The sequence below is a fragment of the uncultured Pseudoxanthomonas sp. genome, from assembly GCF_947498795.1.
Taxonomy (GTDB): Bacteria; Pseudomonadota; Gammaproteobacteria; order Xanthomonadales; family Xanthomonadaceae; genus Pseudoxanthomonas_A.
Map to the genome: position 1 here is coordinate 1179479 of NZ_CANMLQ010000001.1, position 56544 is coordinate 1236022.

The window sequence follows — 56544 nt, forward strand, 5'->3', positions numbered from 1 at the left end:
GCAGGTATTCGAACAGTTCCCGCCCGCGCTCCCGGCCCCCGATCACCCGCAACGACAGTTGCGCGCCGCGCTGGTTCGTGTCGCTGGGCGTGATGATCTGCAGGACATCCGGGAGTCGCGCCTGGATCAGTGCCTCCAGCAGGCCGGTGATCTTCAGCGACTTGCTGCGGATCGCCTCCATGCCGCCGGCTTTCTCGAACAGCTCGAGCGACGCGCGCAGCGGCGCCAGGCCCAGGATCGGCGGATTGCTGAGCTGCCAGCCCTCGGCACCCGGCGTCGGCACGAACTCCGGCGCCATGCGGAAGCGGGTTTCCTTCTCGTGGCCCCACCAGCCCGCGAAGCGCGGACGGTCGGTGTGGGCGTGGCGCGCATGCACGAAGCAGCCCGCCACCGCACCCGGACCCGAGTTGAGGTACTTGTAGTGGCACCAGACCGCGAAATCGACCTCGCTGTCGTGCAGGCGCAACGGTATGTTGCCGACGGCGTGGGCCAGGTCGGCGCCGACCACCGCCCCCTGTGCATGCCCGAGGCGCGCGATCTCAGACAGGTCGAACGCCTGGCCGGTGCGGTACTGGATGCCGGGCCACAGCACAAGCGCCAGGCGCGGGCCATGCTCGGCGATGGCACGTTCGATCGCCGCCATCGACAGCGTGCCGTCGGGCTGGTCCGGCGCTACTTCGATCAGGTCGGTGGCGGGATCGAACCCATGGAAGCGCACCTGCGATTCCATCGCATGCCGGTCGGAGGGGAACGCACCGGCTTCCATCAGGATCGCCGGCCGTTCTGCCGTGGGCCGGTAGAAGCTGACCATCATCAGATGCAGGTTGGTGGTCAGCGTGTTCATCGCCACCACCTCGGCCGGCTCGGCGCCGACCACCCGCGCCAGCGGCTCACGCACCAGCTCGTGGTACGTCATCCATTGCGCGTTGCCGGTGAAGTGGCCTTCGACGGCCTCGTTCGCCCACTTGTCCAGCACTTCGTTGAGATAGGTGCGTGCACCCTTCGGCTGCAGGCCGAGCGAGTTGCCGCAGAAGTAGACCTGGTCGTTGTGCTTGTGGCGCGGGATCAGGAACTCGTTGCGGAGCGGACGCAGCGGGTCGGCGGCGTCGAGGGCGATGATGTGGGTGCGGGACAGCGGGTCGGTCATGGAGGTGGATTTGAGAATGATCGGTTGGTTGTAGGAGCGACGTCAGTCGCGACCGGAAGCTGGCGGCTGAGGCAAAACGTTGGTTTGGCGGAGCTTCCAACAGGAAAGGGGGCCGACTTGGCCATGCCGTGCAGTCGCGACTGACGTCGCTCCTACAGGACGCCCGCTCACAGGAACCTTGAGGCCGGCAGGCCCAGCCATTCAAGCGCAGTGCCGTGGTACAGGCGCGCCTGCTCGTCCTCATCCAGGCCCAGCGCGGCGATGCCGGCGCCCGGCTCCTGTTCGCCGAGCGGGAACGGGTAGTCGGTGCCGAGCATCACGCGCTCGTGGCCGACGGTGTCCAGCAGGTAACGCAGTGCGCGCGGATCGGCGACCCAGGAGTCGAAATAGACGCGGCCCAGATAGTCGCGCGGGTTGCGCGGGTTATCGGTGGCGACGAGGTCCGGCCGCATGTTGAAGCCGTGTTCGATGCGGCCGATCGTGTAGGGGAAGCTGCCGCCTCCGTGCGCGAAGCACACCTTCAGCTGCGGCAGGCGCTCCAGCACGCCGCCGAAGATCAGGCTGCACGCGGCGCGCGACTGTTCCGCCGGCATGCCGACCAGCCAGGGCAGCCAGTACTTCTGCATCGAGGCCGCGCCCATCATGTCCCACGGGTGCACGAGGATCGCAGCCCCCAGTTCGCTGGCGGCCTGGAAGAAATCGAACAGCTCCGGTGCGTCCAGGTTCCAGTCGTTGACGTGACTGCCGATCTGCACGCCCTGCAGGCCCAGCTGGTCCATGCAGCGCTCCAGTTCCTGCATCGCCAGGCGCGGCGACTGCAGCGGCACCGTCCCGATGCCGGCGTAGTGGCGCGGGTAGTCGCGGCAGGCCGCGGCGGTATGGTCGTTGAGCGCCTGGTGCAGTTCCAGTGCGTGATGCGGCTTGGCCCAGTAGCTGAACATCACCGGCACCGTGCTGATCACCTGCACCTGCACGCCGAACTGGGCATAGTCGGCAATGCGTTCTTCCGGGTTCCACGTCTTGGGCCAGATTTCGCGGAAGAACTTGCCGTCCTTGTAGATGCGGTGGCGCCCGTCGTCGCCATGGTGAATCACCGGAAAGCGCAGGTCGCCGTACTTGGCCGCGAGATCCGGCCAGTCGCGGGGCAGGAAGTGCGCGTGGGTATCGATCTTCAGCATCGCAGGATTGTAGGGGTTGCCCGAAACGGATTCGCGCTGCAGTGCCGCGATGGGGAAAACGCAACCACCGCGTGCACCGTCATCGTTCCAGCGCGTCGGAGACGCGCTCGCAGGCCGCGACCAGGTCGTTGACCAGGCGCTGGTCCACTTCGACATGCCCCTCGTACTCGGCGAGGTTGCGCAGGTCGTGCGCCTTGGCCAGCACGCGCCAGACATCGGGCCCGAGTCCTAGCGTATGCGGCAGCACCTGGAAGACGATGTAGCGGTGGCGCGCACGGAACCCCGCACGCCGCAGCGCCGCAAGGCTCAGCGCATGGGCCGCGTTGTACGCCAGGTCGAAGCGGCTCTCCAGCGACAGTGCGTCGTTGTGGGCATCGGCTAGCCGCGCCAGTCCCGAGCGAAGCAGGCCGGCAGTCTCTTTCCTGTCGGGTGGCTCAGGGCTGAGCGGTCCGCTGTGCGTGGCCAGTTTCTCAAGCGGCGAGGTCATCTTCGCCCCCGATCAGCCATTGCCTCGGCCGCTGCAGCACGCGGGTGACGAAGCTGTTGCCGGCCTGGCGGCGACGCTCCAGCTCGTCGCGGGTGTAGACGGTCGGATTGACCTGCCGGCCCAGCCGTTCGGCCACCGGATGCAGGGCCAGCATCACCTCGGCGTAGTCGAGATCGTCGGCGACCAGCATCAGGTCGATGTCGCTGCGACTGGTGTCGCTGCCCTTGGCGATGGAGCCGTACAGGAAGGCGGCATGGATGCGGTCGGCCAGCGGCGCGAGTGCCTCGCGCAGCGGCTCGGCCAAGCCGAAGGTCTTGCGGACGATCGACACCAGCTCGTCGTGTATCGGGGCGTCTGGATCGGCCCGGTAGCGCTTCTGGTTGCCGACGTGCTCCACGGTCAGCAGGCCGCTGCCCGCCAGGCGCGCCAGTTCGCGCTGGACGGCGCCGCTGCCGGCACCGGTCGCCTGGATCAGCTCGTTGACCGCGTAGCTGCGTCCCGACCCGCCAAACAGGCATGCCAGCACACGTTGCTGCGTGGTGGTGAACAAGGCCCCCGACAGGCTGGCGGTGGCATAGCGCGCCGCCGCTTCGCTGACCCTGCCGGATCGGGGGGTGTCGTTCATGCCCATATCGGGCACGATAATGCCCAGATTGGGCAAGTGCAAGCTCAGGTGAGGTCGGCCCGCGAGTCCGCCTGCATCTCGTAGCGGCTCGGGCGCGGGTTCAGGTGGCCGCAGGCCTTGCAGGTACGCAGGTCATCGTTGCGGTAGAAGGCTTCGAACACGCGGAAGAAGTCCTGCTCGATGTCGTTGAGGTGGAAGTACTCCTCGTAGACCTTTTCGTTGCACCGCTCGCAGAACCAGAGCAGGCCATCGTCCTCGTGCGGCAGGCGCCTGCGTTCGATCACCAGCCCGACCGAGCCCGGCATGCGCTGCGGGGAGTGCGGCACGCGGGGCGGCAGCAGGAAGATCTCGCCGGCGCGGATCGGGATGTCGCGCACGGCGCCCTCTTCCTGGATCCGCAGCACCATCTCGCCTTCCAGCTGGTAGAACCATTCCGGGCCTTCGTCCCAGTGGTAGTCGGTGCGCGCATTCGGTCCGCCCACCACCATGACGATGAAGTCGCCGTCGTAGATCACCTTGTTGCCGACCGGGGGCTTGAGCAGGTGGCGGTGCTCGTCGATCCAGGCCTGGAAGTTCAGCGGGTTCGGCAGCATGTCAGCGGCGCTCCGGCACGTGCGCGACGCATTTCAGTTCGATGGCGATCGGGGTGGGAAGCGAACCGATGCCCAGCGTGGTCCGGCAAGGTGCCGTGGCCGCGTCGGGGAAATACTCCGCCCACACCGAGTTGTATCCCTTGAAGTCATGGACCAGGTCTGTGAGGTACACGGTCACGTCCACCAAATCGTCCCAGCGTGCGCCGCTGGCCTGCAGTACCGCACGGACATTGGCGAAGACAGCCCGGCACTGCGCATCGATGTCGTAGCTCACCAAGCGCCCGTCCGCGTCGTGCACGTTGCCGACGATGGCGTTGGTCGCCGGATCGCGCGGACCGATGCCGGACAGGAACAGCAGGTCGCCCACGCGCCGCGCATGCGGGTAGTGCCCGACCGGCTTGGGCGCGCCGGCGGCCTGCACCACGTCACTCATCGCGCTTGCCCTTCGGTGGCACGCCGGCGAGGGCGCGCTGGTAGGCGGGTTGCAGGTCGTCCGGGGCTGACACGTCCATGCCCAGCTCACGCACGCGGCCGTCGAACAGACTGTAGACCCAGCCGTGGATCGCCAGCGGCTGCCCGCGTGCCCAGGCGTCCTGCACCACGGTGGTCTGGCAGACGTTGAAGACCTGTTCGATGACGTTCAGTTCGCACAGGCGGGCATGGCGCAGGGACTCGGTGTCGACCTGCTCCAGCAGGTCGGCGTGCTTCATCGCCACGTCCGCCACGTGCCGCAGCCAGTTGTCGGCCAGGCCGACGCGCAGCCCGGTCATCGCCGCGTGCACGCCGCCGCACCCGTAGTGGCCGACCAGCAGGATGTGCTCGACCTTCAGGATGTCGACGGCGAACTGGACCACCGACAGTGCGTTGAGATCGCCGTGCGACATGACGTTGGCGATGTTGCGGTGGACGAATACCTCGCCGGGATCCAGGCCCAGGATCTGGTTCGCCGGCACGCGCGAATCGGAGCAGCCGATCCACAGGTAGCGCGGCGACTGTTGTTGCGACAGCCGCTTGAAGAAGCCGGGATCCTCCCGCTTGATGCGGTCGGCCCAGTCGCGATTGTTCTGCAGCAGTTTTTCGAGTTCGGAAAGGTCGGACATTCGGTTCGATGATCCTCAGCGTAGTGCCACGCAGACATTCTTGGGTTCGGTGAAGAAACGCATGGCCTCCAGGCCGCCTTCGCGGCCCAGGCCGGACGCGCCGGTGCCGCCGAACGGCGTGCGCAGGTCGCGTGTCATCCAGGTGTTGATCCAGACGATGCCGGCGCGCAGCTGCGCGGCCAGGCGGTGGGCGCGGTCCAGGTCGCGCGTCCATACAGTCGCGGCCAGGCCGTAGTCGCCGGCGTTGGCGAGCGCCAGCGCGTGCGACTCGTTCTCGAAGGGCTGCAGGGTGACGACCGGACCGAAGATCTCTTCGCGGTTGGTGGTGGCCTCGGGCCCCAGCCCGTCGATCACTGTTGGTGCGATATACCAGCCCGGCCTGTCCAGTGCATGGCCGCCGGCGAGAACGCGGCCACCCTCGAGGCGGGCCCGCTGGATGCAGGCCAGGACCTTGTCGAACTGCACCTGCGAGGCCATCGCCCCCAGGCGCGTCGCCGGATCGTCCAGCGGTCCGGCGTGCAGGTCCCGCACGCGTTCGAGCAGCGCGTCGCGGAATTCGTCGTGGATCGCCTGTTGAATCAGCAAGCGCGAGCCGCACAGGCAGATCTGGCCGGCATTCTGGAACGCAGAGCGGAGCAGGGTGTCCAGGTGCGCACGCCAGTCGCTGTTGGCGAACACCAGCGTGGCGTTCTTGCCCCCCAACTCCAGCGACACTTTCTTCAGCTGCGGCCCCGCCAGCCCGGCGATGCGCCGGCCCACCGCGGTGCTGCCGGTGAACGAGACGGCCTTGATGGCCGGATGCAGCACCAGCGGCTCGCCGACCGCAGCCCCGGTGCCGTGCACGATGTTCAGCACACCGGCGGGCAGGCCGATCTCCGCGGCGAGTTCGCCGAGCATCGTTGCGGTCGCGGGAGTGATCTCGGACGGTTTGGCCACGACCGTATTGCCGGCTGCCAGGGCGGGCGCGATCTTCCACGTGAACAGATAGAGCGGCAGGTTCCACGGAGAGATCGCCGCCACTACGCCCAGCGGCTGTCGCAACGTGTAGTTCAGTCCGGCTTCGCCGTGGTGCGATTCGCTGGCGAACTGCGTGGCCGCGTGCGCAAAAAACCGCAGGTTGGCGATGGCGCGGGGAATCTCGATATCGCGGGCCAGCGACAGCGGCTTGCCGGTGTCGCGGGACTCGGCGGCGGCAAACACGTCGCGGCGTCGTTCCAGCGCGTCGGCCAGCGTCTCCAGCCACCGCGAGCGCTCGCTCGTGGTCAGGGCCGACCACGCGGGGTAGGCGGTTTCGGCGGCCTGTACCGCCAGCAGCACGTCGTTCTCGCTGCCATCGGCGACTTCGGCGTAGACCTCGCCCGTCGCGGGCTCGAACACCGCACGCCAGGCGCTGCCCGTGCGCGGTCCGCCTTCGATGAAGTGGCCGAAGCGTTCCATGCCCGTTAGCTTAACCCGGCTGGCGATCCCCCGTTCCTTCGGCTCAGATCGATTGCATCCGGCCGCCGTCGACCGCCAGGCTGACGCCCGAGATGTACGCGGCTGCCGGCGAAGCCAGGAACGCGATCGCGGCGGCGATCTCACCGGCCTCCGCGAACCTGCCGACGGGCACGGTGGCCAGCATGGTGGCGGTGACGGCGTCTTCCGATTTGCCCGTAGCCTGCACGCGATCGCGCAGGATCTGCTCCAGCCGCTGCGTACGCGTGTAGCCAGGCAACACATTGTTGACGGTGATGCCGTCGGCGCCCAGTTCCCGGGACAGGGTCTTGGCCCAGCTGGCAACGGCGCCGCGGACGGTGTTGGAGACGCCGAGGTTGGCGATGGGTTCCTTCACCGAGGTGGAGACGACGTTGACGATGCGGCCCCAGCGGGCTTCGCGCATGCCGGGAACCGTCAGCTGGGTGAGCACCTGGTTGGCCAGCAGGTGGCGCTGGAATGCAGCCAGGTAATCGTCGGGACCGGCCTCGATCGCGCGTCCACCCGGCGGACCGCCGGTGTTGTTGACGAGGATGTGCACCGGGCGCTCGGCCGCGAGTCCGCCGACCTTCGCCTGCAGGGCCGCGGCATCGGCGACATCGACGGCGATGCTGTCGTGCTGCTGCGCATGGGCCGTACAGGGCAGGGCGGCGGCGACGTCCGCCAGCACCTCGGCACGTCGGGCGAGCAGGGTGACGCTCGCACCCAGCAGCGCGAGTTCATGGGCGGCCGCGCGGCCGATGCCTTCGGAGGCGCCGCACACCAGGGCGTGCCGGCCGGCGAGGTTGAGGTCCATGCGTCGTCCCAGCAATGAGAGGGGGGCGAGTGTAGCCCTGTGGGTATCGCGTGTGGGAGCGATGGGAATCGGGATACTGCACCTCACTCGCGAAGCGAATGCCCCCCCCTTCGCGACTTACGTCGCCCCCACACCGTCACCCCGACGGGCCGAGCGCTCGCGCATCAGCCCCGACACCGCCACGTTGTCCTCGCCGCCCAGCCGCTGCAGGGCGGCGGCGGCGCCTTCGACGTTGGCGACCGGATGGTTCTGGCTGAGCTTGAATTTCAGTTCCACTCGCTCGACCGTGAAGCGGAAGCCGACGATGCCGCGCAACTGGCGGACATGGTCGTCACGGTCGTGTTCGAACCGCCAGTCATTGCCGACCCGTCGCTCGTTGATCCGGCTGAGGCGATCGACGATGGACGCCAGTTCGGCCGTTTGGTCGGCGGTTTCGAGTGCGCCATGCAGGTGGGCGACCGCATAGTTCCAGGTCGGCACGCGTGCGGCTTCCTCCTTGTCCGCATACCAGCCCGGCGACACGTAGGCATGCGGGCCATGCACGATCATCAGCGCGGGACCGGCATGGCGCGCCTGCGGATTCGGCTTCGCCCAGTGCCCCTCGATGACGATGCGATCATCCTGGCGGTCATAGAGCACCGGCAGATGGCTGACGGTCGGAGCGCCATCGGCGACAGTGACCAGCGTGACGAAGGCGTCGCGCGCGATCAGCCGGTCCAGTTCGGCGAGATCGTCTTCGACGAACGCGCGCGGCGAGTACATGCGGTCAGGCGCGCGCGCCGAGCGACTGCACCATCTTCGGCACCAGCGCGGCATCGTCGTCGCCCCGCGGGGGCTGGATGCCCGCCAGCGAGAAGCCGCGTGCCAGCGCGTCGTCCTCGTCCAGCCCGTCGAAGGCCACGAAATCGGCGTCGAACAACGCCGCGCGGGCGCTGTCCTCGCTGTCGTAGGGCAGGGTGTTGCCGTCGCTGTCCAGCACTTCGGCCGTGCCGGCCTCGAGCACGCGCAGGCGTGCCCAGATCAGGGTGCGGCCCAGCGACGCCAGGTACCAGTCTTCGCGCAGGAACGGATTCATGCGAAGGCCTCCGCCCACAGCGCCAGCAGGCCAGCCATCGCCAGCCCGAACATGATGACGCACAGCGAAATGCGCGCCGGCGTGGCCAGCCCCGAAAGCGACGTATCGGGGATGCGGCGATAGTCGCCGGACAGCAGCCAGCGCAATGCCACCGGCTTGAGAAAGGCGCCTTCGCCCCACTGCGCGCCCAGCGCCCCATGGCGGTCGCGCACGTGCACCAGCGTCAGCGGCCAGAAGATGACGAACGCACAGAAACCCGCGATGGCGACACCGACGAAGCACAGGGCGAAGAACAGGATCATCAGAACTCCGCGTTGCCGGGCGCGCGCGGGTAGGCGATGGCATCGCGGATGTTGCTCAACCCGCACACGTACACCACCAGGCGTTCGAAGCCCAGGCCGAAGCCGGCGTGCGGCACCGAACCATAGCGGCGGAAGTCGCGGTACCAGCCGTAATGCGCCGGATCCAGGCCGAACTGGGCCATGCGCGCATCCAGCACGTCCAGGCGCTCTTCGCGCTGGCTGCCACCAATGATCTCGCCGATACCGGGCGCCAGCACGTCCATTGCGGCGACGGTCTTGCCGTCGTCGTTCAGGCGCATGTAGAAGGCCTTGAAGTGCTCGGGATAGTTGGTCACCACGACCGGGCGGCCGACATGTTGTTCGGTCAGCCAGCGCTCGTGTTCGGTCTGCAGATCCAGGCCCCATTCGACCGGGAACTCGAACTTCTGCCCCGACTTCTGCAGCAGCGAGATCGCATCGGTGTAGTCGATGCGCTCGAACGGCGAGTTGACGAAGGCTTCCAGGCGGGTCAGCGCGGTCGGCTCGACGCGCTCGGCGATGAACGCCAGATCGTCGGCACGCTCGCTGAGCACGGCGCGGAACAGGTACTTCAGGAAGTTCTCCGCCAGCTGCGCATTGGCAGCCAGGTCGTTGAACGCCACTTCCGGCTCGATCATCCAGAACTCGGCCAGGTGGCGCGTGGTGTTGCTGTTCTCGGCGCGGAAGGTGGGGCCGAAGGTGTAGACCTTGCTCATCGCCAGCGCATACGCCTCGGCGTTGAGCTGGCCGGACACGGTCAGGAAGGTCTCCTTGCCGAAGAAGTCGCGCGAGAAGTCCACCGCACCTTCTTTGTCGCGCGGCAGGTTGACCAGGTCCAGCGTGGACACGCGGAACATCTGGCCGGCACCTTCGGCGTCCGACGTGGTGATGATCGGCGTGCTGATCCAGAAGTAGCCGTTCTCGTGGAAGAACCGGTGCACGGCCTGCGCCAGCGAATTGCGGATGCGGGTGACCGCGCCGAACAGGTTGGTGCGCGGGCGCAGGTGGGCGAACTCGCGCAGGTATTCAAGCGAGTGCTGCTTGGGCTGCATGGGGTAGGTGAGGGGGTCTTCCACCCAGCCCACCACCTCGATCGCCGAGGCCTGGATCTCGAAGCTCTGGCCCTGGCCCTGCGAGGCCACCAGGGTGCCGGTGGCGACGACCGCGCAGCCCGTGGTCAGGTGCTTGATCTCGGATTCATAGTTGGACAATGCCGCGGGCGCCACCACCTGGATCGGCGCGAAGCAGGATCCGTCGCTGACGTTGACGAAGGACAGGCCTGCCTTTGAGTCGCGCCGCGTGCGCACCCAGCCGCGCACCGTGACTTCGCCGCCGGCCGGGAGCTTGCCCGCCAGCGCATGTTCGACGCTTACCACCGTCATGGCTTGAATCCTTCGAAGACAGACTTATTAATGGAACGCGGAGTTTACAAGAGCTGCGCAGCCCTCGGCATGCCGAGGGCTATAATCCGTCGGCGTTGCGAAGGAGACACACATGGCCATCACCTTGACCCCGGTCGCACTCGAGCGCGTGCAGCGCTTCGTCGAGCAGACGCCGGCTGCCCTGGGTCTCCGCTTCGGCGTGACCCGCACCGGTTGTTCGGGCTGGGGACACGTGGCCGACCTGGCCCGCGACGAGCGCGAAGGCGATACCGTGTTCGAATTCGGCGGCGTGAGGATCTACGTGGACGCCACCAGCCTGCCGCTGGTCGATGGCACCGAAATCGACTTCGCCAAGCAGGGCCTGTCGGAGACCTTCATCTTCAGGAACCCCAACGCTGCGGCCGAGTGCGGCTGCGGCGAGAGCTTCACCACCACGGCCGACGCCGCCTGATTGCACGCAACGGCACGGCTTGCCCCTAAGTCGTTGACCTGCCATACTTTCCTGCTCCCGGAGGCCAGCCTGGCCGCCGGTTCCTCGCCCCACCGTGTCCATCCGGGCATCGGGGGGCTGTTCCGTCCGGCTGTTTTCGTGGCCGGACCCACATCCGAAAGGTAAAAACGATGCGTCACTATGAAGTCGTGTTCTTGGTCCATCCGGACCAGAGCGAGCAGGTGCCGGCCATGATCGAGCGCTACAAGGCGCTGATCGAGGGCGGCAACGGCACCATCCACCGTCTGGAAGACTGGGGCCGCCGCCAGCTGGCGTACCCCATCCAGAACCTGGTGAAGGCCCACTACGTCCTGCTCAACATCGAAGCCGACCAGGCCGTGCTGAACGAGCTGGTGGAGAGCTTCCGCTTCAACGATGCGGTGCTGCGCAACCTGGTCATCAAGCGCGATGGCCCGGATACCGAGCAGTCCCTGATCATGAAGAACAAGGACGAGAAGGGCGACAAGCCCGAGCGTGGCGAGCGTCGCCGCCGTGACGACGACGAGGCCGGTACCGAAGCCTCGACCGATTCCGACACCGCCGAAGCCGCCTGAGGAGCACCCCCATGTCCAAGTTCTTCCGTCGCCGCAAGTTCTGCAAGTTCACCGCCGAAGGCGTGAAAGAGATCGACTACAAGGATCTCAACACCTTGCGCCAGTACCTGACCGAGAACGGCAAGATTGTGCCGAGCCGCGTCACCGGCACCAAGTCCCGTTACCAGCGCCAGCTGTCCGCCGCGGTCAAGCGCGCCCGTTTCCTGGCGCTGATCCCGTACACGGACAACCACGACGTGTAATCCAGGACCTCCCCGCACGGGGAGGTTCTTCTTTCCCACTGTCATTCGGACAGCCAATCGCTGCAGGCCCAGCCTGCTAACGAATACGGAGCAATACGATGGAACTGATTCTTCTGCAGAAAGTGACCAACCTGGGCGTCCTGGGCGACAAGGTCAACGTGAAGCCGGGCTACGGCCGCAACTACCTGGTGCCGCAGGGCAAGGCCGTGCCGGCCACCGCCGCCAACGTCGCCGAGTTCGAAGCCAAGCGCGCCGAGTACGAAGCCAAGGCCAAGGCTGTCCATGACGACGCCGAAGCCCGCGCCGCCAAGCTGGATGGCGCCAGCGTCACGATCACCGCCAACGCTGCGACCGAAGGCAAGCTGTTCGGCTCGGTCGGCCCGCGCGATATCGCCGACGCTTTCACCGCCGCCGGCCTGCCGCTCGAGAAGAGCGAGGTCATCATGGGCGAAGGCGCGCTGCGCAACATCGGCGAGTACGACATCGTCGTCAAGCTGCACGCCGACGTGCAGACGACCGTCAAGGTCGTGGTGCAGGCCGAAGGCTGATCCATCCCGCGCATCATCCGTGATGCCGACAGACGGGCGCCGAAAGGCGCCCGTCCTGTTTTGGGATTGGGAGTCTCGGATCCTGAGATGCCCACCGGTTATCCACACACTTATCTGCAACACCCTTGGGCATGGACTGCCTACCATGTCCGGCCGTGCTGGCGTTCGCCCCGCATGCGCCGCAGGAGTTCGTCACGCCCATGTCAGCACGCACCAACTTCCGCCAGGATCCGCACGATTCGCGCATCGAACAGCTGCGCGTGCCGCCGAACTCCATCGAGGCGGAACAGGCGGTGCTCGGTGGTCTGATGCTGGCGCCGGAAGCTTACGACCGCATCAACGACAAGCTGACGCCGAACGATTTCTACCGGCGCGACCACCAGCTGATCTACCGCGCCATCGGCGAGCTGGCCGAACGCAACCGTCCCTTCGATGCGGTGACGCTGGGCGAATGGTTCGAATCTCAGGGCCACATGGAACTGGTCGCCGGCGGCGCCTACCTCGTCGAACTCGCCAGCACCACGCCGTCGGCCGCCAACATCACCGCGTATGCCGAGATCGTCCGCGACAAGGCGGTGATGCGGCAGCTGATCGAGGTCGGCACCGAGATCGTCAACGACGCCTTCCAGCCCGATGGCAAGGAAAGCGACGAGATGCTGGCCGTCGCCGAGCAGAAGGTGTTCGCCATCGCCGAACAGGGCGCGCGCGGACGCACCGACTTCGTGGCGATGAACGACGCGCTGAAGGATGCGTTCGAAGTCCTGCGCGTGCGGTCGGAGAGCGGCGGCACGGTCACCGGACTGCCGACCGGCTACACCGAATTCGACATGATGACGGCGGGCCTGCAGCCTACCGACCTGGTGATCCTGGCCGCGCGCCCGGCCATGGGCAAGACCACGTTCGCGCTGAACATCGCCGAATACGCCGCCATCAAGTCGAAGAAGGCCGTCGCGGTGTTCTCGATGGAAATGTCGGCCGGCCAGCTCGCCATGCGCCTGATTTCCTCCGTGGGGCGCATCAACGCGACGCGCCTGCGCACCGGCCAGTTGGAGGATGAGGACTGGAGCCGCGTGACCAGCGCCATCCGCATCCTCAAGGACCAGGCCAAGGTCTTCATCGACGATACGCCGGGCCTGTCGCCGGACGTGCTGCGGTCCAAGGCGCGCCGGCTGAAGCGCGAACACGACCTCGGCCTCATCGTCATCGACTATCTGCAGCTGATGTCGGTACCCGGCAACAACGAGAACCGCGCCACCGAGATTTCCGAGATCTCGCGCTCGCTGAAGGGCTTGGCGAAGGAGCTCAACGTCCCGGTGATCGCGCTGTCGCAGCTCAACCGCTCGCTGGAAACGCGCACCGACAAGCGTCCGGTGATGGCCGACCTGCGCGAATCCGGCGCCATCGAGCAGGACGCCGACATGATCGTCTTCATCTACCGCGACGATTACTACAACAAGGAAACCTCGCCGGACAAAGGCCTGGCCGAGATCATCATCGGCAAGCAGCGTTCGGGTCCGACGGGTTCGTGCAAGCTGCGGTTCTTCGGCGAATACACGCGTTTCGACAACCTGAGCCACGACAACATCGGTGCGTTCGAGTAGCCGCCGCTGCGGTCCTAAGCCCGGCGCCGCTACAATCGCGGCATGCCAGGACCTGAATTCCCCGACGTGACGGTTCCCGCGGCCGCCCTCCGCCCGGAAGCCAACGACCGACCCACGCGCATCCGCGTGGACCTGGCGGCGATCGGCCACAATTTCCGCGCGCTGCAGGCGCATGCCGGGGCGCCGGTGATGGGCATCGTCAAGGCGAACGCCTACGGGCACGGGCTGGTGCCCGTGGCACTACAGCTGCAGTCCGAGGGCATCGGACAACTTGGTGTCGCGCTGGTCGAGGAAGGCCTGGTCCTGCGGCGTGCCGGCGTGACTGTGCCGATCCTCGTGATGGGGGGAATCCATGCGCCGCAGGTCAGCCAGTTCCTGGCGTGCGATCTGGAAGTGACGGTCTCGTCGATCGCCAAGCTGCGGCAGGTCGAGGCGGCCGCGGAGGCAACCGGGCGCAGGGCGGTAGTGCACCTGAAGATCGACACCGGCATGGAGCGCATCGGCGTGCACAGCGAGAACGCCGGCGCCTTCATCGACGCGGCGGTGTCGTCGCACTGGTGCACGGTAAAGGGCATCTACTCGCACTTGGCCTGCGCGGACGACCCCGCGTCGCCGATGACGCGTGAGCAGTTGCAGCGTTTCCTGCACGCATGCGGACACTTCGACCGGATCGGTGCGCCCATGCCGATCCGGCACCTGGCCAACTCCGGCGGTGTGCTGCACTTTCCCGAGACCTGCCTGGACATGGTGCGACCCGGCATCGCGCTGTACGGCGTGATGCCCGATCCCGCATCGCGGCCGACGGTGGCGCTGCGACCGGCGCTGTCGCTGGTCTCGAAAGTCGTTTACTTCAAGGTGGTCAGGGCGGGCCGGACGGTCAGTTACGGCGCCACATGGACGGCCACGAGCGACACGCGCGTGGTCACCGTGCCGATAGGGTATGGCGACGGTTATCCGCGCTCGCTGTCGTCGCGTGGCGAGGTCCTGGTGCAGGGCGAGCGCCATCCGATCATAGGTCGCGTCTGCATGGACCAGTTCATGGCCGATCTGGGCCCGGGCGGGAGCGCCTACAACGAAGACGAAGTGGTGCTGATCGGCCGGCAGGGCGCCGAAACCATCCCGTGCGAAGCGGTGGCGCAGGCGGCGGGGACGATCCCCTACGAAATCCTCACCGGACTCAATGCCCGCATTCCGCGCGAGTACGGGAACACTGCATCCGCTGCCGGGCCCGTTGCGTAGACGCTGCTGCCCTTGCTAGCGATCCGACTGCATGCCCAACGCTATCGTCTGGTTCCGCCATGACCTGCGCCTGGACGACAACCCGGCCCTGCGGGCTGCGGTGGAGGAGGGATTCACCCCGATTCCGGTTTACGTGCATGCCCCCGCCGAGGAGGGCGAATGGCCGCCGGGTGCCGCCTCGCAGGCGTGGTTGCATCACGCCTTGATGGCGCTCGATGGCGATCTGCGTCGGCGCGGTTCCCGCCTGGTGATCCGGCAGGGATCCAGCGAGCAGGTGCTGCACGACCTCGTCGCGGCATCCGGCGCAACCGCCGTGTTCTGGAACCGGAAGTACGAACCTGCCACGCAGCCGCGCGACGCTGCGCTAAAGAAGGCATTGCGTGAGCAGGGCCTGCAGGCCGACAGCTTCAACGGCAGCCTGCTGATCGAACCCTGGGACATCGCTACCCAGCAGGGCCAGCCGTACAAGGTATTCACGCCTTTCTGGCGGACGGCACTCACCCTGTGGCGCATGCCCGCCCTGTGGAATGCGCCCTCACGGTTGCCGTCCTTCGACGATGGGCACGGCGGCGACCCGCTGGATGCCTTGCGGCTGACGCCGCGACGGGGATGGGATGCGGGCTTCTGGGACGTCTGGACGCCCGGCGAGGCCGGCGCGCGCGACGCACTGGACGTCTTCATCGACGGCGCGCTCAACGGCTACCGCAGCGACCGCGACCGGCCGGACCGTGTCGGTACCTCGCGCCTGTCGCCCCATCTGCACTTCGGCGAGATCGCGCCCTGGCGCATCGTGGCGGAGCTGGAGCGCGTGCGTACCGCCGCCAACAGCGCGGACATGGACGGTTACATCCGTGAGCTGGGCTGGCGCGAGTTCGCTTACCACCTGCTGCACCACTTCCCGCATACCACCACCCAGAACCTCAATCCCCGCTTCGAACACTTTGATTGGGCGAAGGTCGATGCGCGCGCCCTCGATGCCTGGCAGCGGGGCCGCACCGGCGTGCCGATCATCGATGCCGGCCTGCGGGAGCTATGGGCCACCGGCTACATGCACAACCGCGTGCGAATGATCGTGGCCAGCTACCTCACCAAGCACCTGCGCTACCACTGGCTGCAGGGGGCGCGCTGGTTCTGGGACACGCTGGTCGACGCGGACCTGGCCAACAACACGCTGGGCTGGCAATGGACGGCCGGGACCGGTGCCGACGCCGCCCCGTATTTCCGCGTGTTCAACCCGGTGACGCAGGCGGAGAAGTTCGATCCCAAAGGAACCTACATCGCCCGATGGGTGCCGGAACTGGCCGACATCCCCGTACCTGCGCGCTTCGCCCCGTGGCAGACCCCCGAGTTGCTGGCCAAGCGCGGCCGCGGGTACCCGCGCCATCCCATCGTGGACCTGGCCGCCGGGCGCGACGGCGCACTGGCTGCATACCGCAAGACCGGTGACTGAGCCGCGTTGACGCCTTTCGCCGCCGCATGCTTCACTCGGCGCGGGAGAGGAGGGTACGCATGGCCACGAAAAAGGCGTCGGCGAAGCCGCGTCGCGAGCCGATGTCGCGGGTGGACACCGCCTGGTTGCGGATGTGCCGGCCGACAAATCCGATGATGATCACCGGCGTGCTGATGTTCGACGAGCCGATGACGTTGGATCGGCTGAAACAGGTCATCAAGAAGCGCTTCCTCGCCTATCCGCGCTTCCTGCAGAAGGCGGTCGATACGCCGGCAGGCGCTTCGTGGGTGACCGACCCGGACTTCGATCTCGACTGGCACGTGCGCATTTCGGCCCTGCCGGGTCGGCACGATCCGAAGTCGGAGAAGAAGGCCCTCGAGCGCTTCACCAGCCAGATGGCATCGACGCCGCTCGACAAGACCAAGCCGCTCTGGCAGTTCCACCTGATCGAGCGCTACGGCACCGGCTCCGCACTGGTGGCCCGCATCCACCACAGCTACGCCGATGGCATCGCGCTGGTGCAGGTGCTGTTGTCGCTCACCGATACCAGCCGCAAGCCCGACACGGGCAAGGACCTGCGTTCGGCCTGGCTGAAGAAGGACGGCGCGGAGGTCGTGCGCCGCGTCGGCGCCATCGACCGTTACGTGCAGATCGGCGGCAAGGTGCTGGGCAAGGGCATGGAGATGATGCAGGACCCGACGCTGGCGACCATGCTGGCGAAGGAGGGCGGCGAGATCGGTCGCGAGCTGCTGCATGCGCTGTCGCTGTCCGACGATCCACCCACGCTGCTGCGCGGCAAGCTTGGCGTCAGCAAGCGGGTCGCGTGGGCGGAACCGCTGGACCTGGAAGAAGTGAAGGCGGTCGGGCGCGCCTGCGACTGCACGGTCAACGACGTATTGATGGCGGCCGCCGCCGGCGCCCTGCGCAGCTACATGCTGGAGCGCGGCGAACAGCTCGATGGCGTCACCCTGCGCGCCACCGTACCGGTGAACCTGCGTCCGCTGGAGCACGCTCGCAAGCTGGGCAACCACTTCGGTCTGGTGTTTCTGGACCTGCCTGTGGGCGAGGACAACCCGATCCGCCGTCTCGAGCGGGTCGCCGAGTGCATGCGCGACCTCAAGAATTCACGGCAAGCTATTGTTGCCTTTGGCCTTCTTGCGGCACTGGGCATGGCGCCGGCGGCCATCCAGGGCGTGGCGCTCGAGTTGTTCTCGCGCAAGGCGACGGCCGTGGCGACCAATGTGCCCGGCCCGCAGCAGCCGTTGTACATGGGGGGCGCTCGCCTGCGGGACATGATGTTCTGGGTGCCGCAGACGGGGTCCATCGGCCTGGGCATTTCCATCCTGAGCTACAACGGCCGGGTGCATTTCGGGCTGATCGCCGATGCCAAGCTGATTCCGGACCCCGATGCGGTCATCCGCCGGTTCGGTCCGGAATTCGACAAGCTGCTCTATCTGTCGTTGATGGGGGACTGGGAGCAGACGCTGGATGCCCCGGCGGCCCAGGCGTTGGTCGATTGATCCCCGCCGGCACCTGAATGAACAGGGCGCAAATCGCGTGATGTAAACATTTCGCTGGTTAGGCTTGCGCCCCGTTCCATCCGCATGCCACCCAGGAGATACCCATGAACGCGATGCTCAAGACCGGCGCCCTCGCGGCGCTCACCGTGACGATGCTGGGCGGCTGCGCCAGCTACACCGGCCAGACCAATGATCCGAACGATCCCAACCGCACCCGCAATGGCGCGCTGATCGGCGCCGGCATCGGTGCCGTCGCAGGCCTGCTCAGTGGTGGCGATGCCACCGAGCGTCGTCAGCGCGCCCTGGTCGGCGCGGGCATCGGCGGCATCGCGGGCGGCTCCATCGGCGCCTACCAGGACCGCCAGGAAGCCGAACTGCGCCGCCAGACCGCCGGTACCGGCATTGATGTCAGCCGCGATGGCGACGTCATCAAGCTCAACCTGCCGGATGGCGTGACCTTCGACTTCGGCAAGGCCGACCTGAAGTCGCAGTTCTATCCTGCGCTCAACAACGTGGCGGCCACGCTGCGCGAGTACAACCAGACGATCGTGGAAGTCAGCGGCCATACCGACAGCATCGGCTCCGAGGCCGTGAACCAGCGCCTGTCCGAACAGCGTGCGGCGGCGGTCGGCAACTATCTGATCGGCCAGGGCCTGCAGCGCGAGCGTTTCGAGATCGTCGGCATGGGCAAGCGCTATCCCATCGCCAGCAACGATACCGATGCAGGTCGTGCCGCGAACCGTCGCGTCGAGGTCCGTGTGCTGCCGGTCCGTTCGTAAGCACGTTTGCACCTCGCTCTCCGACGGGCCGCCTTTGCGCGGCCCGTCTTCGTTTCAGCGATCCGCGAACGCATCCGTTGCGCGAACCAGCGCATCGGTGATCGCCGGCTCGGTGGCGCCGTGGCCGGCCAGCACCATCTCCAGGCGGGCCTGAGGCCAGGCCTGTGCTAGGTCCCAGGCACTGCGCGGCGGGCAGATGATGTCGTAGCGGCCTTGTACGATCACACCGGGCAGGTGGCGGATGCGGTCAATGTCGCGTAGCAACTGTCCATGCGCGAGAAAGGCGTTGTGGCGGAAGTAATGCGCTTCGATCCGCGCCTTGGCCAGGACCTTGGCGGGATCTTCATCCGACGTGGCATCCGGCTCGTGCAGCAGCGTGGCCGCACCGTCTTCCCAGCTCAGCCACGCCTGTGCGGCGGCCATGGCGATGGCCGCGTCGGGATCGTCCATGCGACGCCAGTACGCTTCGATCATCGTGCCGCGCTCGCCCGCCGGGATATGCGCCTCGTAGCGCGCCCAGCGTTCCGGAAACACCCAGCGCGCCCCGCCGTCGGCCTCGTTGAACCAGCGGTTCTCCTCTTCGCGGCCGAGGTAGACGCCGCGCACGATCACGCCTGTCGCACGCGCGGGGTGCGCCTGCGCGTAGGCCAGCGCCAGCGTCGAACCCCACGAGCCCCCGAATACCAGCCAGCGCTCGATTCCCGCGAGCGCACGCACGGCTTCGATGTCCGCGACCAGGTGCGCGGTGGTGTTGTCGCGCAGCTCGCCGAACGGCGTCGACTGGCCGGTACCGCGCTGGTCGAACAGGACGATGCGGTAGCGTGCCGGATCGAAGAAGCGCCGATGCACCGGCGACAGGCCCGCGCCCGGGCCGCCGTGCAGGAAGATCACGGGGATGCCGTCCGGATTCCCGCATTCCTCCACATGGAGCGTGTGCAGGGCATCGACGGCAAGCCGGTGCGTGCGGTACGGCGCGATCTCGGGATACAGCGTGCGCATGGGCAGGGGTCCTTGCGGGGTGTCCGAGCATAGCCAGCGACGCCCCGTCCGTCAGCCCGCATCGGGCGCGCGTGTCAACCCGTTTCCCGCGCGGCCATCCGTTGCCACAATCCGGGTCCCACCCGATCCATCGGGTTCTCCAGCACCGGACGCAATGCAAGACCGTACGCCCCAGATCGCCCAGCACATCGCCGCCACCATCGCCGCCGCGATCGGCGCCCAGACCGCGCAGGCCAAGGCCGCCATCGCGCTGCTCGATGAAGGCGCCACCGTGCCCTTCATCGCCCGCTACCGCAAGGAAGTCACCGGCGGGCTCGACGACACCCAGTTGCGCAACCTCGAAGTGCGCCTGACCTACCTGCGTGAGCTGGAAGACCGTCGCGCCGCCGTGCTCGCCAGCATCGACGAGCAGGGCAAGCTGACCGACGAACTGCGCGCCGAGATCGAGGGCGCCGACAGCAAGGCGCGGCTGGAAGACCTCTACCTGCCGTACAAGCCCAAGCGCCGCACGCGTGCGCAGATCGCGCGCGAAGCCGGCCTGGAGCCGCTCGCCGACGGCCTGCTTGCCGATCCCACACAGGTGCCGGAGGTCGCGGCCGCCGCGTATGTCGATGCCGACAAGGGCGTGGCCGATGCGAAGGCCGCCCTCGACGGTGCGCGCGCCATCCTGATGGAGCGCTGGGGCGAGAACGCAGCACTGGTGGGCGAACTGCGCGCCTGGATGACCGATGTCGGCGTGATCCGCGCCAAGGTCGCGCAGGGCAAGGAGAACGAAGGCGCGAAGTACCGCGATTATTTCGACCACGCCGAGTCGCTGGCGAAGATCCCCTCACACCGCCTGCTTGCGCTGTTCCGTGCGCGTCGCGAAGAGATCCTGTTGCTCGATCTCGACCCCGGCATGGAGGCCGAGGCGGGCCACCTGCAGGCCGAGGGACGCGTGGCCGTGCATGCCGGCGTGTCGGCGCAGGGCCGCGCCGCCGACAAGTGGTTGCTGGATGCCTGCCGCCTGACGTGGCGCGCCAAGCTGCACATGCACCTGCTGCTGGACCTGTTCAACCAGGCGCGCGAGAAGGCCGAAGCCGAGGCCATCGCGGTGTTCGGCGACAACCTGAAGGATCTGCTGCTGGCCGCGCCTGCGGGGCCGAAGGCCGTGCTCGGCCTCGACCCGGGCCTGCGCACCGGCGTGAAGGTCGCGGTGGTGGACCGCACCGGCAAGCTGGTCGACCACGCCACCATCTATCCGCACGAACCCAAGCGCCAGTGGGATCAATCGATGCACGTGCTGCGTGCGCTGTGCGCCAAGCACAAGGTGGACCTGATCGCGATCGGCAACGGCACCGCCAGCCGCGAAACCGACAAGCTCGCGGGCGACCTGATCAAGCAGGCGCCGGAACTGAAGATGGACAAGATCGTCGTCAGCGAGGCGGGGGCGTCGGTGTACTCGGCATCGGAGTTCGCGTCGAAGGAATTCCCCGATCTCGATGTCAGCATCCGCGGTGCGGTGTCGATCGCGCGCCGTCTGCAGGATCCGCTCGCGGAGCTGGTGAAGATCGAGCCCAAGGCCATTGGCGTGGGCCAGTACCAGCATGACGTGGACCAGTTCCGCCTGGCGCGCGCTCTCGATGCGCGGGTGGAGGACTGCGTGAACGCCGTGGGCGTGGACGTGAACACCGCTTCGGCCGCCTTGCTGACGCGCGTGTCCGGCCTCTCGTCGACAGTGGCGGAGAACATCGTGCGCTTCCGCGACGAGCATGGTGCGTTCCGCACGCGCAAGGCGCTGCTCGGCGTGCCACGCCTGGGCGAGAAGACCTTCGAGCAGTGCGCCGGCTTCCTGCGCATCGCCGATGGCGACGAGCCGCTGGATGCCTCGTCCGTGCATCCGGAAGCCTATCCGGTGGTGGAGCGCATCCTGGCTGGTAGCGGCCGGCAGGTGAAGCAGATCGTGGGCGACATCGTCTTCCTGCGTGGAGTGAAGCCCGAGCAGTACACCGACGAGAAATTCGGCGTACCGACCATTCGCGACATCCTGAAGGAGCTGGAGAAGCCCGGTCGCGATCCGCGTCCCGAATTCAAGGCAGCGCGCTTCGCGGACGGCGTGGAGGACATCAAGGACCTGCGCGAGGGCATGATCCTGGAAGGCGTGGTCAGCAACGTGGCTGCGTTCGGTGCGTTCGTCGACATCGGCGTGCACCAGGACGGCCTGATCCATATCTCGGCGCTTGCCGACCGCTACGTGAAGGACCCGCGCGAGGTGGTGAAGGCGGGCGATATCGTCAAGGTCAAGGTGCTGGAGGTCGATGTGGCCCGCAAGCGCATCGCGCTGACCCGCCGCCTGGACGACGCGCCCGCGCCGCAGGCGCCGCGCGAGGCCCGCAACAGTGACCCGCGTCCACCACGCGGACCGGACCGCGGCAATCCGCGCGACCCGCGGCGTGGTCCGGTACCCGCGAAGACGACCGCTGCGCCGGCGGACAACGCGCTGGCCGCGGCGTTCGCCCGCGCCCGCGACAAGTCCTGATCCAGCCGCGGGACACCGGCATAGGCCGATGTCCCGCGTTCCCGCTCAGCGCTTCTTGCGCGGCTTCTGCCCCGCGGTGATCTTCGACACCGAGGCCAGCAGCTCCGCCGACGCGACCATGGACTCCATCGCGCGCTGCAGGCCGGCATGCGCACCTTCCCGCAGCACCTTCTCGATCTGATCGCCTTCCAGCTTGCGCACCGTCTTCTCGTCGGGCTCCGGGAAGGCTTCGCGCAGGGCCACCAGCGCGCTGCCGATGGCGATGTCGAACAACTGCGTGCCATCCAGCCATTCCACGCCATCGAACTTCTCCCGCAGCGGATCCGGTTCGGGCCACCACGGATCGATCTCGGGGATCAGCGGCGGCAGGCGTTCGTACAGCAGGTCGAGCGCAAGCCGGACACCCTGGCAACGGCCAGCGAAGCGACCAAGCACGTCGCGCGCATGCTGGCCGATCAGGCGGATTGCGCCCAGGTCGAGCTTGGCCAGCGGAATGTCGGTCGTGGTCAGTACCGCTTCCATCACGCGTTCGTCCCACAGCAGCGTCCAGTACAGGCGCGAGTTCATGCAGCGGATGCGCTCGGGCCGCGACAACCACACCGCGAGGTTGCGGTAGTAGGACTTGATCTCCTCGAAATGCGCCTGCCCGCTGGCCGACGACAGGAAGCCGTTGCGCCACACATTCCCGGGCGTCAGGCCGCTGTCGTTGAACAGGCCGATCAGGTTGACGTTGACGAAGTGGTGCCAGGTCGCATCGGTGACCACGCGGCCGATGCCGGCGCGGTGGCCGTCGTAGGCGCAGATGCCGCCGAAGGTCTGCGACTGGGTCGGCTGCTTTCCGCCGGAACGCGTGCCGCCGAGCACGCTGTTCCAGGAGACAAGCTCGGGCAGGGGGCGCGGGCCGCCGTCGGTGGCGGCGGGATACTCCGCGCCCAGCGCACCACCGAAGTTGAGGTTCGCGCCTGTCGACGTCGGCTCGAGGCATTCGCCTTCGTGGGGATGATCGGGCATCACGCGGATTACGCCGCGCGGGCCGCACAGCAGCGGGTGCGGGTAGGTGTAGCGGAACAGCCCGTTGCGCCGCGAGTACATGCGCGGCTGGATGGTCTGTGGCACATCGTCGGACTGGTCTTCGAAGGAAGACACGCCCGGCGGCCGGTTGGTGTCGTTGCGACGAGGCCCGGCCATGCTGACTTCGTCTTCGCCGCCGCTCGTGGATTCCCAGCGGCGCATGCCGCGGGCGCGCGGGATCGCATGGCACAGCGCCTTGCCCAACGCGCCGTGGTCGCCGGTGGCGAACACGCCCCCGCCGGCATTCATGAACTGCGTCAACGCGCGCAGCTCGTTGTCGGACAGTCGATCCGACGGATACCCGGCGCCACGGGTGCCGCCGTAGCCGGTGCTGATGCCGAACAGGAAGACCGCGTCGTACATGGCGGTGCCGAAATGCGCGGCATTGTCGAACTTGAAGGACGGGATGCGCTGGGCGATGCGTGTTTCGGCGGACATCAGCTGGCTGCCGGCCACGCTGTTGATATGCGCCAGCGTGATCTCGAAGCGTGCATGGCGTCCCGGCATGGCGAGCAGCGAGCGCACGAAGGTGGACAGGCCGAAATCGCCTTCGGAGAAGTCCAGGCCGCCATCGGCGACCAGCAGCAGCTTGACGGTGCAGGGACGGAGGAACGGCCAGTAGATCTCGGGGTTGATGCGCCAGTCGTCGCGGAAGCGTTCGCGCAGTTCCAGGTGACGCAGGTTTTCTATCGTGAGGGGTGTATCGATGATGGGCATGGTGCTGTCCTTGGCTGGTTGGCTGAGGATCCCTCCTGCACCAGGAACAACGCCGCGTCATGGGTGCGACGGACACACGCGGGGGCGTTACGCCCCGTGTTCATGAAAAATCAGGGTTTTCCTACCTCATCGGCGATGCGATGCGCACGTTCGACGTCATGGCGCTGCGTAGCCCGCAAGGTAGCGGTTCAGGCCGTCCGCGCGCAGTCGCGTCGCTGCGGCTGTCCAGTCGACCGGCGCTCCGCGCTTCAGCGCCTCGAGGGTCGCCACGACCGACAGTTCGACTTCCGGCAGGCCCGCAGCGCCCGCTACGTTGCGGCGCTGCTCGATGGCATCGAACAGCACGGCATTGGCTTCTGCATAGGTCAGGGGTGCCGTGATGCCATGCGCGGCGCGCCACGCGGGAGTCTCAAGCACTGCGTTGACGTGCGACAGGATCAGCCACGTTGCGCGGCCGATCAGCTTCAGATTGCCGGGCTGCACGCTGGTCATCGTGTTGCCGACCACGCGTCCGCGCTTGGCCATCACGCCGGTGGAGTGCGCATTGAGCAGCATCTTCAGCACGATGGTCTGGTTGAGCTCGAACGCATCGCGCTGCGGCACCGTCACTGCGATCACCGGCACGTCACGGGGCAGGGCGTCAAGATCGCGCAGCACGTCCGGTGCGAGCGGCCGCGCCGACACGGACACAAGCACCAGCTCGGCGCCTGCCGCTGCGGCGGCGTCGAGCCATCGGCTGTTCGCCTGCGCGTGCGGTTCGTCGCCCAGCAGGATCAGCGCACCGGAATCGCCCGCCGCCGGTGCATTGCGCTGCATGTTGGCCGGTGAGTACGACAGATCGTAGAGCGCCTGCTGCTCGTCTCCCGCGTTGGCCAGCCCCCGCAACGCGGCTTCCCGCAGATACGGATCGTGTATGCCGTGCTCGAACGGCGGAAGGTACAGCGCCTTGTCGAGGCCGTGGAATGGCCGGTGCAGCAACGCCTGCCACGCCTGTGCGCCATCGGTCGCGGGCGTCCATACCTGGATCCAGGAGCGGCGCTCGGTCGCGTTCACCGGATCGAGCGGGCCGAGCCGGAAGGTCGGCGCCCGTTCGGTCACGTCGACGAACACCGGCATGAGTGCGCGCGTGGCCAGGTAGGTCGCACGTCGGCCGTTCGCATAGCTCCGGGCTTCGCGGTCGGTCCAGGCGGCGAGTTTCGGCGCGGCGGCCGCGGCGGTCTGCTGCAGCGTGGCGAAGCCGCGCAGGCGATCGCCGATGCCGGCGTCGTTGAAGCCGAGCGAGGCGAGTTCGCCGGGCGAAAGTACGTCGCGCAGCAACGCACGCGTCGCATCTTCCAGCACCACGCCCAGCACATACAGGCTGGTGGTGGTGGCCTGCATGCGCGTGGACCCGGTGATCGCCTGGGGTCCGGTCGGCAACGGGATCTTGGTGATCCGCGGATCGTCCAGCACGCGGCGGCTGCGTTCGAACGGCCGCAGTACCGCATCGGGATTGTTGTAGACGAACCAGGTGCGTCGTGCGTCGGCGCCGGCCTGGTCGGCGGCCGCCAGCGCGGTGCCGATCACGGCGGAGGTTTCGCCCCCTTCGGTGACGGCGAAGACCAGGTCGCCGGGCCGGATGTCGTTGTCCTGCAACTGCAGGCGGCCGATCTCGGGGATGTCCTCGAAGCCTTCCAGCGAGGCGATCAGGGCGCGGTCGCCACCGGTGATCTCGCCGCGCACGCGCTCGCCCAGGCCCCGATAGCGGGCCTCGATCTTCGCCATGACGGGCGAGCGGGCTGTGCGTTGCCAGAACGGGCGCCAGAGGCCGCTCTCGATGGTTTCGGCCAGGCGTCCCGTCGAACCGGTGCCGTAGAAGTACAAGCGATGGCCTTCCCGCAGCGCGCGGGTGATCTCGCGCGATGCGGCTTCCAGGGTCGCCAGCCGGGCAGGGTCGTCGGCCACTCCCTGCAGCGCAAGCGCGATGTCTTCGTCCACCGCCAGCAGCGAGGCGAGGCCATCCGCGGTGTCGGCGGCGATGCGCGTGCTCAGGTCGACGCTGCGCGGATGCCGCTGTTCGGTGAGCAGGCTGTGCAGCTGGAACTGCTGCTTGTTCGCCACGAAATCCTGCGACTGCGCCGAGGGCGCCACGCCGAGCCTGTTCGGTGCGGACTGCGATGCTGCAGGGGCCAGCACGCCGGCCATGACAAGGAAAGACATGCTGCGCATGATGCGTTTCGCCGTACGGGACATCGGATCCCTCACTGACAACGGAAGACGGCGTCGGTACCGGCGACTTTCGCGCGGCGCCCGACGCAGGCTGCTATCGTCGTGACAACGATAGCAAACGGTGATGACACTATGGCTCGGTTCCGTCGTCCGCTGCACGCTGCACTGCGCGCGTCCCGCACCTTCGCCGCGCGGGCGCTGCTGTGCCTGGCCTGCGCGGCGCCCGGTGCCGTCGCGCTGGCCGGCGACGATGCGCTTCCTCGGCTCGGCATCGACGTGCTGCTGGAACAGCGGCTGGACCTGTTGCGCGGCAAGCGGGTGGCCCTGGTGACCAACGCCACGGGCGTGGACCGCCAGTTGCGCAGCGATATCGATCGTCTTGCCGCCCATCCCGACGTCGCACTGGTCGCCCTGTTCGGCCCCGAGCATGGCGTGCGTGGCGATGTACAGGCGGGCGACAAGGTCGCCTCGTCGCGCGACCCCGGTACCGGCCTGCCGGTGCACAGCCTGTATGGCGAACACCGTGAGCCGACGGCGGCGATGCTGGCCGGCATCGACGTGATCGTGTTCGACATCCAGGACGTGGGCACGCGCTTCTATACCTATCCCTACACGCTGGCGGGGGTGATGCGGGCGGCGAAGCGCGGCGGCATCCCGGTCGTCGTGGCCGACCGTCCCGACCCCCTTGGAGGCCTGCGGGTGGAGGGGCCGGTCCTGGATCCCTCGCTGGCCTCGTTCGTCGGCCTGTTCCCGATTCCGCTGCGCCACGGCATGACGCTGGGCGAACTGGCCCTGCTGTTCAACACCGAATTCGGTATCGGCGCGGACCTGCATGTCGTGGCGATGGAGGGGTGGCGGCGCGGCGAGGAGCCGCTGCGCGAGGCGCTGCCCTGGGTACCGCCGTCGCCGAACATGCCGACGCCGGACACGGCGCTCGTCTATCCCGGCCTGGGCCTGCTGGAAGGCACCAACGTGTCGGAAGGGCGGGGCACCACGCGTCCGTTCGAAATGCTGGGTGCGCCGTGGGTGGATGCACGCGCGCTCGCCGACCGCCTCAACGCCCTGCGACTGCCGGGTGCGCGTTTCCGTGCCGCCTGGTTCACGCCCTCGTTCTCGAAGCATGCGGGCCTGGCATGCGGCGGGGTACAGGTGCACATCACCGACCGCGCTGCCTTCCGCCCCGTGCGCACGGGCATTGCGGTGCTGAAGGCGTTGCACGAGCAGCATCCGAAGGATTTCGCCTTCCTGTCCGGCGACCCGCCATTCTTCGACCGGCTGTCCGGCGTGCCGTGGCTGCGCGAGGCGATCCTGCGCGGCGATGCCATCGAAGCGATCGAGGCCCGCTGGACGCCGGAGCTCCGGCAGTTCGAGAGGCTGCGGCAGCGGTATCTGCTGTATGCAGAGGCCGCGCAGTAGCCGCATTCTCAGCCTGGACATGCCGTGCGCGCGACGTCAGGGGCGATGGCACGACGCCGGTCGTTCGTCGCGCTTCACACCGGATGACACCCTCAGGCGCGGCGCTTCCGGGTTCGACTGCGGCCGGCGGGCTTGGCGCCTTCGGCAACGCCAGGCGTCAGCGCGGCGAGTGCGTGCTGCATCTGCTCCAACGACGACAGGGTGTCGGCATAAGCGATGAAGTGCTGCAGGTAGTCCGGAGAAACGTCGCGCATCAGGTGCAGGGCGCGGTGGACGAGGGTGGCCGAATTGAGCGGGCCGGCATCGGCAGGCAGGTCCTCGAGCGTGGCGCGCAGCTGGCTGTCCGTGCGCACGCGTGTCCACAGGCGGCGGGCTTCGTCGAGTACGGGCGGCGCCTGGCCCGGTGAAGGCGCGTCGGCGCAGGCGATCGGCGTGCGCTGTTGCAGGGCAGCCGCGAGCGTCCGCAGTGCACGCGCGCCATCATCCCGCATGCGTGCGGTGGCCGCGCGCGGCGACCAGGCATCGAGGTCGTCGGCGTAGGACGCGATCAGATCCGACAGCCGTGCATCGAGCAGGCGGCGGGCTTCGCCTTCGTGCGCACGGGCACGCGAGGCGAGCGCATCGATGAAGGCGAAACGCATGGGGTCCATGCGGTCGGCGCCGCGCATGCGCCACGCCTGCAACCGGGCCGGCGCGGAGAGCGCGTCACCGTCCATGCGGGGCGACGTCGCGCTTGGGGGGGCGGGGGATCGGGGCGATCTCCACGCGGCGGTTGCGCGCGCGGCCTTCGTCGCTGTCGTTGGGGCTCACCGGTTGTTCCGCACCGAAGGCGGCGGCGAATACCGATCCAGAGGGCACGCCCTCGGCGATCAGCGTGCGGGTGACCGTCAGCGACCGCTGTGCCGACAGTTCCCAGTTGTCGGCGAACTGGCGGTTGTTGCCGCTGACCTGGCGATCGTCGGTGAACCCGCTGACCATCAGGATTTCGTCGCGCGTACGCAGGTAGCCCGCGAGCGGTGCCGCAAGCCCCTTCAGCAGCTCGCGCCCCTCCGGCTGCAACTGGTCCGAGTTCAGGGCGAATAGCACGTTGCCGCGGATACCGATGCGGCCGTCTACCAGCGTGACGCGCCCTTCGGCCAGCGGTTCCGCAAGTGCCTCTTCCAGCGCCTTGCGCTGCTGGGCCTCCAGCTCGCGCCGGCGCACTTCCTCGTCCAGCCGTTGCGACAACTGCGCCTGCACGGCGATCACGCCGACCAGCACGAGTACGAAGGCGCCCAGCAACACCGACATCAGGTCGCCGAAGCTCGCCCAGACGGGCGCGCCGAGGTCGGCGTCGTCTCCGGTTTCGACGCTCACGCGGCTTCCGCCGGCTGTGCGCCGCCCAACTGCTGCAGGTCGAGGGTGATCTGCCGCTGTGCGGCCAGGCTGAGATCGATGACTTCGCGCGCCTGCGCCACGTAGTAGGCCAGTTGGTCGTCGCTGCGCGCCAGCGACCGGTCGAGCGCGCCTTCGATGCCCTGCAGGCGATCCAGCAACGCTTCGTTGGACTGGCCGAACCGCTGCACGGCGGTGCCGAGCGCGTCGCCCAGGCTGGCCACTTCGGTGGCGCCCGCGGCGATCTGGGCGGCGATGCCGCCGAGTTTGTCCGTTTCGGCTTCGACACGATCGGTGAAGCGGGTGCCGACGCGATCGAGGAGGTCGGCCGAAGTGGCGACCAGGGCATCGATGGCGCCGCGCTGCTCGGTGGAGGCGTGGTTCACCGCATCGAGCAGCGTCTGCAGCGTTTCCATCAGCTGGTTGCGTTCCTGCAGCATGGCGGTGTCGCGGACCATGCTGTCGGACAGCGTTTGGCGAAGCTCGGCGATGACGTCGGCGGCGGCGCGCGGGGCTTCCGAAGCCGCCTGCACCAGCTGTGAGATCTCGGCGATGGTCTGCGTGGCATGCGACTGGGCCTGGGCGGTGATCTCGTGCGACGTGCGTGCCAGAGCATCGCCGATGTCCTGCTGCAGGCGGACGGTCTGCGCGCCGGCCTGTTCCCATTGCGCCTGCAGCGAGGCGCCGGTGGAGGCCAGCCTTTCCGCCCAGATGGCCAGACGCGCCTCGTCCTGCGACGCCAGCGCTTGCTGTACGGCGACGTGGGAGTGGCCGATGGCGTCCAGCAACTGGCTCGCATGGCGCTGTACGTCTGCGACGTGGGTAGCCAAGGCCTGCTCGTGGCGTGCGGCGATACCGGCGCTGGCGGCGTCCTGTCGCGCCAGTGCCTGGTCCCAGCGGTCCGACAGGGTCGCGGCGTTCTGCTGGAACTGCGCCGCAACACCTTCGATCAAGGCGGACGAGCGCGCTTCGAACGTGCCCGACAGTCGCTCGGTCAGCGCCCGCATCTCGTCGGTGAGCGCCGCATTGGATCGCTGCTGCTGCGCGATGGCGGTGGTCCAGGTCGCCGCCGCGGCGGCGTTGGCGGCATCGAAGCCCGCGTTCAAGCCGTCAAGTTGGCGCTGCACCGCCTGCGTGACGGTCGCCTGCATCGCGCTGCTCTCGCGCGCCAGACCCGCCAGAGTGGCCTCGGTACTCGGTTGCAGCGCGGCCACGACGGCGCGTGCGCTCGCGTCGACGCCGTTCTTCAGCACGCCTTCCAGCGTGCTGGCCAACTGCGCCTGCGCGGCTTCGGTGCGGTGATGGAAATCGCTCTGGCTGGCCATCAGCCGCTCGCCGGCGGCGGCGTTCTGCGTTTCGATCGACGCGACCATCGCCTGCAGGCGTTCGACCAGGTCCGGCATCAGCGCAGCCTGCTGTTGCAGCAGGCGGAAGGATTCTTCGCGCTTGAACGACTGCGAGTGGACATGCAGCGACGTCGCGATCTCGGCATCCAGCAGGTGCACGGCCTGCAGCCGCTCGCGCCGGCACAGGGCGGCCAGCAGCCCGAGCACGGCAGACGTGGCCACGCCGGCGATGGACGTACCGAACGCGAAACCCAGTCCCTTGACCGGTGCGGCCAGCGAACCGCGGATCGCATCGATGTCGGTCGCGCTTTCCAGCGCCAGACCGGTACCGCGCAGCGTTGCCATCATGCCCAGCAGCGTGCCCAGCATGCCCAGCAGCACCAGCAGCCCCACCAGATAGGGTGTCAGTGCCGGAGCGGGCAACGCGGTGCGCTCGCCCTCGATGCGCTGGCGCACCGAGGGGCGCAGGCTCGCCGGCAACGAGGCCAGCCAGGTCGACAGGCCATTGCCGGCGGTGGACGTATCCGCCACCGCGCGCCGCAACGTGTCCGTCGCCTGGCGGTAGCGGTGCAGTTCCAGCGCGCCCGCGGCATAGCACAGGCCGATCACCAGGGTGACCACCACGCCGAGTGCGTGCGTGCCGATATACCCGATCCCGATCCAGGCGACGATGGCAAGACCCAGCAGGAACAGGGCGGCGGGAAACAGATGTCGGTTCATGGTGTTCCGGAAGCGTGCGAAGAACGAAGCGCGGCGAGCAGCGCGTCGATGGGATGGAAGCGGACATCCAGCTCGGCGAGGAGAATGTCCTGCAGGTCGCGGCGGAAGGTGGCGAGCCAGGTGGCGTCTGTCGAGGCGGCGGCGCCCCTCAGTCGATCAAAATGCTGGCAGAGCAGGGCCGGGGTCGCCGCCAGCAGTGCCTGCTCCCGCGGACTTAGCGTCGTCTCCATCACGGCATCGACCTCGGCCAGCCGCGCCTGTGTCGCCGTGCCCGCCGCCAGTGCATCACGCAATCTCCCGCGCAACTGGCCGGTCGTCGCCTGCATCGCGCGCTGGAGGTCCAGGCAATGGCGACGGAAAGGCGCGACATCCTCCCCCGGCCATGTGTCGAGTCGGTCAGTGCGCATGATGGCACCCCGCAAGGTCGCCCGCGCGCGCGCGCAGGCGGTCGCCTCGTCGTCGAACCGGACCGTGCGGTCTTCGGTGACCGGCGTTCCATCCAGCGCGCGGGACAGCGCGATGGCACGGTTCCAGTCGAGCCATTTGCCCAGCCTCTCCGACAGGGAGGGCGCAGGCGAGGTCGGGTCGAGATCGCCCAGCCGGGCGAGTCGTCGGACGAAGGCGGGGGCCGAAACGGCCCTCCGTTGCTGCGGTGAAGCCACGAAGACGCTCAAAAAAGACGACGATTTTACAGGATGCGCCAAGCCCGCTGGCCGGTAAGACGCCCAATCTGAGGCGAGGGCCCTGCCAGAGACAAAGAAAAAGCCGGGACCTTGCGGTTCCGGCTTCTCTTCAAATGGTGGAGGTGGGCGGAATTGAACCGCCGTCCGAAGGCACTCCATCCCCGGTACTACATGCTTATCCCGCCGTTGGATCTCGTCCTGCGACAGCACGGTGGGCGAAGCGCACCGCAGGACCAGCCTGTTCTAGGTTGACCGGGTGCTGACAGGCAGCCACTCCCGGCGATTCCGTGATAATGACCTTACGCTGCGAGCACGGACACAAGCAGTTTCAGGGCTTACGCCTTAAGCGGCGAGAGCGTAGTTGTCGTCGTTGGCAACTAGAGTTTTGCCGCTGGATTTACGAGGAAAGCTGCCCCCTCGGCATGCACCAGGCAACTTCGCAACCCCCGTCGAAGCCAGTGCACCCCCGGGAGTCAGAAACGTCCTGACGAATAGCAGTGTAGGGCCGGCTACCTCGCTTCACAAGGCGCAGCGACGGCGATGTTCAGCCTCGTGAGGCCAAGCCCCCTGGTAAGGGGGCGAATTCGCGCGTCAGCGCGAATGGGGGATCGGAAGCAAGCGTTGGGGCCCGAGATTCGCGTAGCGAATCTTGGGATTCCATCGCGTTGTGCGATGAAATCACGCATCCTTGTTGTGCCGGCGCATGACACGGGACTTCTCGCGGGCCCAGTCGCGGTCCTTCTCGCTGGCGCGCTTGTCGTGCGTCTGCTTGCCCTTGGCCAGTGCCAGTTCGGCCTTCACCTTGTTGCCTTTCCAGTACAGCGACGTCGGCACCAGGGTGTAGCCGTCGCGCTCGACCTTGCCGATGAGGCTGTCGATTTCGTTCCGGTGCAACAGCAGTTTGCGCGTGCGCCGATCGTCGGCGACCGTGTGGCTGGATGCCTGGATCAGCGGGGTGATCTGCGCACCGAACAGGAAGATTTCGCCCTGCCGGATGATGGCGTAGGCCTCGGTGATGTTGGCGCGGCCCGCGCGGATCGCCTTGAGTTCCCAGCCCTGAAGGGCGAGGCCCGCTTCGTGCCGCTGCTCGAGGTGGTACTCGTGACGGGCGCGCTTGTTCAGCGCGATCGTGCCCGTTGCTTTATTCTTGTCCGGTTTCTTTGCCATCCTTCCTATTGTCGCCGAAGGCGGAACCCTACGCGAGCCACATGCACACGATCCGCCGCAGCGCCCTGGTCGAACACTCGGCCACCCGGATGTTCGACCTGGTCAACGACGTGGCGGCCTACCCGCGCCGTTTCGACTGGTGCAGTGCGGCCGAGCTGAGGGAGCAGGGCGACCAGCGGCTGGTCGCGCGGCTGGACCTTGGGTTCGGCTCGCTGAGGACCTGGTTCACCACCGAGAACGTGCTGGACCGCCCGCACCGCATCGACATGAACCTGGTGGATGGGCCGTTCCGCAAGCTGCACGGGCGCTGGGATTTCCATGCACTGGACGAATCCGCCTGCAAGGTCACGCTGACGCTGGAGTTCGAGCCGTCGAGCCGGTTGCTGGCCCCGGCGATGGCGCTGGGTTTCCAGGGACTGGCCGACCGAATGGTGGACGATTTCGTGCGCGCCGCCGATCGCGGTGAATGACGTGCGGGTGGAGGTGATCCGGGCATGGCCGCACCGGTTCGACTCCGTCGTGCTCAGCCTTCCGCCCGGTGCCACCGTAGCGGATGCGGTTTCAGCCAGCGGATTTGCCGAAGCCGCTCATCCGGCCGTGGCGATCCATGGCGTGATCGCGACGCCGGACACCGTGCTCAACGACAACGACCGCGTGGAAGTGCTGCGGCCGTTGCAGACCGATCCGAAGGAAGCGCGCCGTCGTCGGGCGCGCGGCTAGGCGACGCCTCAGCGGCGGCGGCCCTTCTTCTTTTCCTTGGCGAGGTTGGGGCCGAACTTGCGCACGTCTCGCGAAAGTTGCAGGTCCGCCTCGGGGAAATACTCGCCCTCCCAACTGGCGAGCGTGTCGCCATTGAAGATCAGGGTGAGGTTCTTGATGTCGGTCGTGCCGCGGCGATTGGTGCGGTTGCTCGCGGTGTAGTCCCAGCGGTCGGCATGGAACGGGTCGGCGATCGACGGACTGCCGAGCAACGACTGCACCTGCTGCTTCGTCTGCCCGGCCTGCAGCTGGTCCACGGCCGTTTTCTCGATCAGGTTGCCCTGGTAGATCGGCTGCTTGTAGAGGATGCCGCAGCCAGCGGTGGCGGAAGCGAGAACGGCAACCAGCAGGAATTTGCGCATTGGGACAGGTACGGTGGGAAACCGGGCCGATGATACACTCCCCCGGACCGCCGCAACCGAGCTTCAGGCAGCTGGCGCTAAACCGAGAGTGAACGGAGACGCCATGGAATCGCAGGACCTTCGCAAAGTCGGCCTCAAGGTCACCCATCCACGCATGCGCATCCTGGAATTGCTGGAACAGAAGAACTCCCAGCATCATCTGAGCGCGGAAGACATCTACCGGCAGCTGCTGGACCATGGCGACGAAATCGGGCTGGCGACGGTGTATCGGGTCCTGACCCAGTTCGAGGCCGCCGGCCTGGTGCTGAAGCACAACTTCGAAGGCGGACAGGCCGTGTACGAACTGGATCGCGGCGGTCACCACGACCACATGGTCGACGTGGATACCGGCAAGATCATCGAATTCGAAAGCAGCGAGATCGAGAAGCTGCAGCGCGAGATCGCCGCCAAGCACGGCTACGAGCTGGAAGAGCACTCGCTGGTGTTGTACGTGCGGAAGAAGCGCTGACAGCTGGAGATTTTCCGGCTCGGGATGTGGAAGCGACGTAAGTCGCGAAGCGGCATCGGCGGGGCCTGATCGCGACCTGCGTCGCTCCCACAGTAGGCAGCCGGGCTGTCAGACCGCGTTCGCCAGCAGCCGCTTGGCCGCCGCGTGGGCTTCCTTGCTGACCTCCACGCCGCCCAGCATGCGCGCGAGTTCCTCTTCACGCTGCTTCGCTCCCAGCTTCTCGACCGCGCTTTGCGTCATGCCGTCCACCGGGGCCTTGCTGACCCGGTAGTGCGCGTGTCCCTGCGCCGCGACCTGCGGGAGGTGGGTGACGCACAGCACCTGCCGTTGGGTCCCTAGCGCCCGCAGCTTCTGTCCAACGATCTCGGCGACCGCGCCACCGATGCCGGTGTCGACTTCGTCGAAGACCATGGTCGGCACGGCGTCCACCCCGAGCGCAGCCACTTCGATCGCCAGCGAAATGCGCGCGAGTTCGCCGCCCGAAGCCACCTTTCGCAGCGGGCGCGGCGGCTGCCCTGCATTGGCCGAGACCAGGAATTCGACCCGCTCGGCGCCGGCAGGATCGGGGCGATCGCCTTCCTGGGGGTCCAGCGCGATCTCGAAACGGCCGCCGCCCATGCCCAGTTCGGCAATCAGGGCGGTAGTGGTATCACCCAGTGATGCGGCCGCGCGGACACGCGAGCGGCTCAGGGATGCCGCGGCGCTGCGCCACTGCTCCCGGGCCGCATCGATCTCTCCGTTCAGCTGGACCAGGCGTTCGCCGGCGCCGCGTAGCGACTCCAGTTCGGCGGCTAGCCGGTCGTGCTGCTCCTGCAGGCCCTCCAGCGGCACGCGATGCTTGCGGGCGAGGTCGTGGACGCGGGCCAGCTTGCGCTCCAGCGCGTCGAACTGCAGCGGTTCGCCGTCGAGGTCGTCGCGCACCTGGCCAAGCACGGACAGTGCTTCCTCGATCTGGATCGCCGCACCGTCGAGCAGCGCATCCACCTCGCGCAGGCGCGGCTCGTGCTCGGCTTGCCGCCCGAGATCGGCGCGCACCTGTTGCAACTGCCGGGTGAGCGAGGGCGTTTCGTCGCTGGCCAGTTCGCCCAGGGCCGCATCGCAGGCCTGGATCAGGCCGGCCGCGTGCGCCTGCCTGCGATGGCTGGCGACCAGCGCTTCCAGCGCAGCCGGCGAAAGATCCTCCCGCTGCAACTCCGAGAGCTGGTGTTCCAGATAGTTGATGCGGTCGGAGACATCGCCTTGGCCCGAAAGTAGTTCGCGTTCGCGCAGCAGCGCAGTCCAGGATCGCGCCGCGTCGCGTACCGTGGCGCGCTCGCGGTCGTTGCGCGCGAAGGCGTCCAGCAGGTCCAACTGGCTGTTGCGGGCCAGCAGCGCCTGGTGTTCGTGCTGGCCATGGATTTCCACCAGCCGGGCGGCCAGTTCGGTCAGCTGGGACAGCGTCACGCTGCGGCCATTGATCCACGCGCGGGAACCGCCGTCGGCACGGATCACCCGGCGCAGCTGGCACTGGCCGTCGTCGTCCAGTTCGTTCTCGGCAAGCCACGCCTGTGCTGGCGACCCGGTCGAGGGGGAGAATTCGGCCGACAGCTCCGCCCGCTCGGCGCCATGACGGACCACGCCGCTGTCTGCACGCAGGCCGGACAGGAACCCCAGCGCATCGACCAGCAACGATTTGCCGGCGCCGGTTTCACCGGAAATGACGGTCATGCCGTCGCCGAATTCCAGTTCGGCCGCACGGACGACGGCGAAATCCTTGAGGGCGAGATGTCTGAGCATGCGGCGGATTGTAAGCGGTGGCGGCTCAGCGTCTGAGACGTCCCGGGCGCGCCGGCTTGCAAAGAAGGGGGAGCGACGTTATCTAGCGGGCATGCATCCGCCATCGCCCCCGCTGGATCCGCGCGCCCGCCAGCTGCTGCGGACGCTGATCTCGCGCTACATCCGCGATGGCGAGCCGGTGGGGTCGCAGACGCTGGCCCGCCATGCGGGGCTGGAGGTGAGCCCGGCGACCATCCGCAACATCCTGTCCGAGCTGGAAGAGGTCGGACTGCTGAGTTCCCCGCATACCTCGGCCGGCCGCATTCCCACCGCCCAGGGTTATCGGGTGTTCGTGGACAGCCTGGTGCAGGTGAAGTCGCTGGGGGACGGCGAAGTCGCGCGGCTGCGGGCCGAACTGGCCACGGGGACGGGGACCCAGGCACTGCTGGGCAACGCTTCGGAACTGCTGTCGGCGATGACCCACTTCGTCGGCGTGGTCAGCGTGCCCCGGCGCGAACAGTTCGCCTTCCGCTACATCGATTTCGTGCCGCTGGATGGGCAGCGGGTGATGGCCATCCTGGTCTTCGCCGACAACGATGTGCAGAACCGGGTCATCGAGACCCGTCGGCCCTACGAGCGGTCGGAACTTGAGCGCATCGCGAACTACCTGAACACCCAGTTCGCCGGGCGACCCCTGGCCGAAATCCGGGCCAACCTGCTGCGGGACCTGCGCCGCGCGCAGACGGAGATGGAAGGCCTGCTGGCCGAGTCGATCGAGCTGGCCGAACAGGCCCTCACGCCGCCGGGCGACGATGTGGTGCTGGCGGGCCAGACCCGGCTCATGGGGGTGCAGGAGCTGTCCGATCTGGAACGCCTGCGCGACCTGTTCGAGGCGTTCGCCCGCAAGCGCGAAATCCTGCAACTGCTCGAGCGCACGATCCGCGCCCCGGGGGTGCGCATCTTCATCGGCGAGGACACCGGGCTCGCGCCGCACGATGGCGTGTCGGTGGTGACGGCGCCCTACATGGCGGGCGGGCAGGTGCTCGGCGTGCTGGGAGTGATCGGGCCCACGCGCATGGCGTATGACCGGGTCATTCCGGTGGTGCAGGCGGCGGCCGATGTACTGGGTGCGGCCTTGAATCCGGATGCGCCGGCCCCATAGGTTGGGGCTTGGGCGGCCGGACTTGCCGCGATGGGACCCGAAATGAACCAACACGACCACGATTCCGACCTGGACCAGGGCCACGACCCGCAGGACACCGACAGCGCGCTGATCGCCGAGCTGGAAACCCTCCGCAATGAACTCGACCAGCTGCGTGCCACTACGCTGCTGGAGCGCGCCGACCTGGAGAACCAGCGCAAGCGCGTGGCCCGCGACATCGAGCAGGCCCGCAAGTTCGCCAACGAACGCCTGCTGGGCGACCTGCTGCCCGTTTTCGACAGCCTGGACGCCGGCCTGGCCGCGGCAGGCGCCGAGCCGAGTCCCCTCAAGGACGGACTGGAGCTGACCTTCAAGCAGTTGCTGAAGGTGGCCGGCGACAACGGCTTGACCCTGCTGGACCCTACGGGCGATGCCTTCAACCCCGAACACCATCAGGCGATCAGCCAGGCCGATGCGCCGGGCGCCGCGCCCGGCAGCGTGGTGCAGGTGTTCCAGAAGGGCTACCTGCTCAACGGACGCCTGCTGCGCCCGGCCCTGGTGGTCGTGGCGAAGCACGACTGAACGTCTGCGCGACGGCGCTTGAACGGCGCCATCGCACCCCTATATCGGGACCATCCACCCGGCCGAGCGCCGGATCCAAACAGAATTTGCTAGGGAGCGAGAACCACCATGGGCAAGATCATCGGCATCGACCTCGGCACGACCAACTCGTGCGTGGCGATCATGGACGGCGGCAAGGCCCGCGTCATCGAAAACTCGGAAGGCGACCGCACCACGCCCTCGATCGTGGCGTACACGAAGGACGGTGAAGTGCTGGTCGGCGCCTCGGCCAAGCGCCAGGCCGTGACCAATCCGAAGAACACCTTCTACGCGGTGAAGCGCCTGATCGGCCGCAAGTTCACCGACGCGGAAGTGAAGAAGGACCTGGACCTGGTGCCCTACGGCATCGTCGCGCACGACAATGGCGACGCCTGGGTACAGACCAGCGACGGCAAGAAGATGGCGCCGCAGGAGATCTCCGCGCGCGTGCTGGAAAAGATGAAGAAGACGGCGGAAGCCTTCCTGGGCGAGACCGTCACTGAAGCCGTCATCACCGTGCCGGCCTACTTCAACGACAGCCAGCGCCAGGCGACCAAGGACGCGGGCAAGATCGCCGGCCTGGACGTCAAGCGCATCATCAACGAGCCCACCGCGGCCGCGCTGGCCTATGGCCTGGACAAGGGCGAAGGCGGTGCTGACCGCAAGATCGTCGTCTACGACCTGGGTGGCGGCACCTTCGACGTGTCGATCATCGAGATCGCCAATGTCGACGGCGAGAAGCAGTTCGAAGTGTTGGCGACCAACGGCGACACCTTTCTGGGTGGCGAAGACTTCGACAAGCGCGTCATCGACTACCTCGTCGAGGAATTCCAGAAGGACCAGGGCATCGACCTGCGCAAGGATCCGCTGGCCCTGCAGCGCCTGAAGGACGCCGCCGAGCGCGCCAAGATCGAGCTGTCCAGCTCGCAGCAGACCGAAGTGAACCTGCCGTACGTCACCGCCGACGCCTCGGGCCCGAAGCACCTCAACATCAAGCTCACCCGCGCCAAGCTGGAAGCGCTGGTCGAAGACCTGGTGAAGAAGACCATCGAGCCGTGCCGCATCGCGCTGAACGACGCCGGCTTGCGCGCCAGCGATATCGGCGAAGTCATCCTCGTCGGCGGCCAGACCCGCATGCCGAAGGTGCAGCAGGCCGTGGCCGAGTTCTTCGGCAAGGAACCGCGCAAGGACGTCAATCCCGATGAAGCCGTGGCGCTGGGCGCCGCGATCCAGGGCGGCGTGCTGGCCGGCGACGTCAAGGACGTGCTGCTGCTCGACGTCACCCCGCTGAGCCTGGGCATCGAGACGCTGGGTGGCGTGTTCACCAAGATCATCGAGAAGAACACCACCATTCCGACCAAGGCCTCGCAGACCTTCTCCACTGCCGAGGACAACCAGTCCGCGGTGACGGTGCACGTGCTGCAGGGCGAGCGCGAACAGGCCCGCTTCAACAAGTCGCTGGCCAAGTTCGACCTGTCCGGCATCGAGCCGGCGCCGCGCGGCATGCCGCAGGTGGAAGTGTCGTTCGACATCGACGCCAACGGCATCCTGCACGTGTCGGCCAAGGACAAGAAGACCAACAAGGAACAGAAGGTCGAGATCAAGGCCGGTTCGGGCCTGTCCGAGGACGAGATCGCGCGCATGGTGGCCGACGCCGAGGCGCACCGCGAAGAGGACAAGAAGTTCCAGGAACTGGTGCAGGCGCGCAATCAGGCCGATGGCTTGCTGCACGCCACCCGCAGTGCCATCACCGAGCACGGCAGCAAGGTGCCGGGTGACGTGATCGGACGCGTCGAATCCGCCATCGCCGAGCTGGAGACGGCGATGAAGGGCGACGAGAAGGCGCAGATCGAAGCCAAGTCGAAGGCGCTCGAAGAAGCGGCCCAGTCGCTGTACGCGGCTGCGGCGTCGACCGAGCAGCCCGGTGGCGGCGCCGGTCCCGCCGGCGGTGCATCAGCCGGCGCGGACGACGTGGTCGACGCCGAGTTCACCGAAGTGAAGGACGACAAGAAGTAATCCCGGCCCACGGGATGCGGCGGACGGGAGACGTGGCCTGCCACGGCCTCCCGTTTTGCCATCCGGCGAACCTGCGAGACCAGCCTGACGACACATGAGCAAGCGCGATTACTACGAAGTCCTGGGCGTGGCCAGGGACGCCAGCGATGAGGACCTGAAGAAGGCCTATCGTCGTTGTGCGATGAAGCACCACCCCGACCGCAACCCCGGCGATGCCGCGGCCGAAGCGGCGTTCAAGGAGTGCAAGGAGGCGTACGAGGTGCTGTCCGACGGCGCCAAGCGACGCACCTACGACGCGCACGGACATGCGGCATTCGAGCATGGCATGGGCGGTGGCGGTCCCGGCGGTCCGGACATGGGCGACATCTTCGGGGACATCTTCGGCAACATCTTCGGCGGAGGTGGCGCGCGTGCCGCCCGACGGGGCGCCGACGTGGGCTACGTCATGGAGCTCGACCTGGAGGAAGCGGTCGCGGGCATCGAGAAGCGCATCGAGATTCCGTCGCTGGTCGCATGCGAGCCCTGCAAGGGCTCGGGCTCGGCGGACGGGAAGGTCGAGACCTGTGGCACCTGCGGCGGTCGCGGCAACGTTCGCATGCAGCGCGGCATCTTCGCCATGCAGCAGGCCTGTCCGGCCTGCGGCGGGCGCGGCCAGACCATCAAGAATCCCTGCACCGAGTGCCATGGCGCCGGTCGCGTGGAGGAAGAGAAGGTCCTGTCGGTCAAGATCCCGGCCGGCGTGGACAATGGCGACCGCATCCGCCTGACCGGCGAAGGCGAAGCGGGCCCTCCGGGCACGCCGCCGGGCGACCTGTACGTGGAAGTGCGCGTGCGCGAGCACGACATCTTCCAGCGCGATGGCGACGACCTGCACTGCGAGGTGCCGATCCGCATCTCGCAGGCGGCGCTGGGCGATACCGTGCGCGTTCCGACGTTGAGGGGCGAGGCGGAGATCCGCATTCCCGCCGAAACCCAGACCGGAAAACTGTTCCGCCTGCGCGGCAAGGGCGTGAAATCGGTGCGCAGCCGCAGCGAGGGCGACCTCTATTGCCGCGTGGTGGTGGAAACCCCCGTCAACCTGACCGGCGAACAGCGCGAGCTGCTGGAGAAGTTCGAAGCCACCTTCAGCGGCGAGGAAGCGCGCAAGCACTCGCCGAAGTCGGCGACGTTCCTCGACGGCGTGAAGGGCTTCTGGGACCGCATGACGTCCTGACGACGGGACGCGCCGGCTTGCTTCTAGAATGGGGCTCCTTCGTGGAGCCCTTTTCGTGCCCGGACCCCTCATCGGCATCGTCGGCAGTGCAGGCGCCTATGGCCGCTGGCTGCAGCAGTTCTTCCGCAACCGCATGGCCCTGGAGGTGATCGGCCATGATCCCGCCGATCCGTCTTCCACGGACGAGGCGGACCTGGTCCGCCGTGCCGACGTACTTCTGTTTTCCGCACCCATCCGGGCGACGGTGTCGCTGATCGAGCGTTACGTGGACCTGGCGGGCGGCGGCGAGAGCGGGAAGCTGTGGCTCGACGTGACGTCGATCAAGGCCGCGCCGGTGGCCGCCATGCTGCGGTCCCGGGCCGAGGTCGTTGGCCTGCACCCCATGACCGCCCCGCCCAAGTCGCCGACGCTGAAGGGCAGGGTGATGGTGGTGTGCGAGGCGCGGCTTGACCGCTGGCGTCCGTGGCTGACCGCGCTGCTCGAGGCGTTGGACGCCGAATGCGTGGAGGCCACCCCGGAACAGCACGACCGCGTGATGGCACTGGTGCAGGCCATGGTGCATGCGACGCACCTGGCGCAGGCGGGCGTGCTGAGGGGACAGGCCGACAGGGTAGGCGATCTCGCCTCGGTGATGCCTTTCCGTTCGGCCTCCTTCGAGATGGATGCCGCGATCATCGCGCGCATCCTGTCGTTGAACCCTGCGATCTACGAAGACATCCAGTTCGGCAATCCACATGCGTCCGAGGTCCTGCGCGCGCTCGGACAACAGGTGGCCCGGATGGCCGCGTTGGTGGAAGAAGGCGGCGACGCCGCACGCGAGGCCTTCCGCAACGAGTTCCTGCACGACAACCGCGAAGCGGTGGGTGCCGCTGCGCTCGCGGAGGGCAACTACCACTACGAGCGCATCGGCTACCTGCTGGCCGATCTGTCGGTGGACAAAGCGCTCAGCGTTCACCTGCCGCAGGACCGGCCCGGCTCGTTGCGCAGCCTGCTGCATGTGTTCGAGCGACACGACGTCAGCCTGTCGTCCATCCATTCGTCGCGCACGCCAGAGGGTGACGTGCATTTCCGGATCGGATTCGACACGGGCATCGACGCGGAGGCGTTGCAGCGCGCCGTCGCCGAAATCGCGGAGACCGGTATCGGTCGGATCGTGTCGTCCGCCTGATAGACCATCGAACCCGCCGATCGCCATGTAAACCCGTTTACTCGACAAGCGTGAGTCGAGAGCCCTAGCATCCCCCATGAGGCGGCGGCCACGGCCGTCGCATGAGCTTCATCATCCTCAGGGAGCGACGGAAGATGGGTCAGGACAATACGCGGGTGACGCGGTCGCCACTGCAGGTGCTGGCTGCACGGAAGGACGACGAGGAGGCGATCGCCCTGCTCACGCAGATCGTGGTCGCCCAGGGTGAAATCGCCGCGGCCGGTCCCGAGCCCCAGGATGTCGTGGATGCGATCACCCATCGTGCGCAGGCCCTGACGCGCTCCGACGGCGCGGTGCTGGAAATCCGCGATGGCGCGGTCATGCGCTACTGGTCGGCCAGCGGCATCGCGCACGACATGGTGGGCATGAGCATCCCCGTGGAGGGGAGCCTGTCCGGTCGCTGCATCCACGAAGGCCGTGTGCTGAGATGCGACGACAGCGAGGACGACGCACGCGTGAACCGCGATGCCTGCCGGCGGGTCGGACTGCGTTCCATGCTGGTCGCCCCCCTGCATTTCCGTGGCCAGGTGGTCGGCGTGCTGAAGGTGGTCTCGGCGACGCCCATGGCCTACCGCGACGCCGATTGCCGCACGCTGGAACAGCTCAGTACGCTGGTGGCCGCCAGCTTCTACAAGGCGATCGAGCACGCGCAGATGCGCGCGGCACTGGAAACGCGCAAGGGAGCGGTGGATCGGGACCGCCAGCACGCGCAGGCAGCGAGGGTGCGCCTTGAAGACGTGCTGCGCGAGGGCAGGCTGACGAGCGTCCTGCAGCCCATCGTGCGGCTTGCCGACGGCGCCACCGTCGGGTACGAGGCACTGGCACGCTTCCCGATCGAATACGACCTGTCCACCAGCCGCTGGTTCGAGGACGCCGCAAGGCACGGCTTGAGCGTGCCACTGGAACTCGCTGCCGTGGAAGCGGGGCTGGCGTGCCTGCCGCGCATTCCCGGAGACGCCTACATCGCGCTCAACGTGTCGCCCGAGACCGCATGCAACGAGCGCCTGTCTTCGTTGCTGGCAGCAAGCGAGCCGCAGCGACTGGTGCTGGAAATCACGGAGCACACGCCTGTCGACGACTACGGACAGCTGAACACCTGTCTCGCCGCGCTGCAGGCGCGCGGCGTGCGCATCGCGGTGGACGACACCGGCGCGGGCTTCGCCAGTCTGCGCCACGTGCTGCGGCTTTCCCCCGACATCATCAAGCTCGACATCTCGCTGGTGCGCGAAGTCGACCAGCGCCCGCGCATGCAGGCCCTCATCGCGGCGCTGCTCGCATTCGCCGAGGGGACGCGCGCGCAGCTGATCGCGGAAGGCGTGGAGACAGAACGCCAGTGCGACGCACTGAAAGCACTCGGCGTGCCCTTTGCGCAGGGCTACTTCCTCGGTCATCCGGCCGCGCCGTAGCCCGGCCTGGCGGGCAAGCGGTTACCATGCGGCCATGAACGCCTCCCCGATCCGTATCCTCATCCATGGTGCGTCCGGTCGCATGGGCCAGGCGTTGCTCCGCCTCGCCGCCGAACAGGCCGGCCACTGCCAGGTCGTCGCGGCGGTGACACGGCGTACGCCGTCACCGCGCGTGGTGGACGGCGTCCCCCATTTCGCGGCCAGCGAGCTGGCGGGCGTGCCGGCCTTCGATGTCGCCATCGACTTCAGCCTGCCCGACGGGTTCGATCGCATCCTCGCCCTCTGCGTCGAGCGAGGCGCGGCGCTGGTGTCCGGAACGACGGGCATGGCCGACGCGCAGGCGGGCGCCCTAGCGCAGGCGGCGAAGAGCATCCCGCTGGTGTGGGCAAGCAACTTCAGCCTTGGCGTCGCGGTCCTGGCGGACCTGGTGGAGCGAGCCGCGGCAGCGCTGCCGGGGTGGGACGTGGATGTCGTGGAGTCGCACCACGTGCACAAGAAGGATGCGCCGTCCGGCACGGCGCTCACGCTCGGAGGCGCGGCAGGCAGCGCGGGCGCGCCCGTGCATTACGCCAGCCTGCGCGCGGGCGACATCGTCGGCGAGCACACCGTGCAGTTCACCGGGCTGGGCGAGCGGGTGGAACTCGTCCACCGGGCGACGCATCGCGATGTGTTTGCACGCGGCGCGCTGCACGTGGCGCGGCAGCTCGCCGGGCGCCCGGCGGGCAGCTACCGGGTGCGCGACCTGTTGGCGTGAAGGCACGCGGGCTTGCCCATGTCGCGCTACAACCTGAACACGGCGGGCCTGGGCATGCCGCCGAGCATCCCGCGTAAAAAACGGTGGCGCTGAACAGGCCGTTTCCGTACAATTCCCGCTCGCCTGTTACCCATCGCCACGGACCGGATGAACGCCGCGTCTGCGGTTTCTTGCAGCCGCAAGCCGGTGGGACAGGGTTCCTCCACCCCAAGGCGAACCCCGTGACACGACCCGCAATCCTCGTACTCGAAGACGGCACCGTATTCGAGGGCGAATCCGTAGGCGCAGACGGCCTCTCGGTCGGCGAAGTGGTGTTCAACACCGCGATGACCGGTTATCAGGAAATCCTGACCGACCCCTCTTACGCCCGCCAGCTCGTCACCCTGACCTATCCCCACATCGGCAATACCGGCTGCACCGACCAGGACGACGAAGCGTCGAAGGTCTGGTGTGCCGGCCTGATCGTGCGCGACGTACCGCGCCGCCCCAGCAACTGGCGCAACCAGCAGGCCCTGCCGGAATGGCTGTCCACGCGCGGCATCGTGGCCATTGCCGGCATCGATACGCGCAAGCTGACGCGCATCCTGCGCGAGCGCGGTGCCCAGAATGGCGCGCTGATGGCGGGCGATGATGTCGACGTGGAGAAGGCGCTGGAAGCCGCGCGCAAGTTCCCCGGCCTGAAAGGCATGGACTTGGCCAAGGTGGTCAGCACCGACAAGCCGTATCCGTGGCGCGATGGCCAGCTCGACCTGGACCGCAATGCTTTCGTGCAGGCGCCCGCGAAGTTCAAGGTGGTGGCATACGACTTCGGTGTGAAGCACAACATCCTGCGCATGCTTGCCGAACGCGGTTGCGAGGTCACCGTCGTCCCGGCGCAGACCAGCGCGGCCGACGTGCTCGCGCTGCAGCCCGACGGCGTGTTCCTGTCCAACGGCCCGGGGGATCCGGCGCCGTGCGACTACGCCATCACCGCCATCCGCGAATTCATCGCGAGGAAGATCCCGACGTTCGGCATCTGCCTCGGCCACCAGCTGCTGGCGCTGGCCGCCGGCGCACAGACCCTCAAGATGGGCCACGGCCACCACGGCGCGAACCATCCGGTGCAGGACATCGATACCGGCCGCGTGATGATCACGTCGCAGAACCACGGCTTCGCCGTGGACGAGGCCTCGCTGCCGGCCAACGTGCGTGTCATCCATCGCTCGCTGTTCGACGGCACCAACCAGGGCATCGAGCTGACCGATGCGCCGGCCTTCTCGTTCCAGGGCCACCCGGAGGCATCGCCGGGGCCGCATGATGTGTCACCGCTGTTCGATCGTTTCATTGTCTGCATGGAGCAGGCGAGGTAATCGTGAAGGGGGATGGCCCAGCGCCATCGATTGTCCGTAGGGCGGCGTATCGCTGCCTTTCCATTTCAGGGAGTGGAAGATGAAAATGATGGTGCGCCTGTTGTTGCTGCTCGCGCTGTTGCCCTTGCAGGGCTTCGCGCGTGAGATTCCGATCCAGGATTTCTTCAAGGATCCCCAGTTCACCTCCGTCGCGCTTTCTCCCGACGGGAAGCACATGGCGGTGAACGTTCCCCAGGCCGATCGCACGTTGCTCGCCATCGTGCGGGTTGCGGACCAGGCCATCGTCGGCAAGTTCGACTATGGCGAGAACCGCCATTTCCGCCAGGTCGTCTGGGCCAACGACAAGCGACTGCTGTTCGTGGTGACGTTCAAGACGGGTCGATTCGACTTCGAGACCGCGCGAGGCGACATGTACGCCGCGAACCTGGACGGCACGGGCCGGTTGGATATCCCGAACGGAAACAGCTACAGCATCGTGGACCTGACGCCCGAGGATCCGGATACGATCCTCGTGGAGCGGTCCGTCGAAACGTCCTTCCTCTCCAAGCTCAACGTCAACAACGGCCGCATCACCACGGTGGCCAATGCACCGGTCGAGCAGGGCAGCTTCCTGGTCGACCATGACCGCAAGGTCCGGTTCGTGGCCGGCGCGATGAACGACGGCCGCAACGTGACGTATCGCCGCGATGGCGATCGATGGACGCTGGTCCACGAGAGCGAACGCAACGGTGCCACCTACTATCCGCTCGGCTTCGACGCGCAGAACAAGCGCGTGTACATGGCGAAAGGCGAGCAGGGCAAGCCCGAGACCATCGTCCTGCTCGACGTGGATTCCCGCGAAGAGACGCCCGTCTCCAGCAACGGCACCGTCAGTCCTTCCGGCTATCTGTGGAGCAGTGACGAGAAGACCCTGCTCGGCGTGTGGTACGAAGACGGTGTCCCCTACTGGGACTGGGTGGCTCCGGAGCATCCGGAGACGAAGGTGTACGCGGGACTCGCAAAGGCGTTCCCCGGCAAGGCCGTCCGCTTCCAGCGACCGTCCGATGACGGGCGTTACCTGATGATGCGGGTCTATTCGGACGTCCAGGCGCCCGAGGCGTATCTGTTCGATCGCCAGACGGGTCAGGCGCAGTTCCTGACCGCCAGCATGGCCTGGATCAAGCCGGAAGACATGTCGCCGATGAAGCCCATCGTGGTGAAGGCACGGGACGGTCTTGCCCTCCACGGCTACATCACCATCCCGAAGGACAGCAGCGGCAAGAACTTGCCGCTGATCATCAACCCGCACGGCGGCCCGCATGGCCCGCGCGATGAGTGGGGCTTCAATCCCGAGGTCCAGCTGTTCGCGAACCGCGGCTATGCCGTCCTGCAGGTCAACTATCGCGGCTCCGGCGGCTACGGCAACGCCTTCGAAGGCATGGGTTACCGGAAGTGGGGCACCACCATGCAGGACGACCTGACGGACGCGGTCCGCTGGGCGGTCGCGCAGGGTATCGCCGACCCGGACCGCGTCTGCATCTACGGTGCGTCCTACGGCGGCTATGCCGCGCTGATGAGCGTGGTGCGCGAGCCCGACCTGTACCGCTGCACGGTGGGCTATGTGGGCGTCTACGACCTCGACGCGCAGCGCGACGCGGACTTCATGGGCCATGAAAGCGGTCGCAACTACCTGAAGGACGTCTATCCGCCGACCGCCGCCGAGCGCATGGCGCAGTCGCCGGCGTACGGCGTGGAGCGCATCAAGGTGCCGATCCTGCTGGTCCACGGCGAGAAGGACGTGCGCGTGCCGATCAAGAACATGCACTTCCTGATTTCGCAGCTGGCCAAGGTCGGCAAGAAGCCCGATGACGTGATCGTCGAGAAGAAGGAAGCGCACGGCTTCCGCGACCTGCAGAACAACGTCAACCTCTACACCAAGATGCTGGCGTTCTTTGACAAGTACATCGGGCCGAACGCGAAGACCGCCTCGGCCCCGTAACCCTGGAAGCAGTCCCCCATGCCCAAGCGCAACGACCTCAACACCATCCTGATCATCGGCGCAGGCCCGATCGTCATCGGCCAGGCCTGCGAATTCGATTATTCCGGCGCCCAGGCGTGCAAGGCGTTGCGCGAGGAGGGGTATCGGGTGGTGCTGGTCAACAGCAACCCCGCGACCATCATGACCGACCCGGAGATGGCGGACGCGGTCTACATCGAGCCGATCAACTGGCAGACGGTCGAGAAGATCATCGCCAAGGAGAAGCCCGACGCGCTGCTGCCCACCATGGGTGGGCAGACCGCGCTGAACTGCGCGTTGGACCTGGCGGACAACGGGGTGCTCGAGAAGTACGGCGTCGAGCTGATCGGCGCCAAGCGCGATGCGATCCGCATGGCCGAAGACCGCGAGCTGTTCCGCGTAGCGATGGGCGAGATCGGTCTGGAGTGCCCGAAGGCCGCGGTCGCCCACACGCTGGAAGAAGCGCTGGAGATCCAGACCCGCGTCGGCTACCCGACCATCATCCGCCCCAGCTTCACGCTGGGCGGCAGCGGCGGCGGCATCGCCTACAACCGCGAGGAACTGGTCGACATCGTGACCCGCGGCCTCGAGCTGTCGCCGACCACCGAAGTGCTGGTGGAAGAGTCGGTGCTGGGCTGGAAGGAGTTCGAGATGGAAGTGGTCCGCGATACCGCGGACAACTGCATCATCGTCTGCTCCATCGAGAACCTGGACCCGATGGGCGTGCACACCGGCGACAGCATCACCGTCGCGCCGGCGCAGACGCTGACCGACAAGGAGTACCAGCGCCTGCGCGACGCCTCCATCGCGGTGCTGCGCAAGATCGGCGTGGACACCGGCGGCTCGAACGTGCAGTTCGGCATCAACGCGCAGACAGGCCGTGTGGTCGTCATCGAAATGAACCCGCGCGTGTCGCGTTCGTCGGCGCTGGCGTCCAAGGCAACCGGCTTCCCGATCGCCAAGGTCGCGGCCAAACTGGCGGTGGGCTATACGCTGGACGAACTGAAGAACGAGATCACCGGCGGCCTGACGCCGGCGTCGTTCGAGCCGGCCATCGACTACGTGGTCACCAAGATCCCGCGGTTCGCGTTCGAGAAGTTCCCCCAGGCCGATGCGCGCCTCACCACCCAGATGAAGTCGGTGGGCGAGGTGATGGCGATGGGTCGTACCTTCCATGAATCGCTGCAGAAAGCACTGCGGGGCCTGGAAACCGGCAAGGTCGGCCTCGATCCCACCGGACTGGACCTGGCCGACGAAGACGACCTGGCCACGCTGCGCCGGGAACTGAAAGCGCCGGGTCCGGAACGCCTGTTCTACGTGGCCGATGCGTTCCGCGCCGGCATGACGGTCGAGCAGGTGCATGCGCTGTCGTTCATCGACCCCTGGTTCCTCGACCAGATGGAGGAGATCATCGCGGCCGAGCGCCAGCTGGCCACCGACGGTCTCGGTTCGCTCGACAAGGCGCGCATGCGCCACCTGAAGCGGATGGGTTTCTCGGATGCGCGCCTGGCCCAGCTGGCGAACACCAACGAAACCGCCGTGCGTGTCCTGCGCAAGGCGCTGGGCGTGAAGCCGGTCTACAAGCGCGTGGATTCGTGCGCGGCCGAGTTCGCCACCAGCACCGCGTATCTGTACTCGACGTACGAGGACGAGTGCGAAGCGGAGCCGACGACGCGCGACAAGATCATGATCCTCGGCGGAGGGCCCAACCGCATCGGCCAGGGCATCGAGTTCGACTACTGCTGCGTGCATGCGGCGCTCGCGCTGCGGGAGGACGGGTTCGAGACCATCATGGTCAACTGCAACCCGGAAACCGTCTCCACCGACTACGACACCTCCGATCGCCTGTACTTCGAGCCGCTGACGCTGGAAGACGTGCTGGCCATCGTCGAACTGGAGCAGCCGAAGGGCGTCATCGTGCAGTACGGCGGCCAGACCCCCCTGAAGCTGGCGCGCGCGCTCGAAGCCAACGGCGTGCCCGTCATCGGTACCAGCCCCGACTCGATCGACCTCGCCGAGGACCGCGAGCGCTTCCAGCAACTCGTGGATTCGCTGGGCCTCAAGCAGCCGCCGAACCGGATCGCCCGCAACGACCAGGAAGCCCTGCTGCTGGCGCGCGAGATCGGCTACCCGCTGGTCGTGCGCCCGTCGTACGTGCTGGGCGGCCGTGCGATGGAAATCGTGTACGGCGAATCCGACCTGGCACGTTACGTGCGCGACGCGGTCAAGGTCTCCAATGATTCGCCGGTGCTGCTGGACCGCTTCCTCGACAACGCGGTCGAAGTGGACGTGGACATCATCGCCGACGCCGACGGCAACGTGCTGATCGGCGGCGTGATGGAGCACATCGAGGAGGCCGGCGTGCACTCGGGCGACTCCTCCTGCTCGCTGCCGCCGTATTCGCTGTCGGCGAAGACGCAGGACGAACTGCGCCGCCAGGTGGTCGAGCTGGCCAAGGCACTGAAGGTGGTCGGTCTGATGAACACCCAGTTCGCCATCCAGGCGAGCGAGGACGGCAGCGACGACATCGTCTACCTGCTGGAAGTGAATCCGCGCGCGTCGCGCACCGTGCCGTTCGTCTCCAAGGCCACCGGCATGCCGCTGGCCAAGATCGCGGCACGCTGCATGGCCGGAAAGACGCTGGCCGGGCAGGGCGCCACCAAGGAAATCGTGCCCGACTACTACTCGGTCAAGGAAGCGATCTTCCCGTTCGCCAAGTTCCAGGGCGTGGACCCGATCCTCGGGCCGGAGATGCGCTCCACCGGTGAGGTGATGGGCGTGGGCCGGAGCTTCGGTGCCGCCATGGCGCGCGCGCAGGAGGCCGGCGGCATCAAGGCGCCGCCGGTGGGCAAGGTGTTCATCTCGGTACGCGACCCGGACAAGAAGCGCGTGCTGCCCGTGGCGCAGGAACTGGTCGGCCGCGGCTACTCCATCGTCGCGACCGCCGGCACCGCCTCGTGGCTGCGTGAGCGTGGCATCGACTGCGAGCAGATCAACAAGGTGCTGGAGGGACGGCCGCACGTGGTCGACCTGATCAAGAACGGCGAAATCGTGTATATCGTCAACACCACGGAAGGACGCCAGGCCATCGCCGACTCCTTCTCCATCCGGCGCGAGGCCCTGCAGCACCGCGTCACCTATTCGACCACCGTCGCCGGCGCCAAGGCGCTGGTGCATTCGCTGGAATACCGTGGCACGGGCCCGGTGCTGGCGTTGCAGGAACTGCACAAGGAGCTTCAAGGGTGAGAGCCCCATTGACGATGCAGGGCGCACAGCGCCTGCGCCAGGAACTGGACCTTCTGAAGACGGTCAAGCGCCCCGAGGTGATCACCGCGATCGCCGAGGCGCGTGCGCACGGCGACCTGAAGGAAAACGCCGAATACCATGCCGCCCGCGAACAGCAGGGTTTCATCGAAGGCCGCATCAAGCAGCTGGAAGGCGAGCTTTCGCATTCCGAGATCATCGACGTGAGCAAGCTCAACGTCGGCTCGCGCATCGTGTTCGGTGCGAAGGTGGTGCTGGCGGACGTGGATACCGACGAAGAGAAGCGCTACCAGGTCGTCGGCGACCTCGAGGCCGACATCAAGCTGGGCCTGATCGCGATCTCGTCGCCGCTCGCTCGCGCCCTGATCGGCAAGCACGAAGGCGATTCGGTCACCATCGATGCGCCCGCCGGCCAGCGCGAGTACGAAATCATCAGCGTTTCCTACGCGGACTGACCGCGGCCGCCCCGTCATGGCCCAGGCCACCCTGCTGCTGCCCGCACGCACCCGCCTGGTCGGGCAGGTCCTGCCGCCCGATCTCGCGAAGGCCCTGGGCCGTGCCGACCGTGCAGCAAGCGAGGCGGGGGAGCGCGCGCAACTGCGCCGCCAGTTCCAGCTGATACCGGACCACTGGCCGGTGGCCGCGCTCACGCGCCAGCACGATGCGCGCGATGCGGCCGGCGCGATGTGGCTGCGCGCCGACCCGGCGCGCGTTTCGCCCGACATGGCCGGCGCGCGCATGCTGGCGTACGGCGAAGCACTGGCGCTCGACGCTGACGACACTGCCCAGCTGTTGCCCGCACTCAAGCCGCTGTTCGGCGACGCGGGCATGCTGCTGGATGCGCCCCATCCGGCCCGCTGGTACCTGCGCTTGCCGTTGGAAGCGAAACTGCCCCCCTTCGTGCCCGCGGGCGACGTGCTGGGCGACGACCTGTTCGCACACCTGCCCGACGGTGATGCCGGCCGGCGCTGGCGCGCCTTGCTGAGCGAAGCGCAGGTGATGCTGCACAACCATCCGTGGAATGCCCACCGCGCCGCGCAGGGCAAGGCGCCGGTGAACTCGCTGTGGTTCTGGGGTGGCGGCGTGCTGCCGGATGCGGTGCGTACCGGGTTCCGGCAGGTCAAGGGCAACGACGTGCTGCTGCAATCGCTGGCCCAGGTGGCGGGCGTGGAGGCCGGGCATGCCAACGGCGAAGGCGGCGTCGACGCGCTGATCGACCTGCGCCATCTGCGCAATCTGGACCTGCTGTGCCGCGATGCATTGCGCCCGCTGCTCGATGCGCTGCGCAAGCGCGAACTCGATGCGCTGACCCTGGACTTCGAGGACGGCACCCTGTTCTCGCTGCGCCGCGAACAACGCTGGCGCCTGTGGCGCAGGCCCCTGCAGCGGTTGGACACGGTGCGCCCGGACCACGTCCCGGCATGACCCCGTCACCGCGGATCCGCCGGCGCCCGCTTGCCGAGGGCGGGCAGTGGCCCGACAGCGTGCCGCCCCTGCTGCGGCGGATCTATGAAGCGCGCGGTGCGCGGTCGCTCGACCAGGCGCAGCCGCGGCTGGCGCACCTGCTGCCGCCCGACCTGCTCGGTGGACTGCCGGAAGCGACCGCGCTGCTCGCCGATGCCATCGCACAGGACCGCCACATCGTCATCGTGGGCGACTTCGACTGCGATGGCGCGACTGCCTGCGCGGTCGGCGTACGCGGCCTGTGCCTGCTCGGCGCGCGCCGCGTGACGCCCGCGGTGCCGAACCGCATGGTGCATGGCTATGGCCTGTCGCCCTCGCTGGTGGATGAACTGGCCGCGCTGCAGCCCGACCTGCTGGTGACCGTCGACCATGGCATCGCTTGCCATGCCGGCATCGCTGCCGCCAAGGCGCGCGGCTGGCAGGTGCTGGTCACCGATCACCATCTGCCCGGCGAGCGATTGCCGCCGGCCGACGTCATCGTCAATCCCAACCTGCGCGGCGACCCGTTCCCCAGCAAGATGCTGGCGGGCGTCGGGGTGATGTTCTACGTGCTGCTGGCGCTGCGCCGCGTGCTGCGCGAGCGGAGCGTGTCCGGGCAGTCGGAGCCGGACCTGGCCACGCTGCTCGACCTCGTCGCCGTCGGTACCGTCGCGGACCTGGTACCGCTGGATGCGAACAATCGCGCCCTGGTCGGTGCAGGCCTGCGCCGCCTGCGCGCGGGGCAGGGATGCGCAGGTCTCCAGGCGCTGATGCGCGTGTCGGGCCGCGACCCGGCGCGCCTGACGACGTCCGATATCGGCTTCGCCATCGCACCGCGCCTGAACGCGGCAGGACGGCTGGAGGACATGACGCTGGGCATCGCCTGCCTGCTGACCGATGACGCGACCCAGGCCGATGAGATGGCCCGCGTACTGGAAGGCATCAATGCCGAGCGGCGCGGCGTGCAGCAGCAGATGGTCGAGGAGGCCCATGCCGCGCTGGCCCGCATCGACGACGGGCAGGGCGCACCCGTACCGCTCGCGCCCTGCCTGTTCGATCCGGAATGGCATCCGGGCGTCGTCGGCCTGGTGGCATCCAAGATCAAGGAGCGGCTGCATCGGCCGGTGATCGCGTTCGCGCCGGCCGAGCCCGGCAGTACGACCTTGCGCGGCTCCGCCCGTTCCATCCCCGGATTCCATGTCCGGGATGCCTTGGCTGCGGTGGATATCGCGCACCCGGGCCTGATCCACCGTTTCGGCGGCCACGCCATGGCAGCGGGGCTGTCGCTCGACGAAAGCGACCTGCCGAGGTTCCGCGACGCGCTGCAGCGGCACGCCAGCGCGCTGCTCGACGACGATCTGCTGCGCGAGGAGGTGCTGAGCGATGGCGAACTGGGCAGTGATGAACTCGATCGCCTTCATGCCGATCTCCTGCGCAGTGCCGGTCCGTGGGGGCAGGGGTTCCCCGAGCCGATGTTCGACGGCGTGTTCGACGTCCTGGACTGGCGCGTGGTCGGCGAGAAGCACCTGAAGTTCTCGCTCAGGGCAACCGGCCACGCGACGCCATTGAACGCGATCCATTTCAACGGCTGGCACGACACGCCCCCGCCCGCGCGCATCCATGCTGCCTACCAGCTGGATACCGACGACTGGCGCGACCGTCGCGGCATCCAGTTGCTGCTGCGCCACTGGCGCGCGCCCGACTGAGGCTGCGTCACGACGTTCGCGTCGCCAGCGGCGGGCGTGCAGGCACTGCTTTCGCGCGCGTGAGGCCGAAGAGGGGGCGCAGCCAGCGCACGCGGCGGATGGCCTCGTACCCGGCGAAGCATGCCGCGAAGGTGATCGCGATCAGCAGCGGGCCCTCCGCCAACGGAGGAATCGCCAGCGGTTTCAGGTGATGCGCCACGACGACGATGACCGTCTGGTGCAGGATGTAGACGGGGAACACTGCCGCCACCAGGTAGCGCAGCGCCGGACTGTCGCCGGGCCGCATGCGATGCGCGAAGCCGAGCACCGCGACGATGGCGCACCACTGGTTCAACGCCCATGCCATGCGCATCGTCATGCGCAACCATTCGGGCGGATCGACGTCGGCGAAACGGGTGAAGTAGGCGATCAGCCCGGCCCAGCTGGCCAACCATGTGACCACCGCCATCCAGCGAAACCGCTCGATCGCCTGCCACACCCCGTCCGCACGGGCGATGAGGAAGCCGAGCAGGAACACCCCGAAGTACTGCGCGTGGTTGTACCAGTCATCCACCAGTGCATGCGTCTGCTCGAACCGGGAGACCAGCAGGACCCGCGCCACGCCCAGGAACAGGCACGGCCAGACCACCACGCCCGGTCCGGACAGCGCACTCGCGAGGCGTCCGCCAGTCGCGTCGAGGGCACGCGGTGCCAGTCGCCAAAGCAGCCACAGCACCACGGTGTAGACCCAGAGATAGGCGACGAACCACAGATGGTTCCAGGTGGGAAGATCCAGGCAGCCCTCCGCATCGCAGAAGCCGTCGTAAGCGCTCAGGTAACGCGCGTAGAACGCCAGGTAGCCCTCGTGGTAGCCGCCTGGAAGCTGTTCCACGACTTCGTAATAGGCCTGCGGAGGTACGATCACCAGCATGCCGAAGGCCAGCGGCACCAACAGCCGCCACGAGCGGGCGCCGAGGAAGCGAAGGCGCGTGCCCGCCGCCTGTGCGGTCCGCTGCGCCTTGCCCAGCAGGAATGCGGTTGCCGCACCCGACACCAGGAACAACAGCGACAGCCGCCAGGGCGAACTGAGCAGCATGAAAGGCTCCAGCGCATCGCTGGCGGCCGGACTTTTCACGTGCCAGTCCCAGGTCACGTAGTACATGCCCACGTGGTAAAGGACCAGTAGCGCGAAGGCGCAGACCCTGACCCAGTCCAGATCGTGGCGACGTTGCATGGCGTTCTCCGTTTTCAGGGAAGACGGCAGCGTCGCCGCACGTGCCGCCCGCGGCCAGCATCAAGGGATGGATCGCGGGGCCGCAGTGACGAGCCGCGGACCGTGGGGACGAATCGCCCTGCCTGCCTCGAAAGGCGACCGCTAGAATGCGCGCATGAACCACAAGGACACGCTGACCTACGAACGCTACCTGCCGTGGAAGCGGTGGGTCGAAGCGGGATTCTGGGTCGCGGTGACGGCCGCCAACTGCGTCGCCAACAGCCTGACGACGTTGATGGAGCTCCGGCGCGGCGATTCGGGCATCCAGGCCTGGGAGCCGGTGGTCTGGGAAACCAGCAGCGCCTTGGTGTGGCTGCTGGTGCTGATCCCGGCCATTGTTGCGTACACCCGCTGGCGCCCGCTGCACTGGGAGAACTGGCGTACGCGGCTGGGGGAATACGCGGTCGCCAGCCTCGTGGTCTGCCTGGTGCACGTGGTCGGCATGGTCGCCCTTCGTGTGCTGGCGTACCGCATGCAGGGGATGGCCTACGACTTCGGTCCATGGCCGCGCGAGCTGGCCTATGAGTACCTCAAGGATGCACGCAGCTTCGCCACCATCGTGGTGGTCGTGGAGGGGTATCGCTTCCTGCTGCGCCGCTGGCAGGGCGAAGCCAGCCTGCTCGCCGAACCCGACGAGGGCCTCCCGTTGGAGCCGGTCGACCAGCCGGAGCGTTTTCTGGTGCGCAAGCTCGGGCGCGAGTTCCTGGTGGCGGCCAACGACATCGAGTGGCTTCAGGCCGCGGGCAATTACGTGAACCTACGCGTGCGCGGCCACGACTATCCCCTGCGCAGCACCATCGCCGGCATCGAAGCGCGCCTGGATCCGCGCCGCTTCACCCGCATCCATCGCAGCTACATCGTCAGTCTGGACCAGGTCGCCTCGATCGAACCGCTGGATACCGGCGACGCGCGCGTCCACATGAAGGATGGCAGCGCCTTGCCTTGCAGCCGACGCCACCGGCAGGACCTGCGCCAGCGGACCGGCGCCGACGCCT

The 56544-nt window shown here is 67.6% G+C and carries 51 protein-coding genes, 1 other RNA gene and 1 pseudogene (2 of these 53 only partly in view); 28 read left to right on the forward strand and 25 right to left on the reverse strand.

Annotated features, from left to right (window positions below):
- From kynU to asnS, 13 genes are all read right to left on the reverse strand, one after another.
- Positions 1-1147 carry the 5' portion of a kynureninase gene (gene kynU / locus Q0907_RS05725; RefSeq protein ID WP_299342436.1) on the reverse strand. Its footprint begins 128 nt before the window's first position, so the window shows 1147 of its 1275 coding nt (coding positions 1-1147); it begins with the start codon at positions 1145-1147; the stop codon falls past the left edge of the window.
- Between the two features lie 167 nt (positions 1148-1314).
- On the reverse strand, positions 1315-2325 hold the full coding sequence (locus Q0907_RS05730) for an amidohydrolase family protein (protein WP_299342438.1): 1011 nt from the start codon (positions 2323-2325) through the stop codon (positions 1315-1317).
- Positions 2326-2404: 79 nt separating this feature from the next.
- Entirely contained in the window at positions 2405-2812 is a 408-nt protein-coding gene (locus Q0907_RS05735; RefSeq protein ID WP_299342440.1) for a hypothetical protein, read from the reverse strand.
- The gene (locus tag Q0907_RS05740; protein ID WP_299342442.1) at positions 2796-3437 is read right to left on the reverse strand and encodes a nucleotidyltransferase domain-containing protein; all 642 of its coding nucleotides are present in this window, start codon (positions 3435-3437) and stop codon (positions 2796-2798) included. The genes Q0907_RS05735 and Q0907_RS05740 overlap by 17 nt, the downstream gene beginning before the upstream one ends.
- 44 nt (positions 3438-3481) lie before the next feature.
- Positions 3482-4030 carry a 3-hydroxyanthranilate 3,4-dioxygenase gene (locus Q0907_RS05745; RefSeq protein WP_299342444.1) on the reverse strand — a complete coding sequence of 183 codons (549 nt, stop codon included), beginning with the start codon at positions 4028-4030 and terminating at the stop codon, positions 3482-3484.
- 1 nt (position 4031) lies between these two features.
- Positions 4032-4463: a RidA family protein gene (locus tag Q0907_RS05750; RefSeq protein ID WP_299342445.1), complete on the reverse strand. Its 432-nt coding sequence runs from the start codon at positions 4461-4463 to the stop codon at positions 4032-4034.
- Entirely contained in the window at positions 4456-5130 is a 675-nt protein-coding gene (gene can / locus Q0907_RS05755; RefSeq protein WP_296279950.1) for a carbonate dehydratase, read from the reverse strand. The genes Q0907_RS05750 and can overlap by 8 nt, the downstream gene beginning before the upstream one ends.
- Before the next feature lie 15 nt (positions 5131-5145).
- Positions 5146-6567, reverse strand: coding sequence for an aldehyde dehydrogenase (locus Q0907_RS05760; RefSeq protein ID WP_299342447.1), 1422 nt, complete (start codon positions 6565-6567; stop codon positions 5146-5148).
- Between the two features lie 43 nt (positions 6568-6610).
- The gene (locus tag Q0907_RS05765; RefSeq protein ID WP_299342448.1) at positions 6611-7399 is read right to left on the reverse strand and encodes an SDR family oxidoreductase; all 789 of its coding nucleotides are present in this window, start codon (positions 7397-7399) and stop codon (positions 6611-6613) included.
- A gap of 117 nt (positions 7400-7516) precedes the next feature.
- Entirely contained in the window at positions 7517-8161 is a 645-nt protein-coding gene (locus tag Q0907_RS05770) for an FMN-binding negative transcriptional regulator (protein WP_299342450.1), read from the reverse strand.
- A gap of 4 nt (positions 8162-8165) precedes the next feature.
- Positions 8166-8474: a hypothetical protein gene (locus Q0907_RS05775; RefSeq protein ID WP_299342452.1), complete on the reverse strand. Its 309-nt coding sequence runs from the start codon at positions 8472-8474 to the stop codon at positions 8166-8168.
- Complete coding sequence (locus Q0907_RS05780) at positions 8471-8776, reverse strand: hypothetical protein (protein WP_296280728.1); 306 nt, start codon at positions 8774-8776, stop codon at positions 8471-8473. Before Q0907_RS05780 ends, Q0907_RS05775 begins: the two co-directional genes overlap by 4 nt.
- Entirely contained in the window at positions 8776-10176 is a 1401-nt protein-coding gene (gene asnS / locus Q0907_RS05785) for an asparagine--tRNA ligase (protein WP_299342453.1), read from the reverse strand. The genes Q0907_RS05780 and asnS overlap by 1 nt, the downstream gene beginning before the upstream one ends.
- Positions 10177-10288: 112 nt before the next feature.
- On the opposite strand from asnS, the gene Q0907_RS05790 reads away from it, so the two are divergent.
- The 9 genes and pseudogenes from Q0907_RS05790 to Q0907_RS05830 all read left to right on the forward strand — a co-directional run.
- Positions 10289-10627 (forward strand): iron-sulfur cluster assembly accessory protein, encoded by a 339-nt coding sequence (locus tag Q0907_RS05790; protein WP_296280726.1) that lies wholly within the window; start codon positions 10289-10291, stop codon positions 10625-10627.
- 170 nt (positions 10628-10797) lie between these two features.
- Complete coding sequence (gene rpsF / locus Q0907_RS05795) at positions 10798-11220, forward strand: 30S ribosomal protein S6 (RefSeq protein WP_296280725.1); 423 nt, start codon at positions 10798-10800, stop codon at positions 11218-11220.
- A gap of 11 nt (positions 11221-11231) precedes the next feature.
- Positions 11232-11462, forward strand: a complete 231-nt coding sequence (gene rpsR / locus Q0907_RS05800; protein ID WP_056880329.1) for a 30S ribosomal protein S18 — start codon at positions 11232-11234, stop codon at positions 11460-11462.
- A 98-nt stretch (positions 11463-11560) separates the two neighbouring features.
- Positions 11561-12010: a 50S ribosomal protein L9 gene (gene rplI, locus Q0907_RS05805; RefSeq protein ID WP_296280724.1), complete on the forward strand. Its 450-nt coding sequence runs from the start codon at positions 11561-11563 to the stop codon at positions 12008-12010.
- 200 nt (positions 12011-12210) lie between these two features.
- Positions 12211-13611, forward strand: coding sequence for a replicative DNA helicase (locus Q0907_RS05810; RefSeq protein WP_299342456.1), 1401 nt, complete (start codon positions 12211-12213; stop codon positions 13609-13611).
- A gap of 42 nt (positions 13612-13653) precedes the next feature.
- Entirely contained in the window at positions 13654-14850 is a 1197-nt protein-coding gene (gene alr / locus Q0907_RS05815; protein WP_299342458.1) for an alanine racemase, read from the forward strand.
- A gap of 31 nt (positions 14851-14881) precedes the next feature.
- The gene (locus Q0907_RS05820) at positions 14882-16300 is read left to right on the forward strand and encodes a deoxyribodipyrimidine photo-lyase (RefSeq protein ID WP_299342460.1); all 1419 of its coding nucleotides are present in this window, start codon (positions 14882-14884) and stop codon (positions 16298-16300) included.
- Positions 16301-16359: 59 nt separating this feature from the next.
- Entirely contained in the window at positions 16360-17820 is a 1461-nt protein-coding gene (locus Q0907_RS05825; RefSeq protein WP_299342462.1) for a wax ester/triacylglycerol synthase family O-acyltransferase, read from the forward strand.
- 206 nt (positions 17821-18026) lie between these two features.
- A pseudogene (locus Q0907_RS05830) lies at positions 18027-18599 on the forward strand (OmpA family protein); the annotation flags it as partial.
- 54 nt (positions 18600-18653) lie between these two features.
- Here the strand turns inward: Q0907_RS05830 and pip are convergent.
- Positions 18654-19598, reverse strand: coding sequence for a prolyl aminopeptidase (pip, locus tag Q0907_RS05835; protein ID WP_299342463.1), 945 nt, complete (start codon positions 19596-19598; stop codon positions 18654-18656).
- Positions 19599-19752: 154 nt separating this feature from the next.
- Between pip and Q0907_RS05840 the strand changes: the two genes are divergently transcribed.
- On the forward strand, positions 19753-22116 hold the full coding sequence (locus Q0907_RS05840) for a Tex family protein (protein ID WP_299342465.1): 2364 nt from the start codon (positions 19753-19755) through the stop codon (positions 22114-22116).
- A 45-nt stretch (positions 22117-22161) separates the two neighbouring features.
- Here the strand turns inward: Q0907_RS05840 and Q0907_RS05845 are convergent, their stop codons facing one another.
- A complete protein-coding gene (locus tag Q0907_RS05845; RefSeq protein ID WP_299342466.1) occupies positions 22162-23904 on the reverse strand; it encodes a hypothetical protein in 1743 nt (580 codons plus the stop codon).
- Between the two features lie 156 nt (positions 23905-24060).
- On the reverse strand, positions 24061-26103 hold the full coding sequence (locus tag Q0907_RS05850; RefSeq protein WP_299342468.1) for a hypothetical protein: 2043 nt from the start codon (positions 26101-26103) through the stop codon (positions 24061-24063).
- Positions 26104-26244: 141 nt separating this feature from the next.
- Here Q0907_RS05850 and Q0907_RS05855 point away from each other — a divergent pair, with 141 nt between their 5' ends.
- Positions 26245-27528 (forward strand): DUF1343 domain-containing protein, encoded by a 1284-nt coding sequence (locus tag Q0907_RS05855; protein ID WP_296280710.1) that lies wholly within the window; start codon positions 26245-26247, stop codon positions 27526-27528.
- Positions 27529-27620: 92 nt separating this feature from the next.
- Here Q0907_RS05855 and Q0907_RS05860 read toward each other — a convergent pair whose 3' ends face one another.
- The 6 genes from Q0907_RS05860 to smpB form a co-directional block, all read right to left on the reverse strand.
- Positions 27621-28244: a DUF2894 domain-containing protein gene (locus Q0907_RS05860; protein ID WP_299342470.1), complete on the reverse strand. Its 624-nt coding sequence runs from the start codon at positions 28242-28244 to the stop codon at positions 27621-27623.
- Entirely contained in the window at positions 28234-28884 is a 651-nt protein-coding gene (locus Q0907_RS05865; protein WP_299342472.1) for an OmpA family protein, read from the reverse strand. Before Q0907_RS05865 ends, Q0907_RS05860 begins: the two co-directional genes overlap by 11 nt.
- Positions 28881-30968 carry a DUF802 domain-containing protein gene (locus Q0907_RS05870; RefSeq protein WP_299342473.1) on the reverse strand — a complete coding sequence of 696 codons (2088 nt, stop codon included), beginning with the start codon at positions 30966-30968 and terminating at the stop codon, positions 28881-28883. The genes Q0907_RS05865 and Q0907_RS05870 overlap by 4 nt, the downstream gene beginning before the upstream one ends.
- A complete protein-coding gene (locus Q0907_RS05875; RefSeq protein WP_299342475.1) occupies positions 30965-31642 on the reverse strand; it encodes a DUF3348 family protein in 678 nt (225 codons plus the stop codon). The genes Q0907_RS05870 and Q0907_RS05875 overlap by 4 nt, the downstream gene beginning before the upstream one ends.
- Positions 31643-31765: 123 nt before the next feature.
- Positions 31766-32119, reverse strand: a transfer-messenger RNA (tmRNA) gene (gene ssrA, locus Q0907_RS05880).
- Positions 32120-32329: 210 nt separating this feature from the next.
- Positions 32330-32818 (reverse strand): SsrA-binding protein SmpB, encoded by a 489-nt coding sequence (gene smpB / locus Q0907_RS05885; protein ID WP_296280702.1) that lies wholly within the window; start codon positions 32816-32818, stop codon positions 32330-32332.
- Between the two features lie 41 nt (positions 32819-32859).
- Here smpB and Q0907_RS05890 point away from each other — a divergent pair, with 41 nt between their 5' ends.
- Both Q0907_RS05890 and Q0907_RS05895 read left to right on the forward strand, forming a co-directional pair.
- The gene (locus tag Q0907_RS05890; RefSeq protein ID WP_296280700.1) at positions 32860-33288 is read left to right on the forward strand and encodes a type II toxin-antitoxin system RatA family toxin; all 429 of its coding nucleotides are present in this window, start codon (positions 32860-32862) and stop codon (positions 33286-33288) included.
- A gap of 1 nt (position 33289) precedes the next feature.
- Positions 33290-33538, forward strand: coding sequence for an RnfH family protein (locus Q0907_RS05895; protein WP_299342652.1), 249 nt, complete (start codon positions 33290-33292; stop codon positions 33536-33538).
- Positions 33539-33546: 8 nt separating this feature from the next.
- Here the strand turns inward: Q0907_RS05895 and bamE are convergent, their stop codons facing one another.
- Positions 33547-33939, reverse strand: coding sequence for an outer membrane protein assembly factor BamE (gene bamE / locus Q0907_RS05900; RefSeq protein ID WP_299342477.1), 393 nt, complete (start codon positions 33937-33939; stop codon positions 33547-33549).
- 103 nt (positions 33940-34042) lie between these two features.
- Between bamE and fur the strand changes: the two genes are divergently transcribed.
- A complete protein-coding gene (gene fur, locus Q0907_RS05905) occupies positions 34043-34447 on the forward strand; it encodes a ferric iron uptake transcriptional regulator (protein ID WP_296280697.1) in 405 nt (134 codons plus the stop codon).
- Positions 34448-34555: 108 nt separating this feature from the next.
- Here the strand turns inward: fur and recN are convergent, their stop codons facing one another.
- Entirely contained in the window at positions 34556-36223 is a 1668-nt protein-coding gene (gene recN / locus Q0907_RS05910; protein WP_299342479.1) for a DNA repair protein RecN, read from the reverse strand.
- A gap of 91 nt (positions 36224-36314) precedes the next feature.
- Between recN and hrcA the strand changes: the two genes are divergently transcribed.
- From hrcA to recJ, 13 genes are all read left to right on the forward strand, one after another.
- Positions 36315-37364, forward strand: coding sequence for a heat-inducible transcriptional repressor HrcA (gene hrcA, locus Q0907_RS05915; RefSeq protein ID WP_299342481.1), 1050 nt, complete (start codon positions 36315-36317; stop codon positions 37362-37364).
- A gap of 42 nt (positions 37365-37406) precedes the next feature.
- On the forward strand, positions 37407-37925 hold the full coding sequence (grpE, locus tag Q0907_RS05920) for a nucleotide exchange factor GrpE (protein WP_296280692.1): 519 nt from the start codon (positions 37407-37409) through the stop codon (positions 37923-37925).
- Positions 37926-38033: 108 nt separating this feature from the next.
- The gene (gene dnaK, locus Q0907_RS05925) at positions 38034-39959 is read left to right on the forward strand and encodes a molecular chaperone DnaK (RefSeq protein ID WP_296280691.1); all 1926 of its coding nucleotides are present in this window, start codon (positions 38034-38036) and stop codon (positions 39957-39959) included.
- A gap of 94 nt (positions 39960-40053) precedes the next feature.
- A complete protein-coding gene (gene dnaJ, locus Q0907_RS05930) occupies positions 40054-41172 on the forward strand; it encodes a molecular chaperone DnaJ (RefSeq protein WP_299342483.1) in 1119 nt (372 codons plus the stop codon).
- 55 nt (positions 41173-41227) lie between these two features.
- Positions 41228-42340, forward strand: coding sequence for a prephenate dehydrogenase (locus tag Q0907_RS05935; RefSeq protein ID WP_299342485.1), 1113 nt, complete (start codon positions 41228-41230; stop codon positions 42338-42340).
- A gap of 101 nt (positions 42341-42441) precedes the next feature.
- Complete coding sequence (locus Q0907_RS05940; protein WP_299342487.1) at positions 42442-43785, forward strand: EAL domain-containing protein; 1344 nt, start codon at positions 42442-42444, stop codon at positions 43783-43785.
- 34 nt (positions 43786-43819) lie between these two features.
- Positions 43820-44539, forward strand: coding sequence for a 4-hydroxy-tetrahydrodipicolinate reductase (gene dapB, locus Q0907_RS05945; RefSeq protein WP_299342489.1), 720 nt, complete (start codon positions 43820-43822; stop codon positions 44537-44539).
- Positions 44540-44760: 221 nt separating this feature from the next.
- The gene (gene carA, locus Q0907_RS05950; RefSeq protein ID WP_296280683.1) at positions 44761-45888 is read left to right on the forward strand and encodes a glutamine-hydrolyzing carbamoyl-phosphate synthase small subunit; all 1128 of its coding nucleotides are present in this window, start codon (positions 44761-44763) and stop codon (positions 45886-45888) included.
- 79 nt (positions 45889-45967) lie between these two features.
- Positions 45968-47866 (forward strand): S9 family peptidase, encoded by a 1899-nt coding sequence (locus Q0907_RS05955; protein ID WP_299342491.1) that lies wholly within the window; start codon positions 45968-45970, stop codon positions 47864-47866.
- A gap of 18 nt (positions 47867-47884) precedes the next feature.
- On the forward strand, positions 47885-51130 hold the full coding sequence (carB, locus tag Q0907_RS05960) for a carbamoyl-phosphate synthase large subunit (protein ID WP_299342493.1): 3246 nt from the start codon (positions 47885-47887) through the stop codon (positions 51128-51130).
- Positions 51131-51138: 8 nt separating this feature from the next.
- Positions 51139-51603 carry a transcription elongation factor GreA gene (greA, locus tag Q0907_RS05965; protein WP_299342654.1) on the forward strand — a complete coding sequence of 155 codons (465 nt, stop codon included), beginning with the start codon at positions 51139-51141 and terminating at the stop codon, positions 51601-51603.
- Positions 51604-51619: 16 nt separating this feature from the next.
- The gene (locus tag Q0907_RS05970; protein ID WP_299342495.1) at positions 51620-52573 is read left to right on the forward strand and encodes a phosphoglycerate mutase; all 954 of its coding nucleotides are present in this window, start codon (positions 51620-51622) and stop codon (positions 52571-52573) included.
- The gene (gene recJ, locus Q0907_RS05975; RefSeq protein WP_299342497.1) at positions 52570-54297 is read left to right on the forward strand and encodes a single-stranded-DNA-specific exonuclease RecJ; all 1728 of its coding nucleotides are present in this window, start codon (positions 52570-52572) and stop codon (positions 54295-54297) included. Before Q0907_RS05970 ends, recJ begins: the two co-directional genes overlap by 4 nt.
- Before the next feature lie 7 nt (positions 54298-54304).
- On the opposite strand, the gene Q0907_RS05980 is transcribed toward recJ, so the two are convergent.
- Positions 54305-55510, reverse strand: a complete 1206-nt coding sequence (locus Q0907_RS05980; protein WP_299342499.1) for an acyltransferase family protein — start codon at positions 55508-55510, stop codon at positions 54305-54307.
- A 154-nt stretch (positions 55511-55664) separates the two neighbouring features.
- On the opposite strand from Q0907_RS05980, the gene Q0907_RS05985 reads away from it, so the two are divergent.
- Positions 55665-56544: the 5' portion of a LytTR family DNA-binding domain-containing protein gene (locus Q0907_RS05985; protein ID WP_299342501.1), read on the forward strand. It continues 5 nt past the right edge of the window; 880 of the gene's 885 nt are visible here — the first part of the coding sequence; it begins with the start codon at positions 55665-55667; its stop codon lies beyond the right edge, outside the window.

Bases quoted from the DNA above. Each gene is read 5' to 3' on its own strand.
- Q0907_RS05860 (WP_299342470.1), bottom strand. From the start codon at position 28,244: ATGGACGGTGACGCGCTCTCCGCGCCGGCCCGGTTGCAGGCGTGGCGC.
- Q0907_RS05740 (WP_299342442.1), bottom strand. From the start codon at position 3,437: ATGAACGACACCCCCCGATCCGGCAGGGTCAGCGAAGCGGCGGCGCGC.
- Q0907_RS05970 (WP_299342495.1), top strand. From the start codon at position 51,620: ATGGCCCAGGCCACCCTGCTGCTGCCCGCACGCACCCGCCTGGTCGGG.
- Q0907_RS05890 (WP_296280700.1), top strand. From the start codon at position 32,860: ATGCACACGATCCGCCGCAGCGCCCTGGTCGAACACTCGGCCACCCGG.
- recN (WP_299342479.1), bottom strand. From the start codon at position 36,223: ATGCTCAGACATCTCGCCCTCAAGGATTTCGCCGTCGTCCGTGCGGCC.
- hrcA (WP_299342481.1), top strand. From the start codon at position 36,315: ATGCATCCGCCATCGCCCCCGCTGGATCCGCGCGCCCGCCAGCTGCTG.
- Q0907_RS05955 (WP_299342491.1), top strand. From the start codon at position 45,968: ATGAAAATGATGGTGCGCCTGTTGTTGCTGCTCGCGCTGTTGCCCTTG.
- Q0907_RS05730 (WP_299342438.1), bottom strand. From the start codon at position 2,325: ATGCTGAAGATCGATACCCACGCGCACTTCCTGCCCCGCGACTGGCCG.
- Q0907_RS05870 (WP_299342473.1), bottom strand. From the start codon at position 30,968: ATGAACCGACATCTGTTTCCCGCCGCCCTGTTCCTGCTGGGTCTTGCC.
- alr (WP_299342458.1), top strand. From the start codon at position 13,654: ATGCCAGGACCTGAATTCCCCGACGTGACGGTTCCCGCGGCCGCCCTC.
- Q0907_RS05735 (WP_299342440.1), bottom strand. From the start codon at position 2,812: ATGACCTCGCCGCTTGAGAAACTGGCCACGCACAGCGGACCGCTCAGC.
- carB (WP_299342493.1), top strand. From the start codon at position 47,885: ATGCCCAAGCGCAACGACCTCAACACCATCCTGATCATCGGCGCAGGC.
- dnaJ (WP_299342483.1), top strand. From the start codon at position 40,054: ATGAGCAAGCGCGATTACTACGAAGTCCTGGGCGTGGCCAGGGACGCC.
- Q0907_RS05775 (WP_299342452.1), bottom strand. From the start codon at position 8,474: ATGAATCCGTTCCTGCGCGAAGACTGGTACCTGGCGTCGCTGGGCCGC.
- Q0907_RS05810 (WP_299342456.1), top strand. From the start codon at position 12,211: ATGTCAGCACGCACCAACTTCCGCCAGGATCCGCACGATTCGCGCATC.
- pip (WP_299342463.1), bottom strand. From the start codon at position 19,598: ATGCGCACGCTGTATCCCGAGATCGCGCCGTACCGCACGCACCGGCTT.
- Q0907_RS05765 (WP_299342448.1), bottom strand. From the start codon at position 7,399: ATGGACCTCAACCTCGCCGGCCGGCACGCCCTGGTGTGCGGCGCCTCC.
- fur (WP_296280697.1), top strand. From the start codon at position 34,043: ATGGAATCGCAGGACCTTCGCAAAGTCGGCCTCAAGGTCACCCATCCA.
- Q0907_RS05750 (WP_299342445.1), bottom strand. From the start codon at position 4,463: ATGAGTGACGTGGTGCAGGCCGCCGGCGCGCCCAAGCCGGTCGGGCAC.
- Q0907_RS05940 (WP_299342487.1), top strand. From the start codon at position 42,442: ATGAGCTTCATCATCCTCAGGGAGCGACGGAAGATGGGTCAGGACAAT.
- rpsR (WP_056880329.1), top strand. From the start codon at position 11,232: ATGTCCAAGTTCTTCCGTCGCCGCAAGTTCTGCAAGTTCACCGCCGAA.
- can (WP_296279950.1), bottom strand. From the start codon at position 5,130: ATGTCCGACCTTTCCGAACTCGAAAAACTGCTGCAGAACAATCGCGAC.
- Q0907_RS05845 (WP_299342466.1), bottom strand. From the start codon at position 23,904: ATGCCCATCATCGATACACCCCTCACGATAGAAAACCTGCGTCACCTG.
- Q0907_RS05820 (WP_299342460.1), top strand. From the start codon at position 14,882: ATGCCCAACGCTATCGTCTGGTTCCGCCATGACCTGCGCCTGGACGAC.
- Q0907_RS05790 (WP_296280726.1), top strand. From the start codon at position 10,289: ATGGCCATCACCTTGACCCCGGTCGCACTCGAGCGCGTGCAGCGCTTC.
- Q0907_RS05825 (WP_299342462.1), top strand. From the start codon at position 16,360: ATGGCCACGAAAAAGGCGTCGGCGAAGCCGCGTCGCGAGCCGATGTCG.
- recJ (WP_299342497.1), top strand. From the start codon at position 52,570: ATGACCCCGTCACCGCGGATCCGCCGGCGCCCGCTTGCCGAGGGCGGG.
- Q0907_RS05745 (WP_299342444.1), bottom strand. From the start codon at position 4,030: ATGCTGCCGAACCCGCTGAACTTCCAGGCCTGGATCGACGAGCACCGC.
- Q0907_RS05855 (WP_296280710.1), top strand. From the start codon at position 26,245: ATGGCTCGGTTCCGTCGTCCGCTGCACGCTGCACTGCGCGCGTCCCGC.
- Q0907_RS05770 (WP_299342450.1), bottom strand. From the start codon at position 8,161: ATGTACTCGCCGCGCGCGTTCGTCGAAGACGATCTCGCCGAACTGGAC.
- asnS (WP_299342453.1), bottom strand. From the start codon at position 10,176: ATGACGGTGGTAAGCGTCGAACATGCGCTGGCGGGCAAGCTCCCGGCC.
- Q0907_RS05780 (WP_296280728.1), bottom strand. From the start codon at position 8,776: ATGATCCTGTTCTTCGCCCTGTGCTTCGTCGGTGTCGCCATCGCGGGT.
- smpB (WP_296280702.1), bottom strand. From the start codon at position 32,818: ATGGCAAAGAAACCGGACAAGAATAAAGCAACGGGCACGATCGCGCTG.
- dnaK (WP_296280691.1), top strand. From the start codon at position 38,034: ATGGGCAAGATCATCGGCATCGACCTCGGCACGACCAACTCGTGCGTG.
- rplI (WP_296280724.1), top strand. From the start codon at position 11,561: ATGGAACTGATTCTTCTGCAGAAAGTGACCAACCTGGGCGTCCTGGGC.
- Q0907_RS05980 (WP_299342499.1), bottom strand. From the start codon at position 55,510: ATGCAACGTCGCCACGATCTGGACTGGGTCAGGGTCTGCGCCTTCGCG.
- rpsF (WP_296280725.1), top strand. From the start codon at position 10,798: ATGCGTCACTATGAAGTCGTGTTCTTGGTCCATCCGGACCAGAGCGAG.
- grpE (WP_296280692.1), top strand. From the start codon at position 37,407: ATGAACCAACACGACCACGATTCCGACCTGGACCAGGGCCACGACCCG.
- dapB (WP_299342489.1), top strand. From the start codon at position 43,820: ATGAACGCCTCCCCGATCCGTATCCTCATCCATGGTGCGTCCGGTCGC.
- Q0907_RS05760 (WP_299342447.1), bottom strand. From the start codon at position 6,567: ATGGAACGCTTCGGCCACTTCATCGAAGGCGGACCGCGCACGGGCAGC.
- Q0907_RS05840 (WP_299342465.1), top strand. From the start codon at position 19,753: ATGCAAGACCGTACGCCCCAGATCGCCCAGCACATCGCCGCCACCATC.
- Q0907_RS05850 (WP_299342468.1), bottom strand. From the start codon at position 26,103: ATGTCTTTCCTTGTCATGGCCGGCGTGCTGGCCCCTGCAGCATCGCAG.
- bamE (WP_299342477.1), bottom strand. From the start codon at position 33,939: ATGCGCAAATTCCTGCTGGTTGCCGTTCTCGCTTCCGCCACCGCTGGC.